Here is a 41,377-nt window from a genome sequence, read left to right as displayed (position 1 = left end):
AGCTGAACCTTTCTCATAGATGATCTCCTCCTAAAGCATCTATGATGCCAGAGAGGAGACTGAAGTGCGACATAATGGCTTACCACTTACCTACGACATTATCGCTGGCGAACTACAGCCGAAAAATAAAATTTCACTATGGGCTTGACATTGTTTTCTAATTTTTGTATTCTATTGTCATACCAGTTCAACTGGTGCGAAGGAGTGTTGATCATGACAATGAATAAACCAACACAACTAAATCGCTCGTATTACTACGGCTATTACGGATAGCGGCTGCATCGCCAATCGGATGCAGACCGCGCAGTAGGTTTGCATCCATGATAGGCGCAGCGTTTAAGCATGACTTTTAAGCGGCCACATGGATGAGAGGATCTCTTCCATGTGGCTTTTTCTTTCCGGAAAGAAACTGGCCGGCCACAGGGGAAAATCCTGCGGCCGGCTTTTCTGTTTCGCGGCAAACGAGCGAACGCAATAAATTCTGGAGGAAAATTATGATGAAAATGAACAAAGTTTTGTTATCAGTTGCAGCAGTTGGGATGGTTGGGGCGCTTGCCGCATGCGGCAACAGCGCCAGCAGCAATCAAACCGTGAAGGTCGGGGTCTTGCAGCTGATCGATCAGCAAGCCCTCAACGCCGCCAACAAGGGCTTTAAGGAGCAGCTGGCCAAGGATGGTTTCAAGGGCAGCAAGGTCAAGTTTGATAACCTTAACGCGCAAGGCGATCAGGGCAACCTGAGCTCTATGTCCGCCCGCCTGAAAAGCGATAAGAACACCGTCAAATTGGCCATTGCAACGCCGGCCGCGCAGGCTTTGCTGAAGGCGGACAACAAGACGCCGATGGTGTTCACCGCCGTCACTGATCCTAAGTCTGCCGGCTTGATGAGCGACCCGAAGAAGCCGGATAAAAATGCCACGGGCGTCACCGATATGGTCGACGTAAAGGGCCAAATCGACTTCACGCATCAGCTGTTCCCAAAGGCCAAGACAATCGGCTTGCTGTACAACGCCGCTGAGGAAAATTCCGTCGTTCAGATCAAGATCGCGCGCCAGGAAATTGCCAAGCTGGGGCTGAAGGCGGTTGTGAAGACCGCGGCTACCACAAACGACGTCCAGCAGGCCGCAGAGACCTTGGCCAGCCAGGCTGACGCCATTTACATCCCGACCGATAACACGGCCGCGGCGGCAATGCCGACCATCGGCAAAGTCTCTGCCGCAAAAAAGGTCCCAGTGGTCACCGCTGACGCGACAATGGTCAAGCTGGCCGGGGTCGCCACAGTTGGCATCAACTACGAAGACCTGGGCAAGCAAACCGCTAAGCTGGCGGTGAAGATCATCAAGGGCAAGAAAGTTTCCGACCTGGCCGTTCAGGCGCCAGCTAAGGCCACGTTGGTCACCAACAGCAAGCGCATGGCGCAGTTTGGCGTCACTAAGGCGCAGGCAGAAAAGGCGGCGAAGGCCGTCGAATAACTCTTCTGCGTGGTGAGCCGGAACCAAGTTTGTGATTAATTTCCAAAAGGTCCTTGACAGTGGGGATGAGATGAGTGTATTCTCATTTACATAGCAAAGGTTAATCTTTGCCAGTAAAGGACGTGTTGACAATGAATCAAGTAATCTCAACACAGCTTAATCGCAACTTTTTCGCCGGCTTTTTCGGATAGCGGTTTGCATCGTGGATGCAAGCCGCGGGCTTACATCCATGATGACCGGCACCTTTAAACGTGCAATTTACCGCCACATGGAGCAACTTCATTCCATGTGGCTTTTGTTTTTCCTAGGACAAAAACAAGCGCCAGCCACTGGAATGAATTTGAGTGGCTGGCGTTTTCTGTTTCGCGGACAGAGCGTCGGCCCAGGCTTAGTCCGAATCCGGCACCACATACTAGGAGGAATTTATGATGAAGTTGAAACACATCGCATTGGGCATGGCCGCCGTGGCTGTTTTGGCACTGGCTGGCTGCAGCAGCAGCACCAAAGCCAGCACCGATAAACAAACCGTCAAGGTCGGCATCTTGCAGCTGATCAACCAAACCGGGTTGGACGACGCGCGCAAGGGGTTTGAGCAGGAGCTTGCTAAGGCCGGTTACAAGGGCAACAAGGTCAAGATCGATTACGTCAACGCGCAAGGGGATCAAAGTAACCTGCAGAGCATGAGCCAACGCTTGAAGCAGGATAAAAATGACGTCAACTTGGCAATCGCCACGCCGGCCGCTCAGGCTTTGATGAAGGCGGACAAGGAAACGCCAATGGTGTTCACCGCCGTCACCGATCCGAAGACTGCAGGGTTGGTCTCAGATCCTCAGCACCCTAGCGCCAATGTGACTGGGGTCACCGACATGACTGACATTAAGGGACAACTCGAGTACCTCAAGCAGCTGTTTCCAAAGACCAAGACCGTCGGCATGCTGTACAACGCGGCCGAGCAAAACTCGGTGACTCAGATCAAAATCGCCACCAAGGCGGCCAAACAGCTGGGTCTGAAGGTTGCAGTGGCAACTGTCGCCTCCACCAATGACGTGCAGTCGGCAACCGAAACGCTGGCAGGCAAGGCCGACGCGATGTACCTGGTCACCGACAACACCGTCGCTGCGGCGATGCCGACGGTCGGCAAGGTGTCGCTGAAGAAGCACGTGCCAGTCGTCTGTGCGGCCTCAACCATGGTCGAAGACGGCGGGGTCGTGACCAAGGGGATCTCGTACAAGGAACTCGGGCGGCAAACGGCGCGCCTGGCAATCAAAATCCTGAAAGGGAAGAAAGTAGCCAACTTGCCGGTAGAAAAGCCGGCCAAGACGACCGTTGTCAAGAACGAGAAAATGATGAAAGTGTTCGGCTTGACCGACGCAGACGTCGAGAAGTAAATCAGTCACTCAGTTTTTGGAGGTTAACATGGACATCCTGACATCGAATATTTCTACCGGTTTTTTGTGGGCAATCATGGCGATCGGCGTCTACCTGACGTTTCGGATCCTAGACATCGCCGATATGACCGCTGAAGGGAGTTTTCCCTTGGGGGCGGCGATCACTGCGCACACCTTGGTTTCCGGCGTCGGCCCAATTCCGGCCACACTGCTGGGCTTTTGCGGCGGCGCGCTGGCGGGGCTGGTTTCCGGCTTGCTCCACACCAAGTTGAAAATTCCTGACCTGCTGACTGGTATTTTAACGATGACGGGACTATATTCTGTGAACCTCTTCATCATGAAGGCGGCCAACGTGTCGCTGCTGGCCAACATCAAAACAGTGTTCACCATGGTCAATCTGGGGGATGCCACGATGACCACGATTGTCATCGGGCTGGTCATTCTGCTGATCGTCATCGGCCTGCTGGTGGTCTTTTTCAACACTGAAATGGGCCTGGCGGCGCGCGCTGTCGGCAATAACCAGGCAATGGCCGCGGCCAATGGGATCAACAACGATAACATGAAGATCATTGTCTACATGCTCTCCAATGGTTTGATCGCGCTGTCTGGCTCTTTGATGGCGCAAACTAACGGGTACGCCGACGTTTCAATGGGGATCGGCACTTTGGTCATCGCGCTGTCGGCCATCATCATCGCCGAGATCCTGGTGCGCAATGTCAGCTTCGGGCAGCGCCTCTTGATGATCATTGTCGGCGCGGTGATTTATCGCCTGATTATCGCCGGGGTGTTGCAGCTCGGGGTCGATCCCAACTACCTGCGCTTGTTCTACGCGCTGATGCTGGTGGTTTTCTTAGCGCTACCGCTGGTCGAAAAAGAAATCAAAAAGGCACGCGAGCGTGCTGCCAACAAACGGGAGATGAATAACTGATGACAACGCCAGCTTTAGAAGTACACAAGTTGAATCAGTGGTTCGAAAAGGGCACGCCCAACGAGAACCACGCGCTGAAAAACGTCGAGCTGACGCTGCAACCTGGTGAATTCGTTACCATCATCGGCGGCAATGGAGCGGGCAAGTCTACGCTGCTGAATAGTGTGGCGGGGTCGCTTCAGGTCACACAAGGCCAGATCAAAATCGCGGGCAAAGATGTGACTTACCAATCAGTGGCTAAGCGGGCTGACCTGATCTCGCGTGTCTTCCAGGACCCACGCTCCGGTACCGCGCCGCTTTTGACGGTGAAGGAGAACCTGGCCTTAGCCCTTAAGCGCGGCTCATGGCGCAACTTTTGGCGCCGCGGCGTAAAGCGCGAGGACTTGGCATTGATGAAGGAAAAGTTGGCCAGCCTTAACCTCGGCTTGGAAGATCGGCTGGATACTGATATCGGGCTGCTTTCCGGTGGCCAGCGGCAGGCCATCACCCTGCTCATGGCGACGATTAACCTGCCGGAGCTGCTGCTGCTTGATGAGCACACGGCTGCGCTGGATCCGGCCACTTCGGCGACAGTGATGGCGCTGACTCAGCAGATCGTTTCGGCGCAGCACATCACCACGCTGATGATCACGCATAACATGCAGGACGCGTTGAAGTACGGGACGCGTTTGATCATGCTGGACCATGGCCGTATTGTGGTCGACTTGCCGCAGGAAAAGAAACAGGGTCTGACCATTCCAGACTTGCTCGCTTTGTTCAAGGAACAAAGTGGCGAAGAAATGAACGACGATGCCGTGCTGCTTAGTTGATTAGTTCGGCCTCGAAAAATGGCGCCGGTACAGGCGCCATTTTTTTACAGGAAAGTTAGCACTCTTGTTGCAAGAGTGCTAAAATCGTGGTATTATACATTATGTAAACAAGAAGGCGTGCGAAGCGGTGCGACTGACCATAGCTCAAACTCAGACATCGCCAGCCCGGCGGTGTTTTTTTGAAAGGGCGCAGGGTTCGCGCACTGAGGAGGCTAGCTCAGCTTAACGCATGACCGCGGGTTTAGCGGCGAGGCCTTGAGCGTGGCTAGAGTTCTTCGTTGCGGACCTGGCGTCCAATTACCGTGCATGACCCGCTTGCGAACACTAACTGACAAATGAACCTGGCTTGCGTTGCCAGACGCAGGGCCAAAGGAGGAATTTTTATGGCACAATTTAATGATCCATTCTTTAACGATGGTATGGATGACTTTCTGAATCAGGTCCTGAATCAAATGGGCAGCAATGGCCAACCGCGTTATGTGGTCAATGGTCATGAGCTGACGCCGGAAGAGGTCGCGCAGCTGCAGCAAAGCGGCCGCATGCCGGTACAAAACGCGCAGGAGATCCCAGTCCAGGAAAACAAGCAGCAGAAGAAAGGTATTCTGGAAAAACTGGGTCGCAATCTGACTAAAGAGGCCGAAGCTGGCACACTTGATCCGGTGATCGGGCGTGACAAGGAGATTCAGGAAACCGCCGAAATCCTGAGTCGGCGCACTAAGAATAACCCCATCCTGGTTGGCGATGCTGGGGTCGGCAAGACGGCGGTGGTGGAAGGGCTCGCCCAAGCAATTGTCAAAGGCAATGTCCCCGAGGCCATCAAGGACAAGCAGATCATTTCGATCGACCTGTCGAGTCTTGAGGCTGGGACCCAGTACCGCGGCAGTTTTGAACAAAACATCCAGGACCTGATCAAGGAAACCAAGAAGGCCGGCAACGTCATCCTGTTCTTCGACGAGATCCACCAGATTCTTGGCGCCGGCACGACCGGCGGCGAGGATGGCAGCAAGGGTCTGGCCGACATCATCAAGCCGGCGCTGTCTCGCGGCGAGATCACGGTGATCGGGGCGACAACGCAGGACGAGTATCGCAACACCATCATGAAGGATGCCGCACTGGCGCGGCGGTTCAACGATGTCACCATCAATGAGCCGAGTCCGCAGACCACGCTCGCCATTTTGAAGGGAGTCAAAGGGCTGTACGAGAAGCACCACAACGTTAAGCTGCCTGATGACGTGCTGAAGGCCGCGGTCGACTACTCGATGCAGTACATTCCGCAGCGCTCGCTGCCTGACAAGGCGATCGACCTGATCGACATGACTGCTGCGCACTTGGCGGCCAAGCATCCGGTGGTCGACAAGGTCACCTTGGAAAAGCAGATCGACCAGAAGACCAAGGAAAAGGATGCTGCGGCCAAGGCGGAAGACTTTGAAAAAGCGGCCAAACTCAAGGCGGAGCTTGAAGCACTGGAGAAGCCAAAGAACAGCACCAGTGCCGAGGCGGAGCTGGTGGTCGCCACGCCGGATGACGTGGCCCAGTCTGTTGAGCGCCTGACCGGCATTCCGGTTGCGCAAATGGGCGCCAATGATATTGAACGTCTCAAGAACATCGGCAAACGGCTCAAGGGCAAGGTCATTGGGCAAAACGAGGCCGTCGACATGGTGGCCCGGGCGATTCGCCGCAACCGCGCAGGCTTTGACGAAGGCAACCGGCCAATCGGCTCCTTCCTGTTCGTCGGTCCCACTGGGGTCGGTAAAACCGAGCTGGCCAAGCAGCTGGCTTTGGATCTGTTCGGCTCCAAGGATGCGATCATCCGCCTCGATATGTCCGAGTACAGCGATCGCACCGCCGTGTCCAAGCTGATCGGTACCAGCGCCGGCTACGTGGGCTATGAGGACAACGGCAACACGCTGACGGAGCAGGTTCGCCGCAATCCATACGCGATCGTGCTGCTGGACGAAATTGAAAAAGCCGACCCGCAAGTTCTGACGCTGCTGCTGCAGGTCATGGACGACGGTCGGCTGACCGATGGCCAAGGCAATGTGGTCGACTTCAAGAACACGGTCATCATTGCGACCTCAAACGCCGGCTTTGGTGAGGAGGCGTTGACTGGTGAAAAGACTAAGGACGAGCCGCTGATGCAGCGCCTGGCGCCATACTTCCGCCCAGAGTTCCTGAACCGCTTCAACGGGATTGTCGAATTCAGTCATCTCACCAAGGCTGATCTGGCCAAGATCGTTGACCTGATGCTGGCGGACGTCGACAAGACCCTGGCCAAGAAGGGCCTAACCCTGACGGTCACACCTGAGGCTAAGTCCTGGCTGATCGCACAAGGCTACGATGAAGCGATGGGCGCACGGCCGCTGCGCCGGGTCATCGAGCAGCAGATCCGCGACAAGGTTACAGATTACTACCTGGATCACCAAGACGTTCAGCACTTGCAGGCCGACGTCGTGGCCGGCACGATCGCCATCAGTGCGGCCAAGGAAGCTGAGCCAGTCGCATAAGGTTACGCTTTAGCTGGGCCAATTGAACGGTCATGAAAAATGGACATCACCATCAAAAGAGGGTGATGTCCATTTTGTTATGGCCACAGAAAGTGATCGACGGCCTTGATCACGGCCGGGTTGGTCCGCAGCAGACGATGCTGGGCCAAAGGGCCGGTGAACTCTAGCGTTTCGTAACTTTTCAGCCGCGGTCCAAGCAGATACCGAAGTGAGCGGGAGGAAACGTTGTTGATCTTGCCGTCCCAGTGCTGACCGTCACCCAGGTCGCCGTAGATATTCAGAACTGAGACCTGATGCGCGGGGAAATGCCGGCGCAGCCCCAGCGCTCGGCGGTAGTCGGGCACGACCCAAGGCGGCTTACCGCCAGGCCCCAGCCGGTGTTTGCGCCGCGGCCGGTGGACGCCGGGGATGCCATCGAAATTGCCGGCAATGGCGACGTATTTTTGCAGCTGTGGGAGCTGCTGGTACTGGCCGTAACGCAGCTCGTAAAACAGGACCGCAGCGTTACCCAGCGAGTGAGCGACGACGTTGTAGCGGCTGATGCCGTACTGCTGCTGCAGCGCCACTAAGACGTCGCGAAACCAGTCCGAGATGCGATTGTAGCGCAATGTCCGGTTATTGACGAACACGACCTTGACCAGCGGCCGGTGGCTGTCTGCAGGCCAGTCGCCGCTGAATGTGACTGCGCCGTCGTTATTAACGGTGGCAGTCAGGACGCTGGTGGCGTGGTCCTCTTGTTCGGCAGTTTGAATCAGCGCGTTCATGGCGTTGGGGCCGGCGCGGTGGCCGTGCAGGTACAAGGTCGGGACCTGGCGCACCGTCGCCGCGTGAAGCGGTTGCAGCGGGATCCAGGCCAGGGCGGCGAACATGATCGCGATGAGGATCATCAGTCGTTTCCGCATGTGCGACGCCCCCTTATTGTCCTCACTTTACGGGTAATTTTTGCCCGATGCAAGAGGCGGTTTGCCAACTTAAAAAAAGTGCAACCTGGGGCTGGCACGCTCCGAAAAGAAACAGCTGCGCAAGTGACCGAACACAAGCTGTAGCGTATTAAAATAACCGACCGCACTTGGCGGCCGGCAAACTTTCGGCAAAAGTTTATTAGGAGGTAAGGGGCAATGCAGTTAGAGCTGAACGCCTTCCTGATCGAGGAAGTACTGCAGCGGTTTTAGTTCTTCGCCATCGTAATAGGCAAACAGGTCCTCAAGCGAGTCGACCGACTGTTCCGCATCGTTGGCGTTAAACTCTGGGGCTACGGTTTCGACGACCCTGCCGTCAACGATTTTGACCTTGAGCGCTTCGACTGGGAAGCCGCGCTTCAAGGTGATCTTCGCGTTCAGGACAAACGGGCGCCCGGCGCTGGTGACTGCCATGGCCTTCGCAAAGGCCGCGGGCAGGTCGGCGGACTTGGTGACGGTCGCGCCTTCGATGCCCATGCCTTCGGCGATCTTCTCGAAGTCCTGATCTTCCAGGTCGATGCCGGAGTAGTCATGCATCCCCGGGATGTCGGCCTGCTCGTCGCGAATGAAGCCCAGCGTGGTGTTGGATGTCACGATGTTCAGAATCGGCAGGTGATACTTCTTCTGAGTGATCAAGTCTTGCATCACCATCGAAAAGGCGCCGTCACCAGAGATCGATACTACCTGGCGGTCTGGGTATGACAGTGCACCGGCGATCGCGCCGGGGATGCCGGCACCCATGGAAGCGAACAGGGCGGAGACTGTCCATTTGTTGGTCGGGGTGACTTTCATGTAGCGCAGCAGGTTGATGGTGTTGTCGCCCACGTCCAAGGCCACGACGGTCTTCTCGTTGGTCACCTGGTTGAGTGCGTGGTACAGCGGCTCAAATTCCAGCGGATCGGTGGTGCGGGTGGCGAGCTTTTGCAGGTAGGCCTGCCAGTTGCGATTGTCTGCCACTGCCGCCTTGAAAAAGGCGGTCGGTGCGACGGCGGTGGACCGGTCGAGCATTTTTTCAACGAACTGGGTCGCGTCGCTCCAGATGCCCAGGTCGATGTAGTGGTGCCGGCCGAATTCGGATTCGTCGTTGTCGACCTGAATGAACTTAAAATCGTGGCGCGTGTAGACGTTGTTGGCAAACGGAAAGTCCGCGCCGATGGCAATCACTAAATCAGCGATATCGATGATCTCGTTGGCTGACTTGGCGCCGGCCCGGTTGACAAAGCCGATGTTGCCCTCGTAGTCCTCAGAAATCATGCCCTTGGTCAGCCCGGTTTGAATGATTGGAATCTGCAACTTCTTGGACAGTGCAATCAGCTTGTCGCCGCCGCCCTGGATTCCGCGGCCAACGTGGAACACTGGGCGTTTGGCGGCCTTGATCATCGCCAGCGCCTGGTCGATTTCCTCATCTGTGGCCACTGGCTGGGGCTGTGGCTTGTTGTCCGACGGGCTGGTGGACTTGTATGGTACGTCAGGGATCTGAGCGTAGCCAAAATCGTTGGGGATGATGACGACAGCCACGCCGCGGTTCTTGTAGGCCTCGCGAATGGCCTTATCGACCACGTATGGCAGACTTTCCGGGGTCATCACAGTGCGGCAGTAAGCGGCCACGTCGGCGAACATCGGGCCCTCATCAAACTCCTGGAAGAAGTTGTAGTTCATGTTGTAATGCGGCACCTGCCCAACCAGGGCCAGCACTGGCGCGTGATCCTCACGGGCGTCGTACAGGCCGGTCAGCAGGTTGGTCGCACCGGGGCCGGCGGAGCCGAACGTGACCGCAACTTTGCCGGTCAACTTGGCATCGGCACTGGCAGCCAGTGCGCCCACCTGTTCATGGCGGACCTGGATGTACTTGATGTTGGCCTTTTCTTGCTCCAGGGCCGACATAGTGGAGTTGAAGGAGCCGCCGGGATACCCGTAGACGTGCTTGACGCCCCACGCCTCTAAGACCTTAAGCATCGCGACACTGGCGGGAACTGTGTTTGTCATGATTGCACTTCCTTGTATTGGTTTGATAACAGTTGTAGACAATTACTACGCCTACAATGTAACATCTTGAGAAAGCGGTTGCAACAGTTTTGGCCAATTTTATGTCACAATAGAGAAAAATTGGTCGCCAGCTTGCGGGACCAACCGGGGGCAGGTGACTGCCGCCGCAATTTCCTGTTAAACTATTGGTAACAGTGATGACAAAACGAAAGAGGTGACCCATGCGCAATAAGCTAACTACTCCGGCCGGCCGCGGGCTGCTCCTGCTGATCGCCCTGAGTCTGATTGCCGGCAGTATCAACTTGTTCTACGCGCCCCACGGTGTGGCCGCGGGAGGCGCGACCGGACTGGCCATCATCGTTCAGGAAAGTATTGGTGTGCCGCTGTGGCTGACTACGCTTGCCTTTAACTGCCTGATGCTGATACTGGCCTGGTTCATGCTCGGCCGCGGGACGTTTCGGCGTATCCTCGCCGGCAGCGTCGGCCTGCCGGTCATGCTGGCCCTGATCCCGCAGAGAATGATCGTGGCAGATCGGCTGCTGGCGGTCATCATAGGGTCGGTGATTTTCGCGGTGGGCGTCGGGTTGATCTATCGCATCGACGCGTCGAGCGGCGGGACCACCGTGCCGCCGTTGATCTTGCAAAAATATCTGCGGCTCAAGCCGGCCATTGGGCTGTTTGCAGTGGACTTTCTGATCTGTCTGCTGAACATTCCGGTCGCGGGCATTGAGGCTTTCGTGCTGGCGGTCTTTGCCATCGGCCTCAGCAGCTTAGTGATGAACGCTGTGGAAACTGGTTTGGACCGTAAGAAGGTCGTTTACGTGATGAGCGAGCGGCACGCGGCCATCACCGCCGCCGTCCAGGCGCGCACCGATCACGGGCTGACGCTGCAGTCAGTGGTGGGCGGCTTTTCTAAAACGCCGGGGACGATGCTGATGATCGTGGTTGAGCAGCCGGACTTTCGCGCGTTGATCGATGGCATCCGGGCAATTGACCCCGACGCTTTTATTTTGGCCGTTGAGGCCACTGAGGTGCACGGCGGATCACTGGGATGACGCGCCGGGCCCCTTTTTTTCGCAAAATTTCGAGTCTTTTCATTAGGTAAGCGCTTTATTTCGTGCTACGCTTCAATTGAATCCGCGAGGCGCGCTGCGTCACTGGGAGGCAGGCCCTCGCCGCCAAGGAGGGAGCAATATGCGGACTGAAATGTTGGGGATGATTCTGGCAGGCGGCCAGGGCACGCGCTTAGGCAAACTGACGCGCACGACGGCCAAGCCATCGGTGCCATTTGGCGGCCGCTATCGGATCATCGATTTTACGTTGAGCAACTTGGCCAACTCCGGGGTCGATACCGTCGGCGTGATCACGCAGTATCAGCCGCTTGAGTTGAACCGCCACATCCAAAACGGCGCGGCGTGGGGCTTGAATGTTGCCGGCGCCGGCGTGACGATTTTGCAGCCGTACGCCTCTAGCGAAGGGGAAAAGTTCTTCGAAGGGACCGCGCATGCGATTTACCAAAATATCGCCTACATCGACTCCTACGATCCCGACTACATCCTGGTGCTGTCCGGTGACCACATTTACAAGATGGATTACGGGCGGATGCTGCGAGCCCACAAGCTGAAGAAGGCGGCGCTGACAGTGGCAGTGATGCCAGTTCCTAAGGCCGACGCGCCGCGTTTTGGCATCATGAATACCGATGACACGGACCGCATCATCGAATTTCAGGAAAAGCCTAAGGAACCCAAGTCCAACCTGGCTTCAATGGGGATCTACATTTTTGACTGGCCGACCTTGCGCCGCTACCTGACCGAAAGTTACGCCACAGACGGTAAAATGGAAGACTTCGGCAACGACGTGATCCCCGCTTATCTGGCGCACAACGAGCCAACTTACGCGTACTCGTTTCACGGGTACTGGAAAGACGTCGGGACAATCCAGTCGCTGTGGGAAGCCAACATGGAGTTCCTGTCACCGACCAATTCGCTGAACATTGCCAACCGCAGCTGGCGGATTTTTTCGCAAACCGAGCCGCTGCCGCCGATGTTCTTGACGAAGACAGCCAAGGTCTCCCGCTCGATGCTGACGGATGGCTCCTACATCGCCGGCACGGTGGATCACAGCGTGCTGTCGCAAAGTGTGCGCGTCGGTGAGGGCAGTACGGTCAAGGACTCGATGATCATGCCCAACGCCACAATTGGAAAAAATGTCACCATCGACCACGCCATCATCGGCGAGAATGCCATTGTCGGCGATAACGGCGAAGTGATCGGCAAAGCCGATGACATTGCGGTGGTCGGGTACGGAGAAGCCGTGGGCAGAAAGGAGAAAGCATGACACTTGGAGAATTGAGCGCCGTCATCGACCTCAACGAAGATGGCGAGGCGCTGCTGCCGTTGACTGAAAACCGGCCGGTGGGGACCCTGCCGTTTGCCGGCCGCTACCGCCTGATCGATTTTCCGCTCAGTGCGGTCACTCACGCCGGGGTCCACAGTGTGGGTCTGTTCATGCCGCAGTCGGAGCGATCGGTGCAAGACCACATCCGCGACGGCGCGTCCTGGAACCTGGATCTGATCCAGGGCGGCGTCTTCATGTTTCCGTACATTGCGACGCGTGACTACAGTGATCCGGTCTTGCGCCAGCGGTACTATGACGACTACATCACGTTTTTGCGGCGCAGCGGGTCGACTTACACCGTAATCATCGGCAGCTCCAACATCGCCTCAGTCGACCTGACCGCGGTGCTGGCCTATCATGAGGCCGGCGAGGCGCCGATCACGCTGGTGTACAAGAAGATCCCCCAAGCCGCCAGTGCGCCAGACGATTGGACCCTGACTTTGTCCGAGCAGGGGACCGCCAGTGCGATTCTGCGCCAAAAAGACCGGCGCGAACGGCCAAGCGATACTGTGCCCGCCTTTATGGACACCTATCTCCTCGCAACGGCGGATCTGATCGATCTGCTGGACGTGGCGGCCGGCTCGCAGACCTTGGTGACCTTGCCAGAGCTGCTGCGCGATTACGTGCTGGCGAACAACGCCAATGCGTTCGAGTACACTGGCTATCTGGCCCGGGTCACCACCATGCAGCGCTTCTTTGAGGCGAGCTTGGGGATGCTGGATGACGCCAACTACCAGTCGCTGATGTTTTCCGCGGTGCCGGTGCTCACCAAGAGCAAAAACGAGGTGCCGACCTTCTTTGCGCGCGGCGCCGAGGTCAACGATGCGCTGCTTGGCACCGGGGCCTATGTGGAAGGTAAGATCACCCACAGCGTCATTTCGCGCAGTGTGGTGGTCCACCAAGGTGCTTCGGTAGAAAACAGTGTGATCATGCAGGGCGCCAAGATCTCGACCGGCTCGACGGTGAAATATGCGATCTTGGACAAAGGAGTCGTGATCGGCCCGAACCTGCAGCTGGAAGGCAAGCCCGAGGCGCCACTGGTGATCGGCAAGAACCGGACCATTCTAAAAAAAGCTGATCTGACGCCGCAGCCTGCCTGAGGGCCCGTAAGCCTCGCGCGACGCAGCAAGCCATGACCTGGTCGCCGCGATCAAAATAGCGCCTCTGGCCCGCGATTCAACTGAATCGGGGATCAGGGGCGCTTGTCATTTCAAACTGATTATTTGGCCGGCTGGCGCGGGTCGAGCTCAATGTCCGCGGTGACGCTGGCGTTTTCGTACGGGAAGTGGCTTTCCGAGAACTCGAATGGTTCGCCTTCGACGGAGTAGCTGACCTGCCGGATCACCAGGACCGGATCGTTGAGTGCGGCGCCGATGGCCTTGACGTCCTCTTCGGTGGCCTTGATCGCGTATACCGTGCGGTGCGAGCCGGCAATGGCGATGCCGTGAGCCTTTAAGGCGGCATAAATCGAGCCTTTCAGCATGTCCTCCGTGATGGTCATGATCGCCGTGGGCATAATCGTGTGTTCGTAGGAAAAAAGCTGTTGATCGACATAGCGGACGCGGTCAATGACGTAAACCGGGTCGGTGGGGCAAATGACGAGCGCCTCTTGCTCGCTTTCGTTGGGCATCCGCGCCGCAAAGCCGAGAATTTTGCTGGTGACCTTGTGGCCAGGCTGCGTCGCGGTCGTCCCCAGCGGCTGGTCGATTGGCGAAATGCCGCCAGTGGTGGCCCGGTAATCCTTGCGCAAAAAGGTGCCGGCACCGCGCTTGGAATACACCACGCCTTCGACAATCAGCAGCTGGATTGCCTTGCGAATCGTGATGCGTGTGGTGTGAAACTGCTTGGCCAGCTGTTCCTGATCTGGCAGAAGGGCCCCAGGGGCATAGGTGCCATCAGTGAACATCTGGTGCAGCGATTGGGCGATCTGCTGATACTTGTACATGCGGGCTGGCTCCTTTCCAGATAGTGGTTGCTTATTTCATTATACGACAGCCCTTTCATAACTTCAGCTGCTTTCTCTTTTAAAAATAAAAGTATACACAAATAGAAAAAAAGTGTTTACACGCCCGCATGAAAGCGCCATAATGTAACCGGATCCAAGAAATGATTAGGAGGCTGCGCAGCATGAGTCAAGCTTTACCGAAAGGATTTTTATGGGGCAATTCCACTTCCAGCATGCAGACAGAAGGCGGCTGGAACGAAGGCGGCAAAGGGAAGTCGGTGTACGACGACCGCCCAGCTTCGAAGGACGCTTCGGACTGGCACGTTGCCATTGACGATTACCACCGCTACGACGAGGACATTAAGCTCATGGCCGATCAGGGCATGAATGCTTACCGGTTCCAGATTTCTTGGAGCCGGGTCTGCCCGACCGGCGATGGCGACTTCAACGAGGAAGGGATCAAATTCTATTCCGACTTGATCGACAAGCTCATTAAAGCCGGGATCACCCCGATGATTTGCCTGTACCACTTTGACATGCCACTGGCCTTAGCCGAAAAGTACAACGGCTTTGCCAGTCGCCACGTCGTTGAGGCGTTCGTCCGCTACGGCAAGAAGATGGTCGATGAGTTCGCAGATCGGGTTCCGTACTGGATCACGTTCAACGAGCAAAACCTCTACTTCATGCCGGATGCGTACCGCATCGCTGGTGACCTAGATGGTGAACGGAGCGATGCCGCTTTGTACACCATTTCCCACCACGTGATGGTCGCCCACGCCGAGGTCGCCAATTACCTGCACGAGCATTCCAACGCCAAAATCGGTGGCATGCTCGCCTACAGTGAGGTTTACCCGGCCAGCTCCAAGCCGCGCGATATTCTCTACGCGCGCCAGATCGACGAGTTTTTCAACAAGAACCTGCTGGACGTGTTCGTTAACGGCCAGTACTCCACGGAAGTTATGACCTTCGTCAAGAACCACGCTATCGACATGGACTTCACCGATGCCGACAAGGCCGCATTCAAGCAGCTGAAGAGCGACTTCATCGCCTTTTCCTACTACCGGTCCGGCCAGATCAACTCCGACAAGGTGCCGATCAACACGATCGTCAACCACTATCTCGACTACGGCTCCGAGCAAGTGCCCGGGCTGCAGGTCAACGAGTGGGGCTGGAATGTTGATCCGCTCGGCTTCCGCGACATTCTCACCAAAGTTTACGATCAGTACCACGTGCCGATGTTCCCGATTGAAAACGGGATTGGCATCCGCGAACACTACACCGGCCAGGAGATCCAGGATGACTACCGGATCGATTACCACCGTGTGCACATTCAAGCGCTCAAGGATGCGGTATTCGAAGATGGCGTTGACGTCATCGGTTACCTCGGCTGGGGGCTGATCGATATTCCTAGCTCCAGCGGCAACATGGACAAGCGTTACGGCATGGTCTATGTCAACCGCACCAATTCAGATCTGAAGGACCTTAAGCGGGTTCCGAAGAAGTCGTACGCGTGGTTTAAGCACGTGATTGAAACCAATGGGGCAGATCTGAGCTAAAGATTCTAGCTATTTTTTCACTGTTTTGATGTATCTAAAAGGGGGATTATTTATGGCCAAAGAGACCTCGTCCGAGAAGTTGCAGAACAATGCCTTCTTGAACAAGTTTACGGAGATCGCGGTCAAGTTTGGCAACCTACTGTATCTGCGCTCATTGCGTGATGCGTTCGCTGTCATCCTGCCGGTCTTCATTATCGCCGGCCTTGGCACGATGCTGAACAACACCGTGTTCATGTGGCTGTTTAAAGGCGCAACACTTGCCAAGTGGCAGGTGTTCGGCAACGCCATTACCAATGGGACCTTGAACGTCGCCGGCATCCTGGTTGCACCTATGATCGGGTACTGCCTGGCCCGTAACATGAACTTCGACAACCCAATCGCTGCCGCGGCGATGTCACTAGCTTCCACGTTTATCGTGATGCCGCAGTCCATTCCAGCCACTACACTGGCTGGCAAGGCTGTGACTGTCAGCGGCGCTTACTCCACACTGTGGACAGGCACGCAGGGCATGTTTGGTGGGATCATCGTTGGCTTGGTTGCCACGACGATTTTCGTCAAGCTCGCCAGCATCAAGAAGTTGCAGATCAACCTGGGCGAAAACGTGCCGCCGGCTGTTTCGGCGTCATTTAGTGTTTTGCTTCCAGCCCTGATCCTGATGTCCATCTTCGCGATCATCACCGCCCTTCTTTCCGGGATCTTCAACTCCGACCTGATCGGCCTGATCAAGACCTGGATCCAGGAGCCGCTGCGTGGGTTCAACACCAGCCTGGTTGGTTACTGCATCATTTACTTCTTTGCGAACTTGCTGTTTACCTTCGGGATTCACCAGACTGTCCTTTCCGGCTCTCTGCTCGATCCGCTGGTTCTGATCAACATGAACCAGAACATGGCGGCTTATGCTGCTCACAAGGCAATTCCTAACATTATCAACACCAGTTTTGTTTCCAGTTTCACCCTGGTCGGCGGCTCTGGTTCTACGATTTCGCTGATCATCGCGATCCTGCTGTTCAGTAAAGTGAAGTCTTCCCGTCAGGTCGCGGCTTTGTCTCTCGGCCCTGGGATCTTCAACATCAACGAACCAATGATCTTTGGTTATCCAATTGTCTTTAACCTGCCAATGATGATTCCATTCGTTCTGTTCCCAATTGTTGGGACTTTGATTGGTTACTATGCAACGGCTGCCGGTCTGATTTCCAGAATGGTCGTGCTGGTTCCTTGGACCACGCCGCCGGTTATCGGTCCATGGCTTGCCACTGCTGGTGACTGGCGTGCGGTCGTGGTTCAGATCATCGTCATCGCTGTCGGCGTTCTGCTTTACCTGCCATTCATGAAGATTTCCGAACGCGTTGCCGCTCAGGAAGCCAAGATGGACGAAGCAGGTTCAACCGAAGCTTAGTTTTCAGTGCGAAGGAGGGTAGACATGGAGAAAAGGAAACCTGCCGCTGGCAATCCGCGGCGTATCTGGATCAGTATCGCTGGTGCGGTATTGATGCTGATGCTGGCAATCAATGACATCAGCCGCTTCGGCTGGGGCATTGTGACCCTTTCGACGTTTGCCATCTGTGCGTACTTCATTTACGAAATTGTTCAGACCATTCGCAATCCTCAGCGGGTCGCGGATCGCCTCGATAAACATCACCGGTGGCACTAAGCCGGCGGGCAGCTCGTTGCACAAGCAGCGGGCTGTTTTTTTTGTCGTAAGGCTGGCATTGAGGGCGCAAACGCGGACGAGAAAAAATAGCAAAAATTAGTTGACAGCGGTTTCATTGTGTGCAATACTATGTCTGGATGACGAGTGGGTGGGGAAGGAACAACCCCATCAGCACCACTCGCCGACTACCGGGCAATCCGACCTCAGTGTGAGGTTGACCCGGCGTGCTGAGCCGCCAGCTGGTTGGCTATGAAGACCACGTTAATCGCGTGGGGTCCTTTCAGGACGCATGGCAGGATGCTGCTATCACTTTCCTAACTTAATAAAGAGACTCGAAGCGGCAACGCGACGGGGATAGCAGGCAGGGGCGACTCTGCAATAAAAAGCCACCGGGGCAACCACGGTGGCGCGGGACACCATGTCGAAAGGGATGGTGTCTTTGTCGTGCCTTCATTTAGTTTCTGAGACCATACATAAGTCCTTATTTCTCTATTGATGGCGCTTACATGATATACTCGCGGTGACAAGGGGGCGACAGTCATGGATGAGACGCTAGCCAAGTGGCTGTATTTGTTTAATCGCGGCGATGATAATCAGAGCTTCAGGCGCTTTGGCGCGCACCGTGTGGGCCCGGGTCGCTGGCAGTTTTTGGTCTGGGCCCCAAACGCCAAGGCCGTCGCAATTGTTGGCGAGTTTTCTGATTGGCAGCCGACAGCGTTAAAGCCGGTTGGTGAAACTGGGTGCTGGCTTGGCGAGCACGCAGGCGACGTCGGTCAGCTCTACAAGGTGCAGGTGACGACCCGCACGGGTGAGATTGTCGAAAAAATCGATCCGTTTGCCTTTGCGTTCGAGAAAAAGCCAGGCACTGCCGCCAAGCTGACTGATCTGCCCCAGCACGCCTGGCAGGATACTGCCTGGCTGACCCAGCGCAAGGACCACCTGTCGTATGACCGCCCGCTGAACATTTACGAGTTGCATTTGGGGTCGTTCAAACGGCACGAGGACGGCAGTTACATCACCTACCGCGAGGCCATCAACGAAGTGCTGCCTTACGTCAAAAAGCTTGGGTACACGCACCTGGAGCTGATGCCGCTGATGGAGCACTTGCTGGATGCGAGCTGGGGATATCAACTGATGGGCTATTTTGCCCCGACCAGCCGCTTTGGCCCACCCGAGGATTTTCTGGCCTTCATCGACGCAGCGCACCAGCTGGGGCTGGGCGTGATCATGGACTGGGTGCCCGGGCACTTCATTCGCAACACCGACACCCTGGCGCAGTTCGACGGCACGCCGACCTTCGAGTACGCCGATCCGCACCGCGCCGACAATGTCCGCTGGGGCACTTGGAACTTTGACTTGGGCAAGGCACAGGTGCAAAGCTTCCTGCTGTCTTCGGCGATGTTCTGGCTGGACTGGTGCCACCTGGACGGCCTGCGCGTCGACGCTGTGTCGAACATGCTGTACATGGATTACGATGCCGGCAAAGAACACGATCGCAATCGCTTTGGCGGTCGGGAGAATCTGGAAGGCACCGCCTTTTTGAAGCGGCTGAACACGCAGGTGTTCGCCGCGCACCCAGATGTACTCATGATCGCTGAGGAAAGTTCGGATTACCCCAAGGTTTCGGCCCCAATTGACACCGGGGGCCTGGGGTTCAATTACAAGTGGAACATGGGCTGGATGAACGACACGCTCAAGTACTTCAGCACGGACCCGTATGCACGCCAGGCGCACATTGACCAACTGACGTTTTCTTGGGTCTACATGCAAAACGAGCAATTCATTCTGCCGTTTTCACATGACGAGGTGGTGCACGGCAAAAAGTCGCTGATGCACAAGATGCCTGGCGACCGTTACAACCAGTTTGCCAACCTGCGGACCATGGCGGTTTGGCACATGACCTTCCCGGGCAAAAAACTGCTGTTTATGGGCAGCGAGTGGGGCCAGTTTCTTGAATGGCGCGACTGGAGTCAGCTTGAGTGGGTGGACCTAAACGATCCGTTGAATGAGAAGATGCAGACCTTCACGACGGTCTTGAACCACCTGTACCAGGCGACACCGGCGCTATGGCAGGAAGATTTTCAGGCGCATGGCATTAACATCACGATTGGCGACCGCAGTGATGTGATCGCCTACGAGCGGCGCGGCAGAGCAGACAAGGACCGCTTGATCGTGGTGTTGAACCTGTTGCCAGAGCAGCGAGATCAATTCATTGTGCCGGTCCCGCATGCCGGTCTTTACGAGATTGGGCTAAACACAGAAAGCGCGCGGTTTGGCGGCACGTGGACGCACCTGCAGCGGCGCCTGCGCACCCGCGGCAAGCCAGAGCGTGGCCAGCCAGACAGCGTGGCGGTGGTGCTGCCGGCGATGGGGGCGCTGTTGATCAAGCCGCTGACAGAGAAGACGCAAGGAGCAGGTTCCATGGAGGTGAAACGCGATGACTAAAGTGTTATTTGCGGCGGCGGAAGGCGCGCCGTTTTACAAAACCGGTGGGCTGGGTGATGTGGCCTACGCCTTGCCGCAGGCGCTGCACCAGGCCGGCGTTGATGTGCGGGTGGTGCTGCCGTACTACGGCAAGAAAATGCCAACGCAGTACGCGGCCAAGCTCAAGGATCGCGCCCAGTTCACGGTGCAAGTCGGCAATCAGGCCAAGTACGTTGGGATTAAAACGCTGAGCCTGAACGGCGTGCCCTACTATCTGATCGACAACGAGGAATTTTTCGGGCGCGATGGCTTATACGGCTACTGGGACGACGGCGGCCGGTTTGGCTTTTTCCAGATGGCGATCATTGAAATGCTTCAGGTGCTGGACTTCTTCCCGGACGTCCTGCATGTCAACGACTGGCACACCGCGTTTATCCCGGTGCTGCTGCGCGACAAGTACGCCTGGATTGAAGCGTACCAGGGCATCAAAACCGAGCTGACGATCCACAACCTGCAATTTCAGGGGTGGTTTCCGGCCAGTATCCTGGATACGGTCTTTGGCATTGGCCGCCAGTTCTTCAACGATGACGGGTTCGCGCAGGACGGGCAGGTCAACTGGCTCAAGGGCGGCATTAACTTTGCTGACCTGGTCACCACGGTCAGTCCGACTTATGCATAGGAGATCCAGACCCCTGAATTTGGCCAGCACCTTGACGGCACCTTGCGCCGGCAGGCCTGGAAGCTGCGCGGGATCTTGAACGGTATCGACACCAAGCTGTACGACCCAGCCAAGGATCAAAATCTCAAGGTCCCATATTCGGCCAAAACGGTGAAGGACAAAGCCAAGGACAAGCGCGACCTACAGAAAACGGTCGGCCTGCCGCAGCGCAGCGTGCCGCTGTTTGGCATTGTGTCACGGCTGACCCGGCAAAAAGGGATGGACCAATTACTTGACGCACTGGCTATGCTGCTGCCGGGCGAAGACATTCAGGTGGTCATGCTGGGCACTGGTGACAGCGACCTGGAAGAGGGCTTCAATCACTTACATGACCGCTTTGCCGGCAAGGTGGCGAGTCTGGTGCGCTTTGACGAAGGGCTGGCGCAGAAAATCTATGGCGGGGCAGACTTTTTCGTCATGCCGAGCGCCTTTGAGCCCAGTGGGCTGGCGCAAATGATGGCGATGCGGTATGGCACGCTGCCAATTGTCCATGAAACCGGCGGCCTGCACGATTCCGTTCAGGCGTACGATGCCACCACTGGGGGTGGGACCGGTTTTTCATATTACGATTTCACCCCGCAGGTGCTGGCCGAGACGCTGGTGCGTGCGTCAACAATTTGGCGGGATCAGCCCAAAGTTTACTTACAGTTGCAGCAGCAGGCAATGGCCCAGGACTTTGACTGGGTCCACGCGGCGAAGGACTATTTGGCAACTTACCAGCAGCTGTAGCAAAGTGGAGGGACACACACGGCACTGACGACAGCACAATTTATCCGCGAATTTGAAGATAATGCCTTGGCCTTGTTTGCCGACGATTTGCCCAAGCTGTCACCGCAGCAGCAGTACCAAGCGCTGGCGGTGACAGTCAAGCGCTATTACGCCCATGACTGGGCCAAGACCAAGGACCACTACGACCGCACGCAGCAAAAGCAGGTCTATTATTTTTCCATCGAGTTTCTGCCGGGGCGGCTGCTCGCCTCAAATTTGTTGAATCTTGGGATCAAGGACACGGTGGAAGCCGGCCTGCGCAAGCTGGGACTTGATCCGGCGGTCATTTACGCGCAAGAGGCCGACCCCGGGCTGGGCAACGGGGGCCTGGGCCGGCTGGCCGCCGCCTTTCTGGACAGCATGGCCAGTATCGGCATGGCCGGCAACGGCAACGGGATTCGCTACCAGTACGGCTTGTTTCAACAGCGCTTTGTGGACGGCTACCAGGTCGAGTTGCCGGACGACTGGCTGCGCGATCCGGACATGTGGGAGACGCGGAAGGAAAACCGTGCGGTTATCGTGAAGTACGGCGGGCAAGTCGAGCTGCGGCCGCGCCCCAACGGTACGCTGCAGGCCATCACCCACAACACCGACGACGTGCTGGCGGTGCCCTACGACACGCCGATGGTCGGCTACCACACCGGCGTGGTTAACACGCTGCGGCTGTGGGCCGCCGAGACAGTGCCAGGCCGGGTTCACAATCTGGCGGAAAAGGCGCGGGTCAACCAGATTACGCAGATCTTGTACCCGGATGACTCCGATTCGGCCGGCCGCGAGCTGCGGCTGCGGCAGGAGTATTTTTTCGTCTCGGCGGGGATTCAAAGTATCATCACGCACTTCAAACGGTTCCATAGCGACCTGGCGGTGCTGCCGCACTTTGTCGCCATCCATATCAACGACACGCATCCGGCGATGGCGGTGCTGGAGCTGATGCGCATCTTGCTGGACGAAGAGGAAATGAGCTGGGACCAGGCTTGGACCGTGACGGTCAAGACGATGAGTTACACGAATCACACGCTGATGGCCGAGGCGCTCGAAAGTTGGCCTCAGGCGGTGTTCCAGGGGCTGTTACCACGACTGTTTCAGATCGCGCAGGAAATCGACCGGCGGTTTCGGCTGACTTACGCCAGACGCTACGGCGAGCTGGTCGTGAACAACGCGGCGCCGCTTGCTGACGGTCAGCTGCGCATGGCGTTTCTGGCGGTGATCGGCAGCCATCAGGTCAACGGAGTGGCCAAGCTGCATTCCGAGCTGCTGAAGCAAAGCGTGCTGAAGGACCTTTACCAGATTTTTCCAGAGCGCTTCACCAACGAGACCAACGGCATCACGCAGCGGCGCTGGGTACAGATTGCGGATCCCGCGCTGGCAGCGCTGATCGATTGCAAAATTGGGCCAGCGTGGCGCCGCAACCCGCTGCAGTTGACGCAGCTGCGCCGGTTTGAAACTGATGAAGACTTTTTGAAAGCGCTGATGGCCGCCAAGCAGGCCAATAAGCAGCGGCTGGCCGATTTGATTCAGCGCCAGTTAGGGCTGACTGTGGCCCCGGCTGCGCTGTTTGACGTGCAGATCAAGCGGCTGCACGCGTACAAGCGTCAACTGCTCCACGTTTTCGGCATTTTGGAGGCTTACCTCGCTTTGAAAAACGGTGAGGAGCGGCCGCCGCGGGTCCATGTCTTCGGCGCCAAGGCAGCGCCAAGCTACCAATACGCCAAGGCGGTCATTAAGCTGATCAACGCGGTGGCCGACCTAGTCAACCGCGATCCGGCGGTCAACGCCAAACTCAGGGTCGCCTTTTTGCCCAATTACGGTGTCAGTTTGGGCGAGCAGATCATTCCGGCGGCGGACATCTCAGAGCAGATCTCGCTCGCCGGCACCGAGGCGTCGGGCACGTCCAACATGAAGCTGATGGCGACCGGGGCACTGACGCTGGCCACGCTGGATGGCGCGAATATTGAAATCCGCGATGCGGCGGGCAAGGACACGATGGCCGTGTTTGGATTGACGGCCCAGCAGGTCGAAGCGGCGCAGCGCGAACACAGCTATCACGCGCGGACGCTTTATGAGCAAGATCCGTTGCTTCACCGCATTGTGGACATGCTGACAGACGGCTCCATTCCCGGGATCGCCAGTGAGGGCCGCGAGATTCAAGACGAGCTGCTGGAGTATAACGACAATTACTTCGTGCTGGCCGATTTTGAAAGCTATGTCGCGGCGTCCCGCCGGCTGGACGTGCTGTATCAGACACCACTGGCGTGGGCCAAGGTCGCCTTGGCGAACATCGCCGCTAGCGGGCAGTTCGCGGCGGATTTCACGGTTGCTCGCTACGGCCGCGAGATCTGGCAGGTGCTGCCAAGCCAGCCGGCAGACGAGTAGGAGGCACTGATGGAATACGATTCGTTTTTAGACCGTACGCCAAGCGGTGCAGTGGTGGCCGGGACCGCGATTCACTTCATGGTGCAAGGGCGTGACGCCGACACGGTGTCGCTGGTGCTCCGAAAAGACGGGGAAGCGGCGGCCAGTTATCGTTTGGCGCACACTGCCGAGGCCTTTCAAGGCAGCACGCCGGCATTGACTGTGGGGCTGTGGTGGTACCAGTTTGCCGTGGCCGGCCCGACCGGCGATGGCGTGCTCGCCCCCAGCCGCGGCGGCGTCGGCGGTCCGGCAAGCTGGTACCAGGCAGTGGATGCGGCGCCGTGGTACCAGTTGACTGTGGTGGCACGCCAAGAGACGGTGCCGGCATGGTATCAAAACGCACGAATCTACCACATTTTTGTTGACCGCTTTAACAACGGCAATGCAGATGGCCACGTGAACGCCCCAAAGGCCAACACTTTTTTGTACGGTCAGCTGAGTGATGACCCCTACTACATCAAGGATGCGGCCGGTGAGGTGGTGCGCTGGGACTTTTACGGCGGCAACCTGCAAGGCATCATTCAAAAGCTGGACGTGATCGCGGCACGTGGTTTTACGGCACTGTACCTCAGTCCAATTTTTGAGGCGGCCAGCAATCACCGCTACGACACAGGCGATTACTTCAAAATCGACCCGGTGCTGGGGACGCTTGCGGACTTTAAGGCGCTGGTGGCGGCCGTGCACGCCCGGGGGATGCATCTGATCTTGGACGGCGTCTTCAATCATGTCGGCCGCGATTCACGTTACTTCAACGCGTTTGGCCATTACCCGACGGTCGGCGCGGCGCAGGATCCGGGGAGCCTCTACGCAGACTGGTTCACCTTCAAGCATTTTCCCGATGATTATGCGAGCTGGTGGGGCGTTTTGGACCTGCCGGCGATCAATAAGCAGAGTCAGTCCTTTCACGACTTCATTGCCAAAGGCCCTGACTCGGTGATTGGCTACTGGACGGGGCTGGGGGTTGACGGCTGGCGGCTGGACGTCGCCGACGAGCTCGATCTGGGCTTTCTGCGTCAGATTCGCCGGTTGCTGGACCAGTATCCTGACCGGGTCTTGATCGGTGAGGTCTGGGAGGATGCCTCAAGCAAGGTCGCGTACGGCGCGCGGCGGCCGTACCTGATGGGTGATATGCTGCAAAGCGTGATGAATTATCCCCAGCGCGCCTTGATCCTAGATTTTGTGTTGGGCAAGCAGCCGGCTGCAGCTGTCTTGAAGCAGCTACTGACCTTGCAGGAAAACTATCCGCCCGCTGTCTTCCAGTCCAATTTCACAAGTTTAAGCACGCACGACACGCCGCGGGTGCTGACCGTTTTCGGCGAGGACCTGGCGGCCTTAACGCAGGCGGTGACGCTGTGGACGATGCTGCCTGGCGATCAGGTCGGTTATTATGGCGACGAGGCTGGGCTGACCGGCGGGGCCGACCCGCAGAATCGCAAGTTCTACCCTTGGGGTCGAGAAAACCAAGCGGTGTTGGCCATTTATCAGCAGGCCGCCGCGTGGCGCCGGCGTCCGGTGCTGCAAAATGTCGCTGCGTTCACTGGTTTCACTTTTGGTGCCGGGCTTGGTGTGGTGCGTGAGTCCGCCGGCCATTCGCTGGTGGCGCTGTTCAACCCGACCAATCAGCCGCTGACCTTCACCCCGGCGCAGGCGGATCTGCGGTATTTGACGACTGATCAGCAGGCGCTGTTGCGGGCGGCAACGCTCTCGCCTCATGGTCAGGTAATTCAATCTAGCGACTAAAAAAGCCGTGGTTCTCTTGGTTGAAGAGACTCACGGCTGATTGAGTTAATGGCCCATCTCCGGCATGAGGGTTTCGCGCAGTCCACCGGTTTGGCTGATGCGCGTATCCTTGGTGATGAAGACCGCCTCGGCGCCTTCGTTTTCCATCAGGGTCAGGCCTTCTGGCAGGCCGGCGTAGAAGCCAATAGAGGATAGCACGTCGGCCTTTTCGGCGGAATCGGCGACTACCGTGATGCTGGCCATGTCGGATTCGACCGGGCTGCCCGTTTGCGGATCGAGCAGATGGTGATAGATGTGGCCGCGGCGATCGAAGTGTCGGAAGTAAATACCGGTCGTGACCAGCGCCTTGGGGGCCGTGGTCAAGGTGGCAATCGGCGGATTCTTCGGGTCGCGCGGATCCGGTAGGCCAACCTGCCACAGTGGCACGCCGCCTTCACTGTTGCCAATCAGCACCTGGTTGCCGGCCAGGTCGATGCGGCCACCGGTAACGCCGCGGCGCGCCCACAAGTGAGCCAGCTCGTCGAGGATGAAGCCTTTGGCGATGCCGCCAAGGTCCAGGGCCATGCCGGGCTGGCTGAGGAACACGGTTTGCGCCTCAGAGTCCAGGATGACCTGGTCGGGATCCGTCAGTGCCAGTTTTGCCTTGATTTGATCGGACGAGGGGACGCTGGCGTCGTCAAAACCGATCCGCCACAACCCGACCAGCGGGCCAATCAAGGCGTTGTATCCCAGTCCACGCTTGCTCCACGCCACGGCGCGCGCAATGAGGTTGAACACCGGCCGCACCGGAATCTGCACCGGCGATAGGCCAGCCTGTTGATTGATTTGCGCGAGCAGCGAGCTTGAGTCGTAGAAGGACAGGAGCTTGGCGTACGCAGAGACGAGGGCGACACTTCTGTCAAACGTGCCAGGCTCACCGCCGCTGTAGATGGTCAAAGTGTTCTTGGCGCCGAGGCCGTCGAATTGAAAGGTAGATGTCATGGGGAAACCTCTTTTCTGAGTGCCAGATGCCGGCACGCTATTCGCTCTTATTATCCTGCCATTGGGAAACGTTTTCAAGCGACAGGGACTAAAGTTATTGTTGGCAAAAAATATTTTCAAAAAATGTCAAGACAGGGCAAATAAAAGTAGTATTATATAAATCAATAAATACTTTGGAGGTGTTGGTGATGATCAATTACACGGCGGCCCACGAGGCGGCCTTGACTGAGTTTAAGGCGGATATCGGGCACTTGAACGCACTGGCCAATGCAAATCGGCAGAAATTACTCATGATTTTGGGGCAGAGTTCAGACGGTCAAGGAGTCAAGGTCAACGATTTGGCGAAAGAGATAGGACTTTCGCAGCCGGCCACCTCGCACCACCTGAAGACGCTGCACGATATTGGCATGGTGGGGTCACGCCAAGAAGGCAACGTTGTGTACTACTATCTGACACTTGATGACACGATTCACCGGCTGGAGCGGATCACCGCGGCGTTGCGGGCGCGGGCAGCCGAAACGGCAGACGAGGATTGACAGTAGGCCGCTCTGGTGGGACACTAAGGACAATATTTCGACCGGAAGTTCAGTAGTTGAACAGCGGATGCCTCAGAAAGTCGGCGGGGGATGAAAGCCGACCTTCGCTGTCTGACGAATTACACCTTCGCAGCATGGCCCACGGGTGATGGCGTTATTCATCGAGAGTGATGGCTGGTTAGCCATAACGTGGGTGGTACCGCGGAATTTTCCGTCCCTGTTTGCAGATGCAAACAGGGCTTTTTTTCGGTCGTAACTTTAATAGGAGGAACATAATGGCAGAGAATATTTTAGACGAGCTGGCGTGGCGTGGCGCCTTGAATCAACTCACCGATGAGGACGGCCTGCGCAAATTAACGACTGAAAAGCACGTCGGCATTTACGTAGGGACTGATCCGACCGGCGACTCGCTGCACGTGGGGCACCTGATCCCGTTCATGATGCTGAAGCGTTTCCAGCTGATGGGGCACAAGCCCGTGATCGTAATTGGCGGCGGCACCGGCTCGATTGGCGACCCCTCCGGCCGTAATTCCGAGCGCGTGCTGCAGACGATGGCCACCATTGACGAGAACAAGAAAAAGCTGACTGCGCAGATGGAGCGCCTGTTTGGCACGGACAATTTCCGCATCGTTGACAACTACAGCTGGCTCAGCAAGCTCAGCCTGCTTGATTTTCTGCGCGATTACGGCAAGCTGTTCCCGGTCAACCAGATGCTGAACAAGGAAGTGGTGGCCAGCCGGCTGGAAAACGGGATTTCATACACCGAATTCACCTACCAGATCCTGCAGTCGATCGACTTTTTGAAGCTGTACCAAACCGAGGACGTGCAGGTGCAACTGGGCGGCGCCGATCAGTGGGGTAATATCACCGCCGGCATCGACCTAATTCACAAGGTGGAAGGTCCGGACGCCAAGGTGTACGGGCTGACCAACCCGCTGATGCTCAAGTCGGATGGCACCAAGTTTGGCAAGTCGGCCGGCGGCGCGGTTTGGCTCGATCCCGAAAAGACCTCGCCCTACGAGTTCTACCAGTTCTGGTTCAACCAGGATGATCAGGACGTTGAAAAGTTCCTGAAGTTCTTCACCTTCTTATCTAAAGAAGAGATTCAGGACCTGGTCGAGGCAACTGAGACGCATCCGGAAAAACGGGAAGCGCAGCGCCGGTTGGCCCAGGAAGTCACCAAGTTCGTGCATGGCCAGAAAGCCGTCGACCAGGCCGAAGCCATCTCCGCCGCACTGTTCTCTGGCGATGTGCAGGACCTGACGGCTGAGGAAATCGAGCAGGGCTTCAAGCAGTTTCCAAGCAAAACGGCGCCGGCCGCCCCTGAAAACATTGTGACTTGGCTGGTGGACATCACCGGCATCGAATCTTCACGGCGGCAGGCGCGCGAAGACGTCCAAAATGGTGCCATCACCATTAATGGTGAGAAGCAGCGCGACCTTGACTTCACCGTGGACCCGAGCGCGCATTTTGACGGCGCGTTCACGATCGTGCGCCGCGGCAAGAAGAAGTACTTCCTGGTCCGGATCCAAAAGTAAGCGTCCGGCCCAGAAGAGGTCAAAAAGCGGCGGCAGCGTCGCTTTTTTCGTGGCCGCAACCGGCGTGGCCTCGGGTCAGGATGCTATACTAATAAAAAAGGGGGAATTCGGCATGGCCTATTCGGTGATTGGTGCGACTTATCAAAATCAGTCGCTGACCGTCTTTTATTCTGGGCTGGACGGCCAGCGGCTGCTCAGTTTTGAGGCGGCGGGCCACGAGGCCCTGCGGCTGCTCAACGCGGAGCTTTCGGCCTGCCCGCTGCCGGATATCCATGAGCTGGCCGAGCAGGTGCTGACGTTTGCCATCAAGCGGCCGGTCGACCTGCATCGGCTGGAGGAAGCCACCGGCGATGCACTTTCGGTCAGCTGGTTTGCCGATGATCACTTCATCATCGCGGTGATGGATCGAACCGAGGCCTTTCAGCTGCACCTGGAGGTCGTCCCGGTTCGCGCTGAATAAGTGAGTTTAATCAGCTTGAGCGCAAGCCAAAATTGCTTTGTCGCGTTTCACAAAACGACGCCCAACTGACAGGCGCTCCTGCACCACGATTCGATAAATGAATCGTGGTGCAGGAGTGCTTTTGCTCTGGGCTAAAACCATTTTTGCCCGCCGGGAATTGACTCGGTTTATTAACTACTCTGTAACGCCGATGTAACTTCTAACTGATATGTTGATGGCAGTCAAAACAGAGGAGTGTGTCAATATGAGGTTAGGGAAGATTGCGGCCGCTTTGGGGGCTGCCGCGCTGATCGGAATTGCCGGCGGATCCCAAACGATGGTTTCGGCGGCCCCGACGGCAAGCACGAGTCAGCCAACTGACGTGATCGAACAGTTGCGAGCAGCTCAGGACCAGGTCCTAAAGTCCAGTAATGAGGCCTCAAACCTGGTCACCAAAATTGCTCAAACCCAAGCGGCAATTGATGATACGCAAGGTAAAATTGGCAAATATCAGGTGCAAATCGATAACGCCACCACTGAGGTGAAAAGTCGCAAGGCGGTGCTGAAAAACCAGCTGGTTGCGCTGCAAAAGCAGATCGGCGATTCGGCCACAGGTAACGTCTACGTCGATTTTTTGCTCAATGCCAAGAACTTCTCAGACTTGGTGGCCCGAGGATTTACGGTTAACAAGCTTAACCAGGCCTCACAGGAGGCGCTTCAGTCCATTCAAGACGCCAAGGCGAAGGCGGAGACGTTGAAGCAGGCGGAAATAGCGAAAAAGGCCGAGTTAGTGGCTAATCAGGCTAAGCTGGAAGCGGCTAAAATTCAATTGGATAAGGCGACCGCACAGGCCAAAGCGGACGCCACTGCGTTGCAAGAAAAAGTGGCCGCCAGCAAGCCGCAGCTCGTTGCGCTGACGAGCGCCAAGAGTAAGCGTACTGCTTCGGCAGCCAAGGCGCTGGTTCAGGAGACCGCAACACCAGCCACACAGGCTGCGCCGTCCCGGCCGACCCTCAATGGCGGCTCGCTGGTGGCAAATGCCCTGGCGATGCAAGGGGTGCCATACGTTTCCGGTGGTAAGACCACTGCTGGGGTTGACTGTTCCGGCTTAGTGTACGTGGCTGGACGAGCAGCTGGCATCCCGGCGCTGAGCACTTACCACACTTCCCAGGCCCTCAGCTCGATGGGGCAAAACGTTTCAATGGGCAGTCTGCAGCCGGGAGACTTGCTTTTCTGGGGCCGCGTTGGCGCGGCCTACCACGTCGCCATTTACGTTGGCGGTGGCACATACGTGCACGCGCCTAAGCCTGGCGATCGCGTACACACGGCCAGTATCAACGGCTACCGACCAAATTTTGCGCGGCGGCTTTAATCGGTTTCGCAATGTAAGCTCGCATCTCGGTGTGAGCTTTTTTCTGTGCCAATTTTGGCTTGTTTTCTTCTCTGGTTTGTGCGTGTACACCTCTCGAAAGTGGGGGAAATGTTGCATTTGCCATATTGCAACAAATGGCGACCTGACAGTCTTTGATTGTTAACCTCGCTGTAACACCTCTGTAACGTTCGCTTGTTACACTCGTCTACAGTTGATTCATTGAGGAGTGAATGTTTAATGAAAATTTCCAAAGCCTTATCAGTTATCGCGGTGGCTGCACTGCTGAGTGCCGGCACCTTAAGTACCGGGACAATCGTTTCCGCTGATTCTGTCAGCGACGCGAAGAGTGCCGTTTCGAAGAACCAGTCGGCCACAGCGGCACTTGTGACCAAGTTGCAGGATGCGCAGGCTAATGTCAGCAAGATCAACAACCAAATCTCTGACAAAGTCGTTTCGATTCAAAACACCCAGGACAGTATCGATGCCGCTGAGACTAAGATCGCCGATTACGATGGCCAGATTCAGAAGGCCACCGCTGAGGTCAACAGTCGTAAAGCGGTTTTGAAGCGCCAACTGGTTTCGCTGCAAAAACAGGTGGGCGATTCCGTTACTGGTAACGTCTACATGGACTTCATGCTGAACGCCAAGAACTTGTCCGATTTGGTTTCTCGCGGCTTCACCGTCAACAAGCTGAACCAAGCTAGCCAGGAAGCCCTGTCTGCGGTTCAGGAAGCAAAGGCGAAGGTCGCATCACTGAAATCCGAGCAGGAAGCCAAGCGGCAGCAGCTGGTTACCAGTAAAGCCACACTGGTTGCCGATAAGGCCAAACTTGAGACAATGAAGGCTAGCGCCACCAAACAGGCCAGCGACCTTTCTGCTCAGGTCGAAGCAAACAAAGCGCAGTTGACCAATTTGCAGAGTTCGGTGTCCAAGGCAACTGCTGCTGCTGCTGCCGCACTGGTTGCCCAGGCCAACGCGGCTAAGGCCCAGCCACAAGCTGCAGTGGTGGCAACGAGTCATCACACGGCCGCTTCCGCTGCGACGACGATTGCGTCGGCGACGCCGGCTGCTCATTACGGCAGTAACATGTCCGGCTTTGTGGCCGCGGCACTCGCTCAGCGCGGGAAACCTTACGTCTGGGGCGCTGCTGGTCCTTCATCCTTTGACTGCTCCGGGTTAGTGGTTTACGCCGCTAAGCTCGCCGGGCTTGGCAGCCTGCCTCACCAGGCTTCACAACTGCAGCAGATCGGGTCGCCGGTATCACTTTCCAATCTGCAGCCGGGTGACTTGCTGTTCTGGGGTGCGCCAGCTTACCATGTTGCGATTTACATCGGCGGTGGCACTTTTGTTCACGCGCCAAATCCTGGCCAGACCGTGACGACTCAGAGCGTCGGTTCATGGACGCCAACCAATGCCCGCCGGATCTAACCAACTAAACATTCACTCAACGAGGTCGGCGATTTGCCGGCTTTTTTGATTGCTGGTTTTAAGGTAAAATGGGCCTAACAACCAAGGAGGGGCACTCATGCAGCGCAAATTGATCGTGATCACTGGCGCGACCGGCACTGGTAAGACCACCGTTTCTTCCTACCTAAAAAAGCACTACGGCGTTGACCGGGTGATGACCCACACCACCCGGCCGCGGCGGCCGGGCGAGGTGGATGGTGTGGATTACTTTTTTGAAACGCCAGAAAGCTTTGCCGCGAATCATTACATCGAGCACGTCACCTATGCGGGGTACGAGTACGGCAGTTCCTATGAGTCCCTGAATCGCGCCTGGGCGCATGCAGATTTTGTCTCGATCGTGCTGGACACCAAGGGGGCCTTGACCTATGCGCGACAGTTGGGCGATCAGCTGGCCGTGCTTTATCTCACGATTGAGGATCCGTCGATTCTGAGGCGGCGTTTATTGAGCCGCGGGGATCCCGAGGAAATGGTGGCCAAGCGGCTGGCCTCGCCAGAGTATAAGCGCGACTTGCAGTTGCCAGCAGGGCTTACTGACGTCGCGACGGTCATCAAAAATGACGATTGGCCGCAGGCGTGCCGCCAGATCGATGCGTTCATGCAGCAGCTGACCCAGACGGCGGCCAAGGCGTAATTGCGACCGCGCGCCTGATATGATAGACTGAATTAAATCGTAATCAGTCCGATTAAAACGGAGGCCACTATGTCACAGGCAAGAATCGCAATTGAAAAAATGAAACAAAGCGGGATGCGGGTCACCAAGCAGCGCCGGGCGTTGGTCGCTTATCTGGACAAAAGTGGGCGTTTCGTGCCGGTGACGCAGCTCGATCGATACATGCGCAGCCAGTACCCGGGCCTGTCTCATGACACCATTTACCGCAATGTGAAAGCCTTTGAGCAGCTGGGGATCTTGGAAAGCGACGTGGAAAACGAGCAGGCTATTGTGAAGCTGCAGTGCGACTTCCAGCACCCGCATCACCACCACTTCATCTGTACCAACTGCCATCGGGTGCAGGAAGTCAAAATGTGCCCGTTAGAATATTTTGAAGACCAGCTGCCTGGCGCCAAAATCGCCAGCCACAACTTTGAGCTTTATGGCTTGTGCGCAGAATGTGCGCAGAAGCTGGGCCGATAATCGATCCCGCGGTGGCGGGATTTTTTAGTGGCCAAAATGCGATGATTGTGTGCTTTTCGGCTTTCTTAAGCGCACACCTCGGTCGTTTAAGTTAGAATCAAGGTAGCAAGTTTTCAAAGGAGGACCAGTAATGGCCTATCGTACTCCGCCGCTGCTGTCACCGGCAGCAATCGTGTCGCTGATCATTTTGATCAGCGGCTATAACTGGATCAATAACACAGTCAACCCGACCAGCACGCCGAAGTCCCCGGCGGCACAGAGCTCCCTGGTGTCCAGCATGAAGGCTAAAGATAGCAGCTCGTCGTCGTCCAGCAGTCCGGCCTCATCGTCGAGCAGCAAGCCGGCCGAGTCTTCCAGCGCGCCGGCGGCCTCGAGTGCCTCGACTTCATCAAGCCAGCCTGAAACCACCACCGGCGAAGGGGCAACTTCCTCGAGCAGCAGCGAAAGCAGCGCCACGTCCAGCAGCAAGCCAGCCTCGAGCAGCAGCTCCAGCGCTCAGACCGGCACCGCGACCGAGGGCGGCACTGACGCAACCAGCACCAATCAATAGGAGGTGAGTACATGCTGACGGCTTTAGACGTCCTCAACCGACTGCTCAGTTATTTCAACATTCAAGATAAGGCCAAAGGCAAGGCGTTCACGGTGGTGGCGGGTGCCGCTAACTTTTACATTCTGTATCTAGCCATCACTTGCCTCCGCTACCCCGGTTACCGCATCAAAGGGGTCCTGTTTCTGCTGCTGTTTTTGGTCCTGCTGTATTTCGTTGTGCTGAATGTGATTTATTACTACACGGACAAAACGGTGCCATTTGACATCTCGCCCAAGGTGGAAAAACTCCTTGGTGGGAATCCGGAACGCATGAAAGAGGCCGAATCCGCCCTGACGCGGCAGAATCAGTCCGGCGCGGCCAGCGGGCTGTTCGCTGATCAGCAGCTGCTGCCGACGACCGTGATCAGCTCAGACGCGCAGCAGCAGGCGCTGGCCGCCCTGGTTGACCAGCTGGTGAAAACCGGCGCGCTCACATTAAATTATCAAGGCCTTGACGAGCGCGCCGTCCTGCGGGTGGCGCAGCACTCACACAAGCCGGTGTCCGCGATGGGCGGTCCGTTTGACCTGCCATACTTCCGCTTGAGCCAAGAAAATGGCCACCTGCTCGTGTATGGCGGGCTGAATGCCCTGCAGCCGCTGGTGCTGGGCGAAATCACGCAAGTCGGCCTCATGCCGGTCAAGCAGGCAGAAAAGGATTATCAGCTGGCCGCCGCCCACGTTTTTCTGCAAGGCGGCGAATCGAAGCGGCCCGGCCGCGCCGGGTTGCTGACCGAACACGCGCCTTATACGATCAGCGTCCAAGTGGCGTACACGCCGCGGCCAAAAGTGACAACGCCGCAATAAAACTTGCACCGCGCCTGAATATTGGTAGAATTATTTAATAGATATGATAATTCGACCAATGTTTCAGGCGTTTTTTTGTCCGCTAGATTGTTCTCAAATGGCTGACAAGCGTCTTGAAACCGTGGCCGGATGCGGCACGCTGAAACGGCTTCCAGGCTAGCAGAGCGTGCGGGTGGGTATCAAACCGTGACTTGACACCGATTTTGCAGGTCATTATTCTTGCAAACAGTTGTCCTGACGCGGTATTCTAGACGCAAGCACTGCGCACTATATTTTACTTGCGTAAAGGGGGAATCACGATGTCAATGATCGAATTTCACGACGTCGAGAAATACTATGGAAAGTTTCACGCGTTAAAGAACATCAATCTGACCATCGACCGTGGTGAGGTCGTGACGATCATCGGGCCCTCTGGCTCGGGCAAAAGTACGCTGTTGCGCACAATTAACGGCCTGGAGCGGATCACTTCCGGTCAACTGATCGTCAACGATTTCGATCTGGCGGACAAAAAAACGGACATGAACCGCATCCGCAAGAACGTCGGCATGGTTTTTCAGCACTTCAATCTTTACGCAAATAAGACGGTGCTCGAAAATATCACCCTGGGGCCGACCCTGGTGCTGAAAGAGAACCAGGAAAAAGCCAAGAAGGAGGCCATGGATCTGCTGGACATGGTCGGGCTCGCCGACCAGGCGCCCAAGTTGCCAGCCGCCCTGTCCGGGGGCCAGAAGCAGCGGGTCGCCATCGCACGGTCGCTCGCAATGAATCCGCGCGCCATTTTATTTGATGAACCGACGTCGGCGCTTGATCCGGAAATGATTGGCGACGTGTTGGACGTCATGCAAAAAATTGCCAAGCAGGGCATGACGATGGTCGTGGTCACCCACGAAATGGGTTTTGCCAAGCGCGTGGGCGACCGCATCGTCTTTATGGCGGACGGCCAGATCCTCGAGGACTCTTCCGACGTGGCCGGCTTCTTCGATCACCCGAAGGAACCGCGGGCGCAGGAATTCATCAGTAAGATCTTGAACCACTAGGAGGGGAGACTATGGCTAAAAGAATTCGCCGCCTCGGCGTGCTTTTTGCCGCTCTTGCCATGCTCCTAGTGGTGAGCGGCTGCGGCAAGTCCGTGGCAGACAGCGATGCGCTGGCCCGCGCCAAGCGGACCGATAAGATCGTTTGGGGCGTCAAGGCCGACACCCGCCTGTTCGGGCTGATGAATACTAAGACCGGCCAGATCCAAGGGTTTGAAGTAGACATGGCGAAGGCCTTGACCAAACAGATCCTGGGCAAAAATGGCAAGGCAGAGCTGACCCAAATCACCTCGGACACCCGCGTGCCAATGCTAAAGGCGGGTAACGTCGACGCCGTGATCGGCACCATGACGATCACGCCGGAGCGGCTCAAGCAGCTCAACTTTTCCAAGAGCTACTTTTCTGCCGGCCAGTCGCTGCTGGTTGCCAAGGACAGTAAAATCAAGTCAGTCAAGGACCTGAAGAAGGGCACCTCAGTTATCGGGGTTCAGGGCTCAAACTCGGTGGACAACATTAAAAAGGCGGCGCCAGATACCCGGGTGCTGCAGCTGTCCGATTACTCGCAGGCGTTCACGGCACTGAAGTCCCATCAAGGCGACGCGTTGACGACTGATAACGGCATCCTTTACGGGATGTCACAGCAGGATCCGCGTTACGTGGTGGTCGGCGGCACCTTCACCAAGGAGCCGTATGGCATCGCGATGAACAAAGGCCAGACCAATTTGACCAACGCGATGAACCAGGCGCTGGACACGCTGCAAAAAAACGGAACTTACGAACGCTTGCTTAAGAAATGGTTCAGCGACGTGCCGGGCTTTGACGTTCAGGAGGTGCAGCCATGATCAACATCTTGACGAACAATTTTGGCACCCTGATCTCCGGGCTGGGTTACACGCTGCTATCCTCGATTATCGCCTTGGTCGCCAGCTTGATCATCGGCACGGTGTTTGCGCTGCTTGAGATTTCGCACAAGAAATGGGTCCGTGTCATCGGCAAGGCTTACGTTGAGTTCATTCGCAACATTCCGCTGCTGGTTATCACAATGGCCTTTTACGTCATCGTGCCCCAGTTTGTCATGCAGATGGACGGCTTCACTGCCGGGACTATTGGCCTGACGATCTACACCTCGGCCTTCATCGCCGAAACTGTGCGTGCTGGGATCCAGGCCGTGCCCGCCGGCCAGATGGAAGGCGCCCGCAGCAACGGCCTCAGCTACACCCAGGCCATGGTGCACATCGTGTTTCCGCAGGCCATCAAGATTGTGGTGCCGTCGCTTGGCAACCAGTTCATCAACCTGGTCAAGAATTCGAGTATTCTGGCCTTCGTTGCGGGCTTTGACCTGATGTATCAAGGCAAGATCATTGCAGCCACCACCTTTAACACCTTTGACACCTACCTGGTGGTCGGGGTCTTGTACCTGGTGGTCACGATGCCGATGTCGTACGCGATGCGGTACCTTGAAAAACACTGGTCACGGGCCTAGGAAGGGGGAGCGAGAATATGCAAAACTTTATTAATGCTTACTCTGCTGTCAACCTGTCCTACCTGATGCGCGGCTTGTGGGTCACCGTCGAAGTTTCGGTGGTGTCCATCTTCTTCAGCTTCATCATCGGCACGCTTCTGGGGGTCGCTCGGTACGTCAAAATCAAGTACTTCAGCGCCATCGTTGGGTTCATCATCGACCTGATCCGCAACCTGCCGCTGCTTCTGATTTTGTTCTTCACTTACTTCGCGCTGCCGAACATCGGCATCCGGCTGTCGGTCATCCCGGCGTCGATCATCGCGATGACGGTGTTTGAATCCGCGATGCTGGCCGAGATCATTCGGTCTGGGATCGGCGCAGTGCCGATCGGTCAAATGGAGGCCGCGCGCAGTAACGGCATGACCTACTCGCAGGCGATGATTCAGATCATCTTGCCCCAGGCCTTTAAGAAAATGATCCCGCCGCTGGTTTCTCAGTTCATTTCCCTGGTTAAGGATACCAGCTTGGCCACCATCATCCTGCTGCCCGAGCTGACGCAGCACGCGCAGATTATCTACGGCCAGAACGTCAATTACACGATTCCGATGTTCGCCGCGCTGGCGCTGCTCTACTTTATCGTCAATTACGCGTTGTCGGTCGCGTCGCATGTGATCGACCGGCGCCTCAACTAGTTCCACAACGTCATCTCCGCTTAGAGGATGGCGTTTTTTGGTGGAACAAATTAAAATAAAATGTCAATGTTTTCACTTAAATTTGTATGCGCTATACTTGCCCCAATGTGAGCAAGGAGGCAAACAATGACAGAGGAATTTAATCAGCGCAAAGCGAACCAGCAGGTGCGTCTGCTGCACCAAGCCATCTACGCCGGCTTCAGCGATCTTCAGGACATGCAGATCTGGCATGAGACCCGCGAAGACCATCGGGACGTGCCACCGGCAGACGCCGACTGGCAGCCCGTCAAGGTGGGCGATACTTGGTCCGGCCGCGACGATTACTACTGGCTGCGCTTCAAGGTGCAGGTGCACGCCAGCAAGGCCAGTGAGACCGTGCTGCGCCTGGACCTGGGACGGACTGGGGAAGGCAACAACTCCGGGTTTGAAGCACTGCTGTTTTTGAACGGCAAGCCGCGTCAGGCCGTGGACTCGAATCACGAAGAAGTATTCCTGGGGCCTGAGTATGATGGCCAAACCGTCGATATTCAGATCATGATGTGGACCGGGCTGGAAGGCGGCGGGCCCAAAAAGATTCAGCATTACGTCTTCACGACCGCGCAGCGCGGGCCGGAGCGGCGGACTGTGCGCCGAGCATACCGGTACCTGAGCAACATCGTCAACCTCATTCCGGAACTCAGCGAAGATAATCCGCTGCGCTACGATTACATTCGCTTGGTCAAGCACGCGTTTAAGGGCTTTTTCTGGGCGACGGCGACCCCTGCGGAAACTGAACAGGACGCCGAGCAGGCGCTGAGTCTGATCGATGCTTTCATTGCCAAGCACCAAAACGAAAAGTTGGACTTTGCTGTCGATGCCATTGGTCAAACGCACATCGATGTGGCCTGGCTCTGGCGGTACCGCCACACGCGTGAAAAGGCGCGCCGGTCGTTTGCGACGGCGCTGCGCCTGATGGACCGCTATCCCGACTTCAAGTTCTTCTACTCCACCCCGCAAGTGCATAAATTCGTTGAAGAAGACGATCCGGAGATGTTCAAGCAGATCCAGGCGCGGGCAGCAGAAGGCCGCTGGGAGCCGGACGGCGGCACTTGGCTGGAGCCGGACACGAACCTGCCAAGCGGCGAGGCCCTGGTGCGCCAGTTCCTGTACGGGACGCGCTACTTTGAGCAAAAATTCCACCACAAGCAAACCGTGATGTGGCTGCCGGATGTTTTCGGGTACTCTTATGCGCTGCCGCAGATCATGCAAGGCTTTGGCATCAAGCGGTTTGTGACCATCAAAATTTCTTGGAATGACACCAACCGGATGCCGCATGACTTGTTCATGTGGACCGGGCTCGACGGCAGCCGCGTGCTGACACAATTTTTGACGACGGTTGAACGCACTGAGGATTACTCGCAGTCCAAGGTCTGGAACTACACCTACAACGGTGAGATCTCGCCGCATGTCGTGATGGGCTCTTACCACGAGTACAAGGATAAGGACAAGTCCAACGTGCTGCTGATGCCTTATGGCTTCGGCGACGGGGGCGGCGGTCCGACCAAGGAAATGATCGAAAACCTGCACGTGATCGATGCGCTGCCAGGCCTGCCGCACGCCAAGAACAAGACGGTCGCCGACTTCTTCAATGACTTGGAGCAGTCAGTCAAAGGCAACGAGGAGACCTATCCGGAGTGGAACGGTGAGCTCTACCTGGAGTTCCACCGCGGCACTTACACCTCGCAGGCGAAGACGAAGCGTCACAACCGCAAACTAGAGCTCGCCCTGCGCCGCGCTGAAATCTTGGCCACCACTGCACTGGTGGAAAAGGGGACGCCATACCCGAAGGCCGAATTCGACCGGGCCTGGGAGATTTTACTGCGCAACCAGTTCCACGACGTGCTGCCGGGTTCCGCCATTGGCGAGGCCTACGAGGATGTTGATAAGCTTTACGCCGAGGCTTTTGACCTGCTGGCCAAAATCACGGCTGCGCGCACTGCTGAAACTAGCGGCATTGAGCTGAGCAATCCCCTGCTTGGCGAAAAAACGGCGGCATTTGTGCCTGAGAAACAAGCAGGTGAGTTTAAGACCACGGCGGGGACGACGGTTCAGGCGAAGCGCTTAGGCACTGGCTATGTGCTGCCTGATGTCACCGTGCCGGCCTTTGGGACAACCGCGTTGACCTTTACCCCAACTGGGGAAGCGGCCGCACCGACCCCTAGCCAGACGAACCAGATCGAAACCCCGCATTATCTTATCAAGTGGAATGCGGACGGGCAGTTGACCTCCGTGTACGACAAGGATAACGACCGGGAAGCCATTAAAACAGGCGGCCTGGGCAATGTTCTGACCATTTATGAAGACCGGCCGACCTCATTTTCCAACTGGAACATTGATGCCGATTATCCAGATAAGTCGCGCACGCTTTCTGCTGAGTCGATCACGACGTATCAGGAAGCGGCCGGCTGCCGCGTGGTCTTCAAGTACCGGTTTGACAAGTCGACGGTCACGCAAACGTTGATTGCCGAAAATGACTCACGCCGGCTTGACTTCAAGACGACGGCTGATTGGCATCAGCACGAACTGCTGCTGCGGACCAGCTTTGACCTGAACGTCCTGACCGATCAGGCGACGTACGACATCCAGTTCGGCAACATTCAGCGCTCGGTTGCCCGCAACACCTCCTGGGAACAAGCCAAGTTCGAGGTCGTCGGCCACCAGTGGGCCGACTTCTCCCAGCGCAACTTTGGGGTGGCGCTGCTTAACGACAGCAAGTACGGTTATGCGGCGACTGACCGCGGGCTGTCGTTGTCTCTGATCAAATGTGGGGTCTACCCGGATACTGATGCGGATCAGGGACTGCACGAGTTCACCTACAGTTTGTTGCCGCACCGTGGCGACTTCATCGAAGGACGCGTGGCGGAAGCAGCCGCGGACTTGAACGACCCCGTGATCGTGCGGCAAAATGCGGCGAGCGGCTTGACGCCGCTGTTCACGTTTGAAAAGGCGGACGCAGTTCAGGTCGATGCCATCAAGGCGAGCGAGGACGGTGATGCGGTCATCTTGCGGTTGCACAACAACACGCCTGGCGACACACAGCTGCGCGTTTCGCCGACCTTCGCTTTTGCCAGTGCCGAGCGGGTGGAGCTGGATGAATCGCCAGTGGCTGAGCTGACCGCTGGGGATGATGGCGCGTTTGACCTGGTGCTGAAGCCGTACCAGATCTTGACCGTGGCCTTCAAGCGGAATTAATCTCGGCAACTCTCATACTTTTCTCACATAAGTGCTTGACACTTATCAGATTTTCATTTAGTATGACTGTCAATAAAGACGAAGAGTAGCAGAGTAGCTGAGTCAGCCATGTCAGTGAACCGCGGTGAGTGGAAAGCGGTGATGGTCAATCAGCGAAAGTAGGCTATGAGTTGGTGCGGCGACTACGGAAGTTGCACCTGGGATTGCGCCCATTACAGCAATGGCATATCGCCGAATTAATCGGCCGTACGCTCAGAGGTCTAGTTGGCGACGACTAGGCGAATTAAGGTGGTAACACGCGCAAGCGCCCTTAGCAAATCATTTGCTAGGGGCGCTTTTCTTGGTGCGCCCGGCATGGGCGCCAACTTGGTGGTGAAAGTCCACTGCGGGCCGTAGTAGTCGGAACCGCTAGCCAAGGGCAAGGGTGTCCATCGCGAGGTGGAATCT

General features: G+C 56.7%; 32 protein-coding genes and 1 pseudogene. 29 read left to right on the top strand and 4 right to left on the bottom strand.

The genetic code is table 11. The annotated features are described in order from the left end of the window. Nucleotides 1–497: 497 nt before the first annotated feature. The 5 genes from EKM86_RS08270 (at nt 498) to EKM86_RS08250 (ending at nt 7,098) form a co-directional block, all read left to right on the top strand. A complete protein-coding gene (locus EKM86_RS08270; RefSeq protein WP_125756925.1) occupies nt 498–1,469 on the top strand; it encodes an ABC transporter substrate binding protein in 972 nt (323 codons plus the stop codon). A gap of 425 nt (nt 1,470–1,894) precedes the next feature. Continuing rightward, entirely contained in the window at nt 1,895–2,857 is a 963-nt protein-coding gene (locus tag EKM86_RS08265) for an ABC transporter substrate-binding protein (RefSeq protein ID WP_164506218.1), read from the top strand. 28 nt (nt 2,858–2,885) lie between these two features. Continuing rightward, on the top strand, nt 2,886–3,785 hold the full coding sequence (locus EKM86_RS08260) for an ABC transporter permease (protein ID WP_125756921.1): 900 nt from the start codon (nt 2,886–2,888) through the stop codon (nt 3,783–3,785). Next, nucleotides 3,785–4,594, top strand: coding sequence for an ABC transporter ATP-binding protein (locus EKM86_RS08255; protein ID WP_125756919.1), 810 nt, complete (start codon nt 3,785–3,787; stop codon nt 4,592–4,594). Before EKM86_RS08260 ends, EKM86_RS08255 begins: the two co-directional genes overlap by 1 nt. Before the next feature lie 383 nt (nt 4,595–4,977). Beyond that, nucleotides 4,978–7,098: an ATP-dependent Clp protease ATP-binding subunit gene (locus EKM86_RS08250; protein WP_125756917.1), complete on the top strand. Its 2,121-nt coding sequence runs from the start codon at nt 4,978–4,980 to the stop codon at nt 7,096–7,098. A gap of 77 nt (nt 7,099–7,175) precedes the next feature. Here the strand turns inward: EKM86_RS08250 and EKM86_RS08245 are convergent, their stop codons facing one another. Together EKM86_RS08245 and spxB are read right to left on the bottom strand one after the other, a co-directional pair. Beyond that, nucleotides 7,176–8,000 carry an alpha/beta hydrolase gene (locus EKM86_RS08245; protein ID WP_125756915.1) on the bottom strand — a complete coding sequence of 275 codons (825 nt, stop codon included), beginning with the start codon at nt 7,998–8,000 and terminating at the stop codon, nt 7,176–7,178. Nucleotides 8,001–8,222: 222 nt separating this feature from the next. After that, complete coding sequence (gene spxB / locus EKM86_RS08240) at nt 8,223–10,046, bottom strand: pyruvate oxidase (RefSeq protein WP_379909092.1); 1,824 nt, start codon at nt 10,044–10,046, stop codon at nt 8,223–8,225. A 218-nt stretch (nt 10,047–10,264) separates the two neighbouring features. On the opposite strand from spxB, the gene EKM86_RS08235 reads away from it, so the two are divergent. The 3 genes from EKM86_RS08235 (at nt 10,265) to glgD (ending at nt 13,540) form a co-directional block, all read left to right on the top strand. Next, nucleotides 10,265–11,098: a YitT family protein gene (locus EKM86_RS08235; RefSeq protein WP_125756912.1), complete on the top strand. Its 834-nt coding sequence runs from the start codon at nt 10,265–10,267 to the stop codon at nt 11,096–11,098. A gap of 139 nt (nt 11,099–11,237) precedes the next feature. Continuing rightward, entirely contained in the window at nt 11,238–12,380 is a 1,143-nt protein-coding gene (locus EKM86_RS08230) for a glucose-1-phosphate adenylyltransferase (RefSeq protein ID WP_125756910.1), read from the top strand. Continuing rightward, the gene (gene glgD / locus EKM86_RS08225; protein ID WP_125756908.1) at nt 12,377–13,540 is read left to right on the top strand and encodes a glucose-1-phosphate adenylyltransferase subunit GlgD; all 1,164 of its coding nucleotides are present in this window, start codon (nt 12,377–12,379) and stop codon (nt 13,538–13,540) included. The genes EKM86_RS08230 and glgD overlap by 4 nt, the downstream gene beginning before the upstream one ends. Nucleotides 13,541–13,659: 119 nt before the next feature. Here the strand turns inward: glgD and EKM86_RS08220 are convergent, their stop codons facing one another. Continuing rightward, nucleotides 13,660–14,385 (bottom strand): GntR family transcriptional regulator, encoded by a 726-nt coding sequence (locus EKM86_RS08220; protein ID WP_125756906.1) that lies wholly within the window; start codon nt 14,383–14,385, stop codon nt 13,660–13,662. A 182-nt stretch (nt 14,386–14,567) separates the two neighbouring features. On the opposite strand from EKM86_RS08220, the gene EKM86_RS08215 reads away from it, so the two are divergent. The 7 genes and pseudogenes from EKM86_RS08215 (at nt 14,568) to EKM86_RS08185 (ending at nt 25,654) form a co-directional block, all read left to right on the top strand. After that, nucleotides 14,568–15,941, top strand: coding sequence for a glycoside hydrolase family 1 protein (locus EKM86_RS08215; RefSeq protein ID WP_125756904.1), 1,374 nt, complete (start codon nt 14,568–14,570; stop codon nt 15,939–15,941). A 52-nt stretch (nt 15,942–15,993) separates the two neighbouring features. After that, nucleotides 15,994–17,337, top strand: coding sequence for a PTS sugar transporter subunit IIC (locus EKM86_RS08210; protein WP_125756902.1), 1,344 nt, complete (start codon nt 15,994–15,996; stop codon nt 17,335–17,337). 24 nt (nt 17,338–17,361) lie between these two features. After that, the gene (locus EKM86_RS08205) at nt 17,362–17,592 is read left to right on the top strand and encodes a hypothetical protein (protein ID WP_125756900.1); all 231 of its coding nucleotides are present in this window, start codon (nt 17,362–17,364) and stop codon (nt 17,590–17,592) included. A 540-nt stretch (nt 17,593–18,132) separates the two neighbouring features. Next, a complete protein-coding gene (gene glgB / locus EKM86_RS08200; RefSeq protein WP_125756898.1) occupies nt 18,133–20,037 on the top strand; it encodes a 1,4-alpha-glucan branching protein GlgB in 1,905 nt (634 codons plus the stop codon). After that, nucleotides 20,030–21,463: pseudogene (glgA, locus tag EKM86_RS08195) on the top strand (glycogen synthase GlgA). The gene glgB and the pseudogene glgA overlap by 8 nt, the downstream one beginning before the upstream one ends. 24 nt (nt 21,464–21,487) lie before the next feature. Next, nucleotides 21,488–23,875: a glycogen/starch/alpha-glucan phosphorylase gene (locus EKM86_RS08190; RefSeq protein WP_125756896.1), complete on the top strand. Its 2,388-nt coding sequence runs from the start codon at nt 21,488–21,490 to the stop codon at nt 23,873–23,875. Between the two features lie 6 nt (nt 23,876–23,881). Further along, on the top strand, nt 23,882–25,654 hold the full coding sequence (locus tag EKM86_RS08185; protein WP_125756894.1) for a glycoside hydrolase family 13 protein: 1,773 nt from the start codon (nt 23,882–23,884) through the stop codon (nt 25,652–25,654). Between the two features lie 45 nt (nt 25,655–25,699). Here EKM86_RS08185 and EKM86_RS08180 read toward each other — a convergent pair whose 3' ends face one another. Then, nucleotides 25,700–26,635 carry an FAD:protein FMN transferase gene (locus tag EKM86_RS08180; RefSeq protein ID WP_125756892.1) on the bottom strand — a complete coding sequence of 312 codons (936 nt, stop codon included), beginning with the start codon at nt 26,633–26,635 and terminating at the stop codon, nt 25,700–25,702. A 188-nt stretch (nt 26,636–26,823) separates the two neighbouring features. On the opposite strand from EKM86_RS08180, the gene EKM86_RS08175 reads away from it, so the two are divergent. From EKM86_RS08175 to EKM86_RS08110, 14 genes are all read left to right on the top strand, one after another. After that, on the top strand, nt 26,824–27,171 hold the full coding sequence (locus tag EKM86_RS08175; protein ID WP_125756890.1) for an ArsR/SmtB family transcription factor: 348 nt from the start codon (nt 26,824–26,826) through the stop codon (nt 27,169–27,171). Between the two features lie 275 nt (nt 27,172–27,446). Further along, entirely contained in the window at nt 27,447–28,709 is a 1,263-nt protein-coding gene (gene tyrS, locus EKM86_RS08170; RefSeq protein ID WP_125756888.1) for a tyrosine--tRNA ligase, read from the top strand. Between the two features lie 112 nt (nt 28,710–28,821). Beyond that, nucleotides 28,822–29,169, top strand: a complete 348-nt coding sequence (locus tag EKM86_RS08165; protein ID WP_125756887.1) for a hypothetical protein — start codon at nt 28,822–28,824, stop codon at nt 29,167–29,169. 244 nt (nt 29,170–29,413) lie between these two features. Beyond that, the gene (locus tag EKM86_RS08160) at nt 29,414–30,520 is read left to right on the top strand and encodes a C40 family peptidase (RefSeq protein ID WP_164506217.1); all 1,107 of its coding nucleotides are present in this window, start codon (nt 29,414–29,416) and stop codon (nt 30,518–30,520) included. 237 nt (nt 30,521–30,757) lie between these two features. Next, on the top strand, nt 30,758–31,948 hold the full coding sequence (locus tag EKM86_RS12610; RefSeq protein ID WP_125756883.1) for a C40 family peptidase: 1,191 nt from the start codon (nt 30,758–30,760) through the stop codon (nt 31,946–31,948). 97 nt (nt 31,949–32,045) lie between these two features. After that, on the top strand, nt 32,046–32,618 hold the full coding sequence (locus EKM86_RS08150; RefSeq protein ID WP_125756881.1) for a nucleoside/nucleotide kinase family protein: 573 nt from the start codon (nt 32,046–32,048) through the stop codon (nt 32,616–32,618). A gap of 69 nt (nt 32,619–32,687) precedes the next feature. Then, nucleotides 32,688–33,119, top strand: coding sequence for a Fur family transcriptional regulator (locus tag EKM86_RS08145; RefSeq protein WP_125756880.1), 432 nt, complete (start codon nt 32,688–32,690; stop codon nt 33,117–33,119). Nucleotides 33,120–33,249: 130 nt separating this feature from the next. Continuing rightward, entirely contained in the window at nt 33,250–33,669 is a 420-nt protein-coding gene (locus EKM86_RS08140; RefSeq protein WP_125756878.1) for a hypothetical protein, read from the top strand. 11 nt (nt 33,670–33,680) lie between these two features. Next, the gene (locus EKM86_RS08135) at nt 33,681–34,511 is read left to right on the top strand and encodes a DUF6681 family protein (RefSeq protein ID WP_125756876.1); all 831 of its coding nucleotides are present in this window, start codon (nt 33,681–33,683) and stop codon (nt 34,509–34,511) included. A 299-nt stretch (nt 34,512–34,810) separates the two neighbouring features. Then, nucleotides 34,811–35,548 (top strand): amino acid ABC transporter ATP-binding protein, encoded by a 738-nt coding sequence (locus EKM86_RS08130; RefSeq protein ID WP_125756874.1) that lies wholly within the window; start codon nt 34,811–34,813, stop codon nt 35,546–35,548. An 11-nt stretch (nt 35,549–35,559) separates the two neighbouring features. Beyond that, nucleotides 35,560–36,387 carry a transporter substrate-binding domain-containing protein gene (locus EKM86_RS08125; RefSeq protein WP_125756872.1) on the top strand — a complete coding sequence of 276 codons (828 nt, stop codon included), beginning with the start codon at nt 35,560–35,562 and terminating at the stop codon, nt 36,385–36,387. Beyond that, nucleotides 36,384–37,028: an amino acid ABC transporter permease gene (locus tag EKM86_RS08120; RefSeq protein ID WP_125756870.1), complete on the top strand. Its 645-nt coding sequence runs from the start codon at nt 36,384–36,386 to the stop codon at nt 37,026–37,028. Before EKM86_RS08125 ends, EKM86_RS08120 begins: the two co-directional genes overlap by 4 nt. A 17-nt stretch (nt 37,029–37,045) precedes the next feature. Further along, nucleotides 37,046–37,699, top strand: coding sequence for an amino acid ABC transporter permease (locus EKM86_RS08115; protein WP_125756868.1), 654 nt, complete (start codon nt 37,046–37,048; stop codon nt 37,697–37,699). 126 nt (nt 37,700–37,825) lie between these two features. Next, nucleotides 37,826–40,930, top strand: coding sequence for an alpha-mannosidase (locus tag EKM86_RS08110; RefSeq protein WP_125756866.1), 3,105 nt, complete (start codon nt 37,826–37,828; stop codon nt 40,928–40,930). Nucleotides 40,931–41,377: the final 447 nt, after the last annotated feature.

The organism is Lacticaseibacillus hegangensis (assembly GCF_003946465.1).
Classification (GTDB): domain Bacteria; phylum Bacillota; class Bacilli; order Lactobacillales; family Lactobacillaceae; genus Lacticaseibacillus; species Lacticaseibacillus hegangensis.
The sequence above is the reverse complement of the archived record's forward strand: the minus strand, read 5'-3'. Positions and strand labels throughout refer to the sequence as shown.

Bases quoted from the DNA above. Each gene is read 5' to 3' on its own strand.
- EKM86_RS08180 (WP_125756892.1), bottom strand. From the start codon at position 26,635: ATGACATCTACCTTTCAATTCGACGGCCTCGGCGCCAAGAACACTTTG.
- EKM86_RS08270 (WP_125756925.1), top strand. From the start codon at position 498: ATGAAAATGAACAAAGTTTTGTTATCAGTTGCAGCAGTTGGGATGGTT.
- EKM86_RS08260 (WP_125756921.1), top strand. From the start codon at position 2,886: ATGGACATCCTGACATCGAATATTTCTACCGGTTTTTTGTGGGCAATC.
- EKM86_RS08215 (WP_125756904.1), top strand. From the start codon at position 14,568: ATGAGTCAAGCTTTACCGAAAGGATTTTTATGGGGCAATTCCACTTCC.
- EKM86_RS08135 (WP_125756876.1), top strand. From the start codon at position 33,681: ATGCTGACGGCTTTAGACGTCCTCAACCGACTGCTCAGTTATTTCAAC.
- EKM86_RS08165 (WP_125756887.1), top strand. From the start codon at position 28,822: ATGGCCTATTCGGTGATTGGTGCGACTTATCAAAATCAGTCGCTGACC.
- EKM86_RS08160 (WP_164506217.1), top strand. From the start codon at position 29,414: ATGAGGTTAGGGAAGATTGCGGCCGCTTTGGGGGCTGCCGCGCTGATC.
- EKM86_RS08250 (WP_125756917.1), top strand. From the start codon at position 4,978: ATGGCACAATTTAATGATCCATTCTTTAACGATGGTATGGATGACTTT.
- EKM86_RS08235 (WP_125756912.1), top strand. From the start codon at position 10,265: ATGCGCAATAAGCTAACTACTCCGGCCGGCCGCGGGCTGCTCCTGCTG.
- EKM86_RS08110 (WP_125756866.1), top strand. From the start codon at position 37,826: ATGACAGAGGAATTTAATCAGCGCAAAGCGAACCAGCAGGTGCGTCTG.
- EKM86_RS08265 (WP_164506218.1), top strand. From the start codon at position 1,895: ATGATGAAGTTGAAACACATCGCATTGGGCATGGCCGCCGTGGCTGTT.
- EKM86_RS08130 (WP_125756874.1), top strand. From the start codon at position 34,811: ATGTCAATGATCGAATTTCACGACGTCGAGAAATACTATGGAAAGTTT.
- tyrS (WP_125756888.1), top strand. From the start codon at position 27,447: ATGGCAGAGAATATTTTAGACGAGCTGGCGTGGCGTGGCGCCTTGAAT.
- EKM86_RS08230 (WP_125756910.1), top strand. From the start codon at position 11,238: ATGCGGACTGAAATGTTGGGGATGATTCTGGCAGGCGGCCAGGGCACG.
- EKM86_RS08175 (WP_125756890.1), top strand. From the start codon at position 26,824: ATGATCAATTACACGGCGGCCCACGAGGCGGCCTTGACTGAGTTTAAG.
- EKM86_RS08120 (WP_125756870.1), top strand. From the start codon at position 36,384: ATGATCAACATCTTGACGAACAATTTTGGCACCCTGATCTCCGGGCTG.
- EKM86_RS08205 (WP_125756900.1), top strand. From the start codon at position 17,362: ATGGAGAAAAGGAAACCTGCCGCTGGCAATCCGCGGCGTATCTGGATC.
- EKM86_RS12610 (WP_125756883.1), top strand. From the start codon at position 30,758: ATGAAAATTTCCAAAGCCTTATCAGTTATCGCGGTGGCTGCACTGCTG.
- EKM86_RS08125 (WP_125756872.1), top strand. From the start codon at position 35,560: ATGGCTAAAAGAATTCGCCGCCTCGGCGTGCTTTTTGCCGCTCTTGCC.
- EKM86_RS08220 (WP_125756906.1), bottom strand. From the start codon at position 14,385: ATGTACAAGTATCAGCAGATCGCCCAATCGCTGCACCAGATGTTCACT.
- glgB (WP_125756898.1), top strand. From the start codon at position 18,133: ATGGATGAGACGCTAGCCAAGTGGCTGTATTTGTTTAATCGCGGCGAT.
- EKM86_RS08115 (WP_125756868.1), top strand. From the start codon at position 37,046: ATGCAAAACTTTATTAATGCTTACTCTGCTGTCAACCTGTCCTACCTG.
- EKM86_RS08140 (WP_125756878.1), top strand. From the start codon at position 33,250: ATGGCCTATCGTACTCCGCCGCTGCTGTCACCGGCAGCAATCGTGTCG.
- EKM86_RS08255 (WP_125756919.1), top strand. From the start codon at position 3,785: ATGACAACGCCAGCTTTAGAAGTACACAAGTTGAATCAGTGGTTCGAA.
- glgD (WP_125756908.1), top strand. From the start codon at position 12,377: ATGACACTTGGAGAATTGAGCGCCGTCATCGACCTCAACGAAGATGGC.
- EKM86_RS08245 (WP_125756915.1), bottom strand. From the start codon at position 8,000: ATGCGGAAACGACTGATGATCCTCATCGCGATCATGTTCGCCGCCCTG.
- EKM86_RS08150 (WP_125756881.1), top strand. From the start codon at position 32,046: ATGCAGCGCAAATTGATCGTGATCACTGGCGCGACCGGCACTGGTAAG.
- EKM86_RS08210 (WP_125756902.1), top strand. From the start codon at position 15,994: ATGGCCAAAGAGACCTCGTCCGAGAAGTTGCAGAACAATGCCTTCTTG.
- EKM86_RS08145 (WP_125756880.1), top strand. From the start codon at position 32,688: ATGTCACAGGCAAGAATCGCAATTGAAAAAATGAAACAAAGCGGGATG.